The organism is Paeniglutamicibacter sulfureus (genome assembly GCF_039535115.1).
In the GTDB taxonomy this organism is placed as follows: Bacteria; Actinomycetota; Actinomycetes; order Actinomycetales; family Micrococcaceae; genus Paeniglutamicibacter; species Paeniglutamicibacter sulfureus.
In genome coordinates this window covers 1,031,824-1,087,893 of the sequence record NZ_BAAAWO010000001.1, presented here as the reverse complement: position 1 = coordinate 1,087,893, position 56,070 = coordinate 1,031,824, and the positions used below count along the sequence as shown (strand labels likewise).

The window sequence follows — 56,070 nt, the reverse complement described above, 5'->3', positions numbered from 1 at the left end:
GTCGAAGCCGACCTGCCCGGAGATTGCCAGCACCGCGAGCGCGTCCGTCACCGCAGGAATGCGGAGCCCTGTTCGCCGGCCCAGATCCGGGATGTCGATGGAGGAATCGAGGGCCAGGGCAGAATCGAGAAGCAGTGCATTCCGGGGAGCCGAGTCGGAGGACAGCCGGTGCAACACCCCGCCCTCGCCGGAAAACCCGCGCGACTTCCCGGGGCTGAGCGTCAGGCTCAGGCGGGCGCCGGGCATGTCCAGCACCCAGCAGCTGGCCGCGGGAAGCGAGTCGGCATCGATGTCCGGTCCGTAGGCGCGCAGGCCCGTGGCAAAACGCAACAACGGACCCAGGGCCAACAGGCGTTCGGGACCGGCGAGGCACACGGCGCCCGGGGCGGGCCGCGAGGCCGTGCGCAGAGATCGGGCGGCCCGGGCGGCCCACAACACCGTGCCGGTGGAGCTGGTGCGGGGCAGGGACCCGATGAAGCGCTTGGCTTCCGCGGGCCCCAGCTCGTGGCGCAATTTCATTGCGGTGCCCGAGGCCTGGACCTCGCACAGGCCCCTGAGCCAGCGGTTCGGCAGCTCGACCCGTTCCTCGGTCCGCTCGGAATCCATGGTGCGCACCCGAACGTCGGCTTCCCCGATGGCAAGGTGCAGGGGCTCGCCGTGGCGCAGCCCGGCCAGAGCCTGTCGCAGGGGTGGGTTGATGTCGATGTTCGTCACTCCGCTGGCCGTGAACTCGGTGTCCAGCGACGCGGCCGGGATATCGAGCCGGGCGTGGACACCGCAGCAGGCGCTGAAGGATTCGAAGCGCAATCCCGCGGGCGTCGAGGTGATAACCGGATCCGCCGCGCGCAGGATGGCGGCAAGCATTCCGGGCGGCACGTAGAACCGGGTGCGGGCGACCCTGGCCACCACGAGCAGGGCCTGGGCCACGGCCAGGGGATTCGCGGGGAACCCGGCGTAGAAATACGGATTGGCAACCGGCGTTCGGGTCGCGTCCATCCCGCCGTTGGTGGCCAAGTGCATGTGGGCCGTTCCCGCATGGTCTTCCAGGATCGAGACTCGGCCATACCCGTAGCACTGCTCGACCGACTGCCGTCCGGGAAATTCCGGGGTGGTGAGGGGTGTGCTCATGGACGGGTCACCTTCTCGCGATGGCCACCTGCGGGAGGCCGCGTGGGCTCATTGGTCCCATGCTAACCGAGACGGTCGGCCGAAAGGTGTTCGATGGCCTCGAAATGTTCGACCACCGGGAACGGCTCGTAGAAGCGATGCAGCAGGCGCTTCCATTGAACGTAGTTGGATGATCCCCGGAAGCCGACGGTATGCGCTTCGACGTTCTCCCAGGAGGCCAGCAACAGGAAGTGGTTGGGGGTCTCGATGCTGCGTGAGAGTTGCAGGCCGAGGAAGCCGTCGGTGGCGGCGATGAGCGGGCGCGCCTGTTCGAAGGCGGCCATGAATTCGTCTTCCATTCCGATGATGACTGGCAACAATGCGTGTTCGGTGATCATGGTTTCCAGTCTGCACCAGTGGAGCGCACCGACGCGAAACGGAGTCGCGGACCTGCGTGTCCGCGCCACAACGCCGATGCGCCCACCCTGGCAGGGGAGCCGGGGCGAGCGCAGCGACCTGCGGGTCAGCGGTCCGCTGCTCCGGATTCGAGGAGCTCCTTGAGCTTCCTTAGGTCCTTGCCCATGGCATGGCGCATCATGGGGGCCATCAGGAAGCCGGCCACCTTGGAAAAACCTGCCGGCTCGCCGGTGTTGGCCAGCACCATGCGGGTCGCCGAACCCTCGTCGCTCCACGTGTAGGTGGTTTGCATGGGGAAGGGGCCCTGGGCGGTGCGCATGACCAGCCTGCTGCCGGGCACCCATTCGACGAACTCGTAGGTGTACTTCAGCTCGCGCCCCAGGAAGCGGGCACCGAAATCCACGAGCGTGCCGACACCCACCGGCGGGCCGCCGCGGTGAACGGCCGAACCGATGTTTGCGTACCACGTGGGTGCATTGTTGGGATCGGCCGCGAACCCGGCAACGGCCGCCCGCGGCCGCTGGATCACGATCTCGCATTTGACGTCGACCATTGGTGCTCCTGAGGTGTTCCGGCCCGCTCAGCGGGCGGAAACTTCGCGGCCGGTGAAGGCCACGAGGCGTTCGAGGCTGGCTGCGGATTCGTCGACCAGGGTCTCCTGGGCAAAGCTGGCGCCGCGCATCTGCGGGCTGATGGTGTTGCGGGCCAGTGAGAGGACGTAGTCCGAGAGTTCGGGGGCGACGTCCAGCTCGGCTCCGGTGGCCGTGGCCAGGTCCCAGGCGTGGACCAGGAACTCGAGGTTCAGGATGTTCGCGACCATGGTTGCGGGCAGTTCGGCGAAGCCCATGTCGATGGTGCCCTCGAGCCCGCGCTTGGTGAAGGCCTCCAGCGTCGACTGGGCGGCGTCGGCCACCCGGGCCTCGGCCGAGGCGGAGGGGTCATCGAGCAATTCCAGGCCCAGGGCCTTGCCGATGCCGCTGACCGAACCGACCAGGTGGTCCACCAGCTGGGTGACGCTGAAGTTCTCGCACGGGGTGGGCAGGCCGTTGTCGGCCGGCTTGAGCTGGTGCAGGACGCGCTGGGCGATGGCAAGGGTTGCCTCGGCGCTGGTGAGCTCGTTGAGCGGATCGGGGACCGCTGCCCAGTCGTCGGCACCGGCGTCGCCGTCGGTCACGAAGCGCACCAGACGGTCCATGAAGTGGTTCCAGCCCTCGGTGTGCCCGGCGACTTCCTCGGTGGCCAGACCCTCGTGCAGCAGGGTGAGCCGGGTGCCGCCCTCGGCCGGCTCCAGGGTGATGGTGACCGTCGAGGTGTCGGACGCGGAGCCTTCCCAGCCCCAGTCGAAGACCAGGCGCTTGCCGGGCTCGACCTCCTTGACCTGGCCGACAGCGGAATGCCCGGGGGTGATGGTCCAGCGGTATTCGCCGCCGGCACGCAGGTCCATGCGTGCGGCGACGGTCTGCCAGCGGCGCAGCCGTTCCGGCCGGGTCACCAGTTCGAAGGCGGCCTCGGGATCGAGCGGGAGGAACACGGATTTTTCGATGGACATGGGGATTCTCCTTGGGGTGTTCATGAATTCGGACCCGTGGCCTCGGCGACCAGCAGGTCCAGCTCTGTGGTCCAGAAGGACTCCAGCGCCCGGCGCAACGTGGCCATCCCGGAGGGATCAAGCCGGTAGTACCGGTTTCGGCCGTCTTTCCTGGCCGTGACCAGCCCAACTTCTGCCAACAACAGCAGGTGTTGGGAGATGGCCGAGCGGGTCACGGGGAAGTGCTCGGCCAGTTTGCTGACGGTGTGTTCCCCGTCGGCAAGGATGTGGAGCAGGGCGCGCCTGGTGGGCTCGGCAGCGGTTTCCAGAACGTCAGGCACAAAAGATACGTTAGCGGTCGCTAACGCATCGCGCAACCCCCCTTGCTGCCAGGAGCTTCGACTTGTCGCCGGCCTTCCGCGTCACAGGGCTTGTGGCGGGCCGCGGCGCGCTGTATTCTTAGTTCTGGTCAATATGACACTAACTAGGAAGGTGGACCGGTTGCAGTTTTCGAATGTGGCGGAACGCCGCGAACAACCACCGGCGCTTGCCGTGTCCACGGTCATCTTCTCGCTGCGCGACGACGAGCGCACCGGGCGCAAAAGCCTGTGGCTGCCCCTGGTCCGCCGCACCCGCGAACCCTTCCGCGGCCAGTGGGCACTGCCCGGCGGCCCCCTGGGGCCCCGCGACTCGCTTTTCGACGCCGCGGCGAACAACCTGCGCGACACCACCGGGCTCATCCCGCGCTACCTCGAACAGCTTTACGCGTTCGGGGATCTGGACCGCTCGCCCACCCGCCGGGTCGTCTCCGTCGTCTACTGGGCGCTGGTCCGCGAGGACGACCCGCACGACACCGCCACCTCGGTGCTGCTCGATGACTCCAACGTCGCCTGGTTCCGTGCCGATGACCCCGAGGTCCTGGGGAACCTGGCCTTCGACCACCGCCAAATCATCGAGTATGCGTTGTGGCGGCTGCGCAACAAGGTCGAATACGGCTCCATTGCCCACCGCCTGCTCGGCGAGCGCTTCACCCTCGCCCAGGTCCGCGAGGTCTACGAAGCGGTGCTGGACAAGGAGCTGGACCCGGCAAACTTCCGCCGGACGCTGCGCAGCACCCCCGACATCGAGGAAACCGACGAGTTCCTTGCCGGCGGCAAGCACCGCCCCCCACGCCTTTATCGCTACACCGGCTCAACCACCCATCCCCTTGAGAGCGAGAACATCTCATGAGCAGCATCCAAGCCACCCTGCAGACCCTAAAGCTGGTTTCACCCGAAGCCAGCTGCAACACCGACCTGACCAAGGGTCCCTGGCTCTTTGACACCGGGGAGGCCGCGTACGGCCCGGGGTCCTCGCAGGAAGATGTGGCCCCGGCCGACACCCCGCGGCAGGGGGACATCCCCGCCGAATACCGCGAGGCCTCCGACGAGGAACTCACCGCCCGCATCCTGGCGGCCAAGGAAACCCTCGGTGATTCACTGGTGGTCCTGGGCCACCACTACCAGCGTGACGAGGTGGTGCGCTTCGCCGACTACATCGGCGACTCCTTCCAACTGGCCAACGCGGCATTGACCCGTGAACAGGCCAAGTACATCGTCTTCTGCGGCGTGCACTTCATGGCCGAGACCGCCGACGTGCTCTCCACGGATGAGCAAAAGGTCATCCTGCCCAACCTGGCCGCCGGCTGCTCGATGGCGGACATGGCCGACGAATCCAGTGTCGAGGAATGCTGGGAACAGCTCATGGACCTGTATGCCGACGAGTCGGACGCTGACGGCTTGGCCTCGGTCATCCCCGTGACCTACATGAACTGCTCGGCGGCGCTGAAGGCGTTCGTGGGCAAGCACGGCGGGATCGTGTGCACCTCCTCGAACGCCGCCACGGTGCTGGAATGGGCGTTCGAACGCGGCCGCCGCGTGCTCTTCTTCCCCGACCAGCACCTGGGCCGCAACACCGCCAAGGCCATGGGCGTGCCGCTGGAGCAAATGCCGATGTGGAACCCGCGCAAGCCGCTGGGCGGCAATGAAGCGACCACCCTGCTCGACGCGAAGGTCATCCTCTGGCACGGCTTCTGCTCGGTGCACAAGCGTTTCACCGTGTCCCAGATCGAGCGCGCCCGCAAGGAGCACCCAGGCGTGCGGATCCTGGCGCACCCCGAATGCCCTATGCCGGTGGTCGACGCCGCCGACGAGGCAGGCTCCACCGACTACATCCAGAAGGCAGTGGCCAACGCCCCTGCCGGATCGGTCTTCGGCATCGCCACCGAAATCAACATGGTCAACCGGCTCGCTGCCCAGCACCCCGAGCACACCATCTTCTGCCTGGACCCGGTCATCTGCCCGTGCTCCACCATGTACCGCATCCACCCCGGCTACCTCGCCTGGGTGCTCGAGGCACTGGTGGACGGGGTCGTGCTGAACCAGATCACCGTACCCGCAGGGATCGCCGCCGACGCGAAGGTGGCCCTGGAGCGGATGCTGGCGGCACGGCCGTGAACGCCACCGGGCTGGTGGTCGTGGGCTCCGGCGTAGCCGGGCTCTACGCCGCGCTGACGGCCGCCGTGCGCGGGCTTGACGTGGTCCTGCTGACCAAAGACGCGCTCGCCGACTCCAACTCCTGGTACGCCCAGGGCGGCCTGAGCGCCGTCGGCCCGGCCGGGGCGGCCGCCGGCGACTCGATCGCCAGCCACATTGCCGACACGCTCACTGCCGGGGCGCAGCTCAACGACGCGGACGCGGTGGCCATCATGTGCACCTCCGCGTGGGGACATGTGCAACGGCTCATCGGTGCGGGCGCCGAGTTCGACACCGACGCCTCCGGCACCTTCGCCCTGGGCCTGGAGGCGGCACACGCCCACCCGCGGATCCTGCACGCCGGCGGGGACGCCACCGGCAAGGGCCTGGCCAGTGCGCTGATCCTTGCCTGCCGCGCGCAGCAGGCAGCCGGACGGCTGGAAATCCGCGAGCACGCATTCGTCACCGAATTGCTGACCGAGGAAAACCCGTACGCGGAGGCCGGATCCGACCGGCCGGCCACCATGGTCACGGGGGTGCGGGTGCTCGGAGGCGAGGGACAGAGCGATGAACTGCACGCCGAGGCCGTGCTGCTGGCCACCGGCGGTGCCGGACAGCTCTTTGCCGCCACCACCAACCCGCACGGTGCCACCGCAGACGGGGCCGCCCTGGCCTACCGGGCCGGTGCCGTGCTGGCCGATGCCGAATTCATCCAATTCCACCCCACGCTGGTCAGCCCCGGCGGCTTCATGGTCTCCGAGGCCGTGCGCGGCGAAGGCGCGGTGCTGCTGAACGAACGCGGCGAGCGCTTCATGCAGGCCGTCCACCCGGATGCAGAGCTCGCGCCCCGGGACGTGGTGGCCCGCGCCATCCACGCGGTGCGCGCCCAGGGCGGCACCGTGCACCTGGATGCCCGCGCCGTCGAGGCGCGGCACGGTGCGGGGTTCCTGGCCCGCCGCTTCCCCTCCATCACCCGCGAACTGAAGAAGCTGGGCTATGACCTGGCCGCCGAACCGGTGCCGGTGACGCCCGCTGCCCACTACTGGATGGGCGGGATCCTGACCAACGACACCGGCGCGTCCACGCTGCCCGGGCTCTTTGCCGCGGGCGAGACGGCATGCACCGGGGTGCACGGCGCCAACCGGCTGGCCTCCAACTCGCTGCTCGAGGGCTTGGTCTTCGCCTGGCGCACCGTGGTGAACCTGCCCTCCGACCTCGCGGCCGCCACCGCCCTGGCCGCTGCGGTGGCCAACAGCGCGGGCATGAAGGTGATGGCCACCCGGCCTGCGGGAGCCGGGAACTTCGAGGGTTCCGGCAGCGACCCGGCGGAAACCGCCACCGCGGACATGGACCTGGCCCAGCTGCAGGAACTGGCCCAGCTGCACCTTGGCGTCGAACGCACCGCCGAGGGGCTGCGCAGCGCATTGGACCGGTTGGCTTGCTGGCGAGTGACCGGCAACGACCGGGCTTCCCGTGAGCGCGCCAACCTGCTCACAGTGGCCACCGTCGTGGCCACTGCAGCCCTGGAACGGGAAAACTCCATCGGCGCGCACTACCGCAGTGACGCCACCGCGGCCCCGCAGCCGGCCAACGGGCACCTGCCCCGCTTCGGCCGCGCCCTGGCCGCGACAGCCGCCACCCAGAACCTAAGGACCAAGACCCTTGTCTAACACCACCGCCCCCGCACCGACCCGCACCGCTTCCGTCATGCCGGTCCCCGTGCGCGTCATCGAGAAAATCGTCCTGGCTGCCTTGGAAGAGGACAATCCCCGCGGGGACCTGACCGGGAACACGCTGATCCCCGCGCACACCACCGCCACCGCAGCGGTCATCGCCCGCGAACCGGGCATCTGCGCCGGGCTGGACAGCTTCATCGCCGCCATGAGGCTCTCGGACCCTGCCCTGGAGCTGGTGCCGGCGCTCGCCGACGGGGAGCGATTCGCCGCCGGGGAGACCCTGGTCACGGTCACCGGGCCCGCCCGCGGGCTGCTGGCAGGGGAGCGAGTGGGGCTGAACCTGCTCCAGCGCCTGTCCGGCATCGCCACCGCCACCGCCGCCTTCGTGGCCGAAACGGCCGGCACGAACGCCCGGATCGCCGATACCCGCAAGACCACCCCGGGGCTGCGCGTGCTGGAGCGCTACGCGGTGCGCTGCGGCGGCGGGCACAACCACCGCGACAACCTCTCCGAGGCCGTGATGGCCAAGGACAACCACCTCGCCCTGCTGGGCAAAGGCTCGGAGCTGACCAACGCGTTGCGCAAGGCCCGTGCGTCCCTGGGTCACACCGTCCACTTCGAGGTGGAAATCGATTCCCTGGACCAGCTCGACGCGGTGCTCGCCGCCGGGGTCGACACCATCATGCTGGACAACTTCAACCTGGCCGACCTGGCCACCGGCGTGCGCCGGATCGCCGGGGCCGCGCTGGTGGAGGCCTCTGGCAACGTTAAGCTGGATACCGTGGCAGCCATCGCCGCCACCGGGGTCGACGTCATTTCCTCCGGCGCCCTGACCCACTCGGTGCGCGCCCTTGACCTCGGCCTGGACATCAGGATGGAAGCGAACTGACGTGATCTACCTCGATGCGGCGGCCACCACGCCCGTGCGCCAAGACGTGCTGGATGTCATCATCCCGCTGCTGACCAGCGACTACGGCAACCCCTCCAGCGCCCACTCGATGGGCCAAACGGCCAAGCGGGCCCTGGACTACGCCCGGGCCACCGCCGCGGACGTGCTGGGCGTGCGCACCGGGGACGTGGTCTTCACCTCTGGGGGCACCGAATCCAACAACCTGGCCATCAAGGGCCTGGCGCTGGGCAACCCGCGTGGACGCCACTTGGTGCGCTCGGCCATCGAGCACCCCGCGGTGGCCGAGGCCTGCGCCTACCTGGTGCGCCACCACGGCTTCGAACTCGACGTCGCCCCCGTCGGTTCCGACGGGATCCTGGATATCGACGCGTTCACCAAGCTGCTGCGCCCGGACACCACGCTGGTCTCGGTGATGGCTGTGAACAACGAGGTCGGCACGATCCAGCCGATCGCCGAGGTGGCGGCCGCCGCCCACGCGGTGGGGGCGCTGGTGCATTGCGACGGGGTGCAGGCAGCCGGTTGGCTGGACATGGGCCAGATCGCCGCGCACACGGACGCGCTGAGCATCTCCGGGCACAAGATCGGCGGGCTCAAGGGTGCCGGGCTGCTGATGGTCCGTGGCAAGCTGGCCCTGGAACCGCTGGTCCACGGCGGCGGGCAGGAACGCGAACGCCGCTCCGGCACCGAAAACGTGGCCGGCGCCGTGGCCACCGCCACCGCCCTGTCCCTGGCCGCGGCAGCCAACACCGGCGGCATCGCCGACGGCTACGGACGGCACTTCATCGACACCGTGCTCAAGGGGCTGAACACCGGCGGGCGGATCCGTGCCAGGCTTACCGGGGATCCCACCCGGCGCGTGCCGGGCATCGTCTCCTTCGTCTTTCCGGAGACCGGCGGAGAGACGGTGCTGCTCGAACTCGAGCGCCGCGGGGTGGTGTGTTCCTCGGGCTCGGCCTGCGCCGCCGGGTCCACCGACGCCTCGACCGTGCTGCTGGCCATGGGCTACGACGAGGAGGTGGCACACACCGCGGTGCGGCTGAGCTTCACCCGAAACGTGAAGGAAGCCGAAATTGCCACCGCCGCCCGCGCCGTGGTTGCGGCGGTCAAGGCCATCGCCGGGGAATGAACACGTCCCGGCCATGGAGCCGGGGGCAGGCCATGTGATATCCATGTCTGCATGAGCATCGTGCTGGTTGAAGGCGAGAGCGACGCCGTCGTCATCAGGACCTTGGCCCGGAGGCTGGCCCTGCCCGAACCCCGGGTGCTGCCCGTCGGCGGGTCCAAGGGCGCCCGCCGCGCCGCCGGCGAACTGAACGGCCAGCGGCTTGTCGGTTTGGTGGACGCGGCCGAGAGGCGCGACTTCGAGCGGGTGCTGAAGACGGTGTTTGTCTGCGACCCGGACCTGGAAGCCGAGTTCATCCGTGCCTTGGGCGTGGAAGGCGTCGAAGCGGTCATCGCCGGGCAGGGCGAGCTTGTGTCCTTCCGGCGCCTGCAGTCCCAGCCCTTCCAGCGGGCGCAACCCATCGATCGCCAGCTGGCGCGGTTCTTTGGCGGACGCAGCGGCAACAAGGTGCGCTACGCCGGGCTGCTGGCGGAGGCGGTGCCGTTGGAGGCCATTCCCGCTCCGTTGGCCTCGCTGCTGGCAAGCCTCTGAGTCTTCCGGGTGCCCGCGCGGTTCAGTGTGGGGTTCAGCGCTGGAAGGAATTCCCGGTCCAGGGGGCTGCCTAATTCGTGAGTGGGAACGCGCCGACGGGATTTAGTGCGATGCCCCATACGAGGACAGGAAATAGACCATCAGGGTTGTCATTGCCATGGTCAGCGACGGCACCCAAAACGCGGTCATTGACCATCCGTGCAATCGTGAAAACCGCCGCTACGAGCGGGACGGCGAAAACCAAGACGATCACGGTTGTCACCGCCCACTGCGGCACCGATTGCGTTTGGTGAAAACTTGACGACCCGGCAAGGGCTGCAAGGAAGAACAGCACGATGGCGACCACCGGCTGCACGACCAGGAGGATGATTGACACGACACAGTCAACAACCAACAGGTGTCGCGGTGGCCGGTCATCGACCTGTGCTTCGCTATCCACTCATCGTCCTCAGGCCTGCGCGGACTGTCTGCATCGGCCATCGGCTGAGTCTATCCGGCGATCACCGGGCGCAGCTCCAAGAGTCACAGTAAAGTCCCGCTTCTGCACCGGACCATAACGGGGCGGGGATTGGGAGAGCTCTACCCGCACCTCGCCGATGCCGTCGACCAGCACACCGCAGGGATACACCGGCCAGCTCCGGCAGCGTTGTTGGAACACCACGCACCCCAAAGCCTGATCGAATATGTGTTCTAATCATTTTTCGGGGCACGACGGCCCGGCGGCCTGGGGGGCGGTTACAGCGACCGGTACATCAGGTTCAGCCCCACCATGCCGCGGTCGGGGTGGTTGAAGGCCCCGGGGATCGTGGCCAGGATGCTGAAACCCAGGGACTGCCACAACCGGATGGCATGCGCGTTGGTGGCAACCACGGCATTGAACTGCATGGCCGTGAAGCCCTGCGCCGCGGCCTCCTCGATGACGTGGCGGCCCAGCGTGCGCCCCAGCCCGCGGCCGGAGGCATGGGAAGCGACCATGAACCCGGCATTGGCAATGTGCGAACCCGCGGCCGGCAGGTTGGGATGCAGCTCGGCGGTCCCCGCGATTTTCCCGTCCGGATCCACCGCCACATAGACCGTCCCGCCGGGCTTGCCCATCCACCACGTGCGGCATTCTTCCTCGGTGGCATCCACGGGCCAGCAGTAGGTCTGGCCGGCGCGGACCACCTCCTCGATGATGGGCCACAGGCTCGTCCAATCCCCAGGGGTGGCAACTCGAATATCCATCCACCCAATCTAATCCACCGCAGGCTCCATCGCCTGGTTGCGGATATACATCTTTCCCCCTGTTCCCGGCTGGCGGTGCGCGAGTAAGGTGACGCCTAGGCCGGTACCCCCGGCAGGCACAGGGGAGTGGCACGGTGGAATCGGGAGGACGGTGCACATGTCCAAGCGCAGCGACGCACGGGTGCGCGAACTGCTCGCCTCCATGGCCTCGATCGCCAGCGACCTCTCCGTCACCGCCATCACCCACCGCGTCCTGGACGAGGCGATGAAGATCTTCGGAGCCACCTCGGGGGTGCTCGAGCTGACCAGCGCCTCCCACCAGCAAGGACTCCTGGCCAAGGGCAGTGAAGCCGCCACCTTGGGGGAGCCGGCCGGCAAGGACGAAGCCAAACGCCTGCGCCTGGAATTGATGACTCGGCAACACCACTTCGCCCGCCTCGCCCTGGGACCCAAGAACGGCAAGGACCGCTATTCCCAGGCCGACAGGAAGCTGGGGGAGGCGCTCGCCGGGAGTGCGGGTGTGGCCCTGGAAAATGCCCAGCTCTACCAGGACGCCGCCGACCGTGCCCGCTGGCTGGAAGCCTCGGCCCGCATCGGAGGTCTGCTGGGAGGCGAATCCCCCCACCATACCCAGGGCCTGAACGATGTCGCGGAGCTGGCGCGCCTCGAGGCCCGGGCCAAATACGTCCTGCTGCTGCTCCCCATCGACGGGGACGGTCCCGGCGCGAGTGGATACCGGATTGCCGGGATCAGCAGGCACGTGCACCCGCACCTGGCCGGCCGCGTCCTGCTGGAGCCGGGGGAGCGCCTCGGGTCGGTGCCGCACCGCACCGCACCGACCCTGCTGCCCACCCCCGAGGCAATCGTTCCGCTGGGGGAACTGGCCGACGGGACCCACACCCTGGTGGCCGCGCTGTCGGCCCGCGGCACCCACTACGGGTTGCTCGTTGCCATCAGGGAACACGGAACCGGCCCCTACCGCCCCGTCGAGAGCCAGATGGCAGGGATCTTCGCCGACAACGTCGCCCAAGGCCTGGGACTGGTCCAGATGCACCACCTGCGCGAGGACGTGCTGCTCTACCTGGAACGCGAACGCATCGCCCGGGACCTGCACGACATCGTCATCCAGCGCATCTTCGCCGCCGGCCTTGGCATCAGTGCCCTGCGCAAGCAACTGCCCACCGACGCCACGCGGGAACGTGCCAGCGGCATTGCCCGGGAACTGGACACCACCATCGCCGAATTGCGTGCCACCATCTACTCGCTGCGTGCCCATGCGGGGGAGACGGAGAACCCCAGCTCCCACATCCTGCGCGCCATCCGCCGGGCCTCGGCACCCCTGGACTTCACCCCGGCGCTGCGCCTGGGCGACAACATCGACGCCCTCACCGACGAAACCACGCTCACCCACCTGTTGGCCGTGATCACCGAGGCGCTGAGCAACGTGGGGCGCCACGCCCACGCCCACACCGTGGAACTGTCCATCGAACGCACCGACGACACCCTGGCGCTCGTGCTGCGCGACGACGGAATCGGATTCATCGCCCCCGTGGCCGAAAGCGGTCTGGCAAACATGCGCCAACGCGCCGCAGAACTCGGCGGCACACTGGTCATTGACTCGGCCCCGGGGGAAGGGACAACGCTGCGCTGGGTCGTGCCGATGCCCGCCGAATCCTGAAGCGAGGGAAGGCTAGGTTCCCCCGTCGTTGCGCCCCGGCAGCGGATGGGTCACAAACACCGCAGCCTGCGTGCGGGACTCGAACCCCAGTTTCGCCAACATCGATGACACGTAGTTCTTCACCGTCTTCTCCGCCAAGCGCATGCGCTCGCCGATCTGCCGGTTGCTCAGCCCCTCGCCGACCAGTTCCAGCACCCGGCGTTCCTGCGTGGTCAGCTGGCTGATGCGCGGGTCGGTGTTCTCGTGGGTGATGAGCCCCGAGACGATCCTGGCCTTGAGCCCCGGGGTGAACAGCGATTCGCCGCGAGCTGCCCGGCGCAGCGCGCGGATCAGGTCGTTGCCGGCGATCTGCTTGAGCACGTAGCCGACGGCCCCGGCAAGCACCGCCCCGCGCAGCGCCTGCTCGTCGTCGTAGCTGGTGAGGATCAGGCAGTTCAGCGACCCGTCGATCGAGCGCACGTCGCGGCAGACCTCGATGCCCGTGCCGTCGGGCAGGCGGGCGTCCAGCACCGAGACGTCGGGGCGCAGCGCGGGGATCTGCTTCCGGGCATCGCGCGCCGTCCCGGAGGTGCCCACTACCTCGAAGCCCTCACCCTCCAGCAGCTCGGCCAGGCCGCGGCGGACCAGCTCGTGGTCATCGAGGATGAAGACGCGGATGGGGGCGGCGGATTCGGCGTCGCGGTGGGTGCCGGTGGCCTGGCCAGGGGAAGCATCCGATGTCGCTGCGTGGTCCATGGCGGTTCCTCCCGATCCCCGTTGGCGTGTGCCGGTTACCGTGCACAACTCCCATCCTTGCCGCCGAACCCGCCCCGGACAAGGGGCCAAAGGCCCGTCGTGGAATTCCCGGCCCCGGGGATCTGCGGCAGCGGATGAAACGGTTCTCAGGCCTGCTGCGGGAAGCCGAGGAGCGAGCGGACGCGGGCATACTTTGCCGCCAGGCGGAGCCGCGTTGGTTCGGGCAATTTGGCGGTGCGGGCCGGATCGGTGTTGTCCTCGATGTCGGCGCGTTTGACGCGCAGGGCCGTGGGGTTGGCCCGGATGCGCCCGCAATAGTCTTCCAGCCGTTCGCCCTTGATCTTGGTGACCGCCCTGACCGCTTCGATGACGGTATCGGGGATTCCGGCCTCGGCGAGCTGCGCCGCGGAGACATCGCAGTCTTCCAGCACGTCATGCAGCCAGGCGGCGGCCACTGCCTCGTTCGTGCCGCCGTGCAGGCGTACGCCCGCGGCCACCCGGGCGGGGTGGGTGATGTAGTCGAGCCCTGCCTTGTCCACCTGGCCCGCATGGGCGCGGCGGGCGATGTCTTCGGCAATCCCCACGAATGCTTCTTCGGCCATTGGTTCCTCCGTTGCTTGCAGCACACTGTCCTGCTGCCCAGGATACCGAGACCGGGGGACGGTTGGCCGCAGCGATTGACATTCCGGGGCCCGGGCAAACTACTCGACGCAGGGACGCGTTGGGCGTCAGTGGACGGCGAGGAACTCCTTGGTGGATGAGGCGAACGGCAAAACCCCTGCCGCGGGGGTTCCTAGGAGATGCCCTCTTGGGGCGGGTAGGTGAGGGTGGTTCCCTCGACCTGCGCGAACGAGGTAAGCGTGTGTGGGGTTGCCTTGGTGCTTGAAAAGATGTCCAGGACCTCGACGCCGCGCACCACCAGGGCGTCGCCGACCAGCGAGCGGTGGCAGCGCCAGGGGACGGCCTCTGCGCACATGATGGCGGTGTCGTTGTTCGTGGCACTCTCCAGCAGGTCATCGATGGCAGCTGCGAATTCGCCGGTCTGCATGTAGTCGGCGTAGCCGCGGAAGGAATCGTTGCGCCAGGCACCGTTGATGCTGTCCTTGTGGGTCGGGCGCAGGCCGCCGAGCTCCTTGGCGCGGCGGTAGCCGATGCCGGCGGCGTCCAGGCTTGCGGCCAGGTCCTCGCCGTTGAATTGGGGGTTGTGCCGGGACTTGGGAATGGTCCGGATGTCCACGAGCTGCTTGATGCCGTGGGCGCGCAGGATCTCAATGAAGTCGGCGACCTCGTGGGTGGAATGGCCAATGGTGTGGATACGGGTGGTGGCCATGATGTGCTCCCCTCGTGCCAACCCGGCGTGGATGCCGGGAACGGAAACGGCGCTTGTCTTCAGCGTAGGCGACTTCCCCGCCCATGCCCATGGCTTGCCGCGGAGGTGCTCATCGGCGCTGGGGCTGCGGAGGCCGGCCTTCAAGCCACTGGGCACGGGTGATCGCGTATTCGACATCGCCGAGCTCGTCGCCGTCGATGCGCACCGGCCAGTCGGCGACAAAATGGCGGACCAGGTCCATCCCGCATTTTTCCATGACCATCCGCGAGGCGATGTTCACCGCCATGGTGCTGGCATGGACCCGGGTGACGTCGATGGAATCCGCGCAGAACGCGTGGTCGATGAGCGCGGAGGCCCCCTCGGTGGCCAGGCCTTGGCCCCAGAAACGGTGTTTGAGCCGAAAGCCAAGTTCCGGATCGTCCGCCGGGTCCCCGGGCTCGGGGCGCAGGTGGAACCACCCGGCGAAGTCGCCGCTGTCGCGCAGCTGCGCCACCCAGAACCCGAAGTCGGGCCCCTTCCGGTGGTACTGAAGGTAGGCGGGGATGTACTCGCCGATGATTTCCTGCCGGGGCGTGGGCTTGGAGTTGGTGATGTAGCGCATGACCCGCGGATCCGAATCCAGCTCCACCAGCAGCCCGGCGTCGTCGGCGGTGAATTCGCGCAGCAGGAGCCGCGCGGTCTGCAGCAGGATCCTCATGTCACCAGTGTGCACCGGGGCCAGCGCCCAGGGACAGCCTTGGTCTGCTACCCTGTCGGCATTGTTGCCGTCCGGACAGGGCATGGCGCCGCACCTATTCCTTGACGGCCCCCTCGAGCATGCCCTTGATGAAGTGGCGCTGCATCAGGAAATAGAGCAGGACCACCGGCAGCGCCACCAACACCGCGGCCGCGGCCAACAAGGCCGTGCCCTGGGTGTACTGCCCTTGGAAGAAGGCCAGGCCCAACGGCGCGGTCCGAAACGCTCCGGAGGGTGACATCACCAGCGGGATCAGGAACTCGTTCCAGGTCCACATGAACATCAGCACGACCATGGTGGTGATGGCCGGACGCCCCATGGGCACCAGGATGGAAACGAGGATGCGGGCCTTGGAGGCCCCGTCCACGCGCGCGGCATCCATGATCGAGGGGCTCACGGACTTGAAGTAGGCGCGCATCCAGTAGGTGCCGAACGCGACCGACTGCGCGACCTGGGGCAGGGCAACGGCCCAGAGCGTGTCCGTGAGCCCGAAGGTGCGCAGGTCAAAGAACAGCGGCACGATGATGGCCTCGGAAGGCACCATGATGCCCAGCAGGAAGAGGTAGAAGAGCGCCTGCTCGCCGCGGAAGGACATGGTCCCGAACGCGTAGCCGGAGAGGATCGAGAGCACCACTGCCAGGGACACCACGACCAGCGCCACCATCACCGAGGTGCCCATGTACTGGCCGAAGCGCCCCTCCACCCAGGCGGTGGCGAAGTTCGACGGGTGGAAGGCACCATTGCGGGCGGCGGCCGCATCGGCCGGGCCGAAAGCGGTGGCCAGGATGGAAAGCACGGGGGTGAGCACGATGAGCGAGAAGCCGATGAGGATCGCGTAGTTCAGCGTGCGCTCGGTGCCCGAGACCCTCATGCGCCGCGCTCCGAGATCCGGTTCACGGCCAGCGTGATCAGGAAGATGATCACCGTCAGCGTGACGCCGATGGCGGCCGCGGAGCCGACCTGCCCGGTCTCGAAGGCCCGTCGGTAGACCTCGTAGCTGGGCACCGTGGTGGAGGAACCGGGCCCGCCGGAGGTGGTCATGTAGATCAGGTCGAAGGTCTTCAGCGAGGCCACGATGGTCAGCGTCAGCGCCACGGTGACTTCCGCGCGGACGGCCGGGACGATGATGGCGAAGAACTCGCGGATGGCCCCGGCGCCGTCAAGCCGCGCCGCCTCGAAAAGCTCGGTGGGGATCTTGGCCATGCCGGCAAGCAGCAGCACGGTGACCAGCCCGGTGGACACCCAGGAACCGACCAGCCCGACGGCCGGCAGCGCGAAGGCGTAGTCCCCGAGCCAGGAACGGGTGAGTGCCTCCAGCCCGATGGAGCGCAGCCCGGAGTTCAGCAGGCCGTCGGGGGCGTAGATCTGCTTCCAGGCCACGGAGACCACGACCATCGCAATGACCTGGGGCAGGAACACCAGGACGCGGAAGAGCGGCAGGGCCCGGACCTTGGCGCGGGTCAGCACCGCGGCCAGGACCAGGCCGATGCCGCAGGGCAGCAGCGCGTAGAAGAAGATGAAGGCCGCAGCGTGGCCGAACGCTGCGCGCAGGCGTTCATCGGCGAGGATGTCGGTGTAGTTCCCCACCCCCACGAAGGTGGCCAGGGACAGCCCGTCCCATTCGAAGAGGGAGAGGTGCACCGAGCGGGCCAGCGGGTAGAGCATGAACGCGGTGTAGACCGCCAGGGCCGGTGCAATGAAGAGGTAGGGCGTGATGGTGCGCCCGTGGCGGGCCGAGCGTGTGCCCGGCCCGCCGGTGGTGTCACTTGCCTTGGGTGAAGCCGGCATAGTCAGCTTCCATGGCGTCGGTGAACGCCTTAGCATCGAGCTTGCCGGCCAGCAGGCCCTGCAGCGAGTCGCCGAGGGTGTCTCCCATGGACGGGGTCGCGTAGTCCAGGTACGGCAGCAGGGCGCCCTTGGTGGTGACGGTCTCGAACTCCGTGTAAACGTCCTTGAGCACGCCGGAGGCAGGGGCATACTTCTGGGTGTTGATGACCGGCAGGTTCCCGGTGTCGGCCAACACTGCCATCGCCTCGTCGTTGGTGATGAAGTCGATGTAGGCGGCGGCCAGATCCGGGTTTTCGGTCTTGGAGGTCACGGTGAAGGGCAGCCCGGTGCCGCCGGTGGTGTGCGCGCCGGTCCCGGCGGTTGCCGGCGGGGCGAAGAACCCAACGTCCTCGCCCATGGCGTCGGCCAGGTCCGCGGCCATCCAGGAGCCTCCCATCAGGAACACGCCCTCGCCCTTGGCCAGGTTCTGCCAGGCGGCATCGTATTCGGTGCCGTTGACGCCCTCGTTGAAGTAGCCCTTGGCGTTCCAGTCGGCCAGTTCGGCCGCCGCGGCCTCGTTCTCCGGGGTGTTCCAGGTGGAACCGGCGTTGCCAAAACCAAGCTTCTCGATGTCCTCCGCAGGCGCCTTGGCACCCTGGAGGGGGCCGAAGACGTGGCCCGCGGGCCACTTCTCGATGTTGCCCAGCAGCAGCGGGGTCTCGCCCTTGTCCTTGGCGGTGGCGGTGGCGGACTCGAACCCGGCCCAGTCGGACGGGACGTCCAGGCCCAGGGATTGAAGCTTCTTCTTCGAGTAGAAGACGCCGACCACCTCGCCGACCTGCGGCAGCCCGTAGACCGAGCCGGATCCGAACGTGGTGCCGTCCGTGGAGTACTGCGAGTACTTCAGCACGGAGGCGGGGAAGCGTTCGGTCCAGCCGTAGGCCTGCGCCCACGCATCGAGTGGCAGCAGCTGCCCGGCCTTGACGAAGGAGCCCATGGTGTTGCGGCCGTTGTTGGCCTGGACCACGTCGGGGGCGTCGTTGCCGGACAGCGCCAGGCGCAGGGTCTTGCCCAGGTCCTCGAAGGACTGGGAGTTGCGCTCGATGGTCACGTTCGGATACTTGTCCTCGAAGGCGGCATTGAGCTTGGTCATCTGCTCGTTCTGCCCGCCGCGGACCTCCTGGTCCCAGACGGTGAGCGTCTGCTCGCCCATCTTTGAGACGTCCGTTTCCACGGGGGCACTGGTGAGCGGGGCAGAGGACGTGGGGGCCTCGGAGCCCGGCGTGCAGGCTGAGAGCGTCAGTGCCAGGGCCGCGGCAGCGGCCAAGGCACCGGTGAGGGTCTTGCCTCGGGGTTTCATGGTGGTCCTTTCATGCAAGGTACGTGGTGCAAGTGATGCGACATGTCTCGATGGCCGCCGCCGGGACGGCGGGTGCGGTTCAGCGGGCCGGCGGAAGTGGCTTGTATCCATTGGTCCGGTAGTGTGCCTCGGCCTCGGTCAGCAATCCGAACGTGGCCTCGGCGCGGCGCACGGCATTGAGCTGGTGCTGCGGCAGGACCTCGTCCAGGAAACCGTAGCGCTTGGCGATGTCCCGGCACTCGGCGTTCTCCCGAGCCCGCAGCTTTGTGGACTCCCACCAGTCGGCAATGTCTCCCCAGCCCGGGGAAGCCAGGGAGCCGCCAAAGTGCTTCACGGCCAGGGCCGAGCACAGCGTGGAGAAGAGCAAACGCTGCTCCAGCGGCCAGCCGGCCAGGGTGCCGAGCACGATGCCGGCCGAAAACACGTCGCCGGCGCCGGTCGGGTCGATGGCAGGAACCGGCAGGCTGGGAACGCGGGCGCGTTCGCCGGTGGTGGAGTCGATGGCGATGGCCCCCTCCACGCCCCGGGTGACGACCACCAGCGGGACGCGTGTCGCTAGGGCCTCGAGCGCTGCGTCCGGGGTGGAGGTGCGGGAGTAGGCCATGGCCTCGACGTGGTTGGGCAGGAAGCCGTGGCAGTGTTCCAGATCCCCGAGCATGGCCGGATCCCACTTTTCGGTGGGGTCCCAGCCGACGGCCGCGAAGACCCTGCCCTGGTTCGGGCCGGTGGCCAGCCACCAAGGCGCCTCGTCCCCGGGCAGTGCCAGCTCGGCAATCATGGCCTTGGAAGTTGGCGGGGTTCCGATCAGCTCCATGGCGCTGACGGGCATCGGGTGGCCGTGGGTGACCATGGAACGGTCGCCGCCGCGGGCCAGGGAGACGGTGACCGCCGAATGCCACTCGGGGAAGATGCGCGAGCGGCTTAGGTCTATGCCCTCCTGCTCTTCCAGCAGCGACCAGGACCAGGCGCCGTAGGCATCGTCCCCGAAGCCGGCCGAGAGCCCGGTGGACAGCCCCAGCCGGGCCGCGGCCACGGCGAGGTTCGCGATGCCTCCGGGGACCGATCCCATGCCCTCGGCCCAGACCTCGGTGCCGGGCTGCGGGGCGGAGGGCAGGCCGGTGAAGATGATGTCGAAGAAGAGCGACCCGTGGAGGAAGAGATCAAGGTCGGTGCCGGGATTGGATGCTGTGTCCACCGCTGAGTTCCTCTGACTTGTGCCGCCTGGAGCCTGCCGCTGCGGGTCGGGTCGATGCACCCCCGGATCGCCCGTGGCGGGGGGCCGCTGGGAGCACCCTTGGATTGGACGTTAGCATGCGTCCAGAGACGGTTCAAGTGCTTGAAAATGCTCGTTTTTGCGCATTTCTGACTGCTAGGGTGATGCCATGCTCATCAGCGCGCGACAGGGTTCCATCCTGCGTCGGATCCAGGAGACCGGTGATGTCTCGGTCCAGCAACTGGCCGATGACTTGGGCGTGAGTCTGTCCACCATCAGGCGGGACCTGAACCAACTCTCGTCCGAAGGCCAACTTCGCCGCGTCCACGGGGGCGGGAGCCTCGACGCGGACAAGTTCCCCTTCCGCGAGGTGCTCGCCGCCGGTCCGCCGTCGAAGGAAAACATCGCCCTCCGCGCAGCCGAGCTGGTCAGGGGCGGAGACGTGGTCCTGCTGGATATCGGGACGACCGCCGCCTTGCTCGCCCGGGCACTGCGTGGGCGCCAGATTACGGTGATGACCTCCAGTATTGCGGTGCTCGATGAATTGCGCACCGACACCGAGGTGGAGCTGGTCATCCTCGGGGGAGTCCTGAGGCGCTCCTACCATTCGCTGGTGGGGTCGCTGACCCTCGAATCGCTGGCCAACATTCGTGCCAGCATCGGTTTCCTGGGCTGCAGCGGAGTGCGGCCCGACACCACGGTGCTTGACACCACCGGCATCGAGGTTCCCGTCAAGCACGCACTGCTGGCCACCAGCTCGAATATTGTGCTGTTGGCCGACGAAACGAAATTCCCGGGGGTGGGCCTCCGCGAGGTCTGCACCGCCTCGCGCATTGGCACGCTGGTGACCAGCAAGGGTGCCGATCCCCAGACCCTCGAAGCATTCAGGACATCAGGAAGCGAAGTGATTCTGGCATGAAGCTGACCATCATCGGAGGCGGCGGGTTCCGGGTGCCGCAAATCTTTGAGGCCATCTCGGGCGACACGGAGACGGTGCGCATCACCGACCTGTGCCTCTTCGACTCCGACCCGGAACGGGTGGCAGCCATCGAGGCCGTGCTGGCGCAGATGGCCCCTTCCCTGCCCCGGCCCCCGCGCGTCACCACGGCCTCCGGAGTGGATGAAGCGGTCACGGGTGCCGCCTTCATCTTCTCCGCCATGCGCATCGGAGGCACCGGCGGACGGATCAAGGACGAGAGGATCGCCTTGGAAATGGGCGTGCTCGGCCAGGAAACCACAGGTCCCGGCGGGCTGGCCTACGCCCTGCGCACCCTGCCCCACGCCCGCGACCTCGCCGAGCGCGTGGCCAGGCACGCCCCCGAGGCAATGCTCATCAACTTCACCAACCCCGCGGGCATCGTCACCGAGGCCATGCGGGAGGCGCTGGGAGACAACGTCGTGGGCATCTGCGACACACCGATCGGGCTCATGCGCCGGGCTGTCCACGCCATCGGATCCACCCCCGAGGACGTCGACTTCGACTATGTGGGCCTGAACCACCTCGGCTGGCTGCGCAGCCTCACCGTGGACGGAGTGGACAAACTGCCCGGGCTGTTGGCCGACGACGCGGGGCTCGAAGGCATCGAGGAAGCCAGGCTCATGGGCTCCGACTGGATCAGGGCACTGGGAGCGATTCCCAACGAGTACCTTTACTATTACTACTTCCAGCGTGAAGCCACCGAGCGGCTGCGCGGCTCGGCCGAGACCCGCGGCGAGTTCCTGCACCGCCAGCAGGGACGCTTCTACGAGGAGGCCTGCCACCATCCCGACAGTGCGTTGGAGCTGTGGCAGCGGACCAAGCACGATCGCGAGGCGAGCTACATGGCCGAAAGCCGGCCCGAGTCCGAACGCACCGCTCGCCAGGCCTCCGACATCGAGGGAGGGGGATACCAGCAGGTCGCCCTCGACCTCATGACGGCCCTGCTCGGTGGCAAGCCCGCGACCATGATCCTCAATGTGGCCAATCGCGGTCTGGTTCCCCAGCTGCCCGATGACGCGGTGATCGAGGTGCCGTGCACCGTCACCGGCGACGGCATCGTGCCCCGGCGCATCGCGCCGGTCACCGGCGAGATGCTCGGGCTGCTGCAGCAGGTCAAGGCCGTCGAGCGGTTGACGATTGCAGCTTCGAAAAACAAGAGCGGCGAGCTGGCCTGGCGGGCGCTGGCCGCCCACCCGCTGGTGGATTCAATCTCCGTGGCCAAGTCGTTGCTTGACACCTACCGGGAACAAATCCCGGGGGTGGACGAGGCCTTGTCCGGAGGCGAATGAATCAAGCTTCCGGTCCACGGGGAAAGGTTCAGTCGGCAACCCGGGCGTCAGCCTCGGCCAGCACCTGGTCGAACCCGCCGTCATGGAAGGCGCGGCGCTGGGCCACGGCACCGTTGCCCTCGCTCATCATCCGTTCAAGCCCTGCGCCGACGTATTCGGTGTCTCCGGTGGTCTTCAGTTCCGGGCGGATGTACTGCAGCAGCGACTCCAGGCGCCGGTCGATGCTGCACTTGGTGCCGGTGACCAGATCGTACTGGTTTCCGCGGATCCCAAATTTGGCGGCCTGCCACTGCGCCATGTCCAAGGCCTCGGGCGCCGGATTCGGGATGCGCCCGGGATTGTTGATGCCGGCGGAAACCAAGGCCCGCGCAATCAACGCCAGGAGGACGACGTCGGAGGCGCGCACCTGGGCATCGGCCGTCCTGATCTCCAATGTGGGGTAGCGCGTGGAGAGCCGGGCGGCCCAGCTGATGTGGCCTTGGTCAAGGACCACGTCGGAAGCCAGCAGGAACTCCATCCGGCGCAGGTAGTCCTGTTCATCAGCAAAATACGGTGGAATGCCTTGGATGGACCAGCGGCGGTACTGGATGGTGCGCCAGGACGCGAATCCGCTGTCGGATCCCCGCCAGTAGGGCGAGTTTGCCCCGAAGGCAGTGAGCAGCGGCAGCCATGGCCGGAGCGCGTTCATGGCCTCCACCCCGGAGGCAAGGTCGTCGATCCCCACATGGACATGGGTGCCGCTGAGGTAGTGCTCCGCGGTGATGGCACCGCAGAATTCGTTGATGGAATAGTAGCGTTCTGAAGCGTGCACAGTTGCCGGGCCGGACGGGATCCGCGGCGGCGTGCCCGACCCGACCAAGTGAAGCCCCGCCTGGCGCGCCACAGCCGAAAGTTCCCGGCGGGCGGCGGTGACTGACTCGATCGCCTCTTGGCGCGTGGTGCAGATCGGCGTACTGCGCTCCAGCTGGCAGGAGAGGAATTCGGGATGCGTGGGACTGCTTCCGCCGTTCACTGCCATCAAGTCGTTGTAAACGCGTCGCCGTGGGACGGCCGGCATCCCGGTTTCACGGTCGATGAGGAAGAACTCTTCCTCAATGCCAAAGGTGCGCACCTCGCACTCGCCCCTAATCGACTGCGGTCAAACCGGGCAGCTGCTGGCGGGCACCACGGGCAACCTTCGTGCTGTTGCCGCGATCCAGCTCTGTCACGCGGTAGTGCACATAGCGGGGATTCTCCGCCGCCAGCCTGACGGCCTGGCGGTCTTCGGGCACGTAGGTGGTGAGCATCCCGTAGAAGGACTCGCATGCGCCGCACCAATATTCAACGTCCCAGCATGGAGGCTGGACCCTTTTGGAGTCGAGCAGAAGGGTGACGTTTTCATAGACAAGATATTCGCTGGTGCCACAGCGTTCACAGGTCGGGGCATCATAGGATGGTGCCTCGTTCCTTTGGATGATCCAGGCACCGGCTGACGGGGTTGCCTGCGCGGAAAGCAAAGGCAATCGGGGCACACGCTTGGAAACTGACTTCTTCATGGAGACCACTTTCGACGTACCGTCCAGTAGGTTGGCACACGCTACGTGCAACAATTTCAGCATGTCCCGAACCTGTGCCCTTTAGCAATGAATGGTCACCGTCCACGGGTTCGCCTAGCGCAGAATCCATGGTGGACGTTGGGAATAGCTCGATACCGGGCCCACGCCGACCGGGCCTCAGGAGCTGATCCCCAGGCGCACCTTTCCGGCCTCGACGTGCCAGCGTGCATCCAGGCGCACATTGTCCAACAGGCGGCGGTCGTGGGTCACCAGGAGCAGGGCTCCCTCGTAGGACTCCAGTGCCTCCTCGAGCTGCTCGATGGCCGGCAGGTCAAGGTGGTTGGTGGGTTCGTCGAGCACCAGCAGGTTCACCCCGCGTGCCTGCAGCAGGGCCAGGCCCGCCCGCGTCCGCTCACCCGGGGACAGATCCCGCACCAGGGATGCGGTTTGGTGGGCCTTGAGGCCGAACTTGGCCAGCAGGGTGCGAGCCTCGGCCGGGTTCATCTGGGGAACCGCAAGTTCAAATCCGTCGCCCAGGGCGGTGTCTTCGTCAAGGTGGCTGCGTGCCTGGTCGATCTCGCCGATGGCCACCGAGGACCCCAAGGTGGCCGATCCGGAATCCGGCGCCAGGTGCCCCAGCAGCAGCTTTAGCAGGGTGGACTTCCCGGCCCCGTTGGGGCCGGTGATGCCGATGCGGTCCCCGGCGTTGACCTGCGCTGAGACGGGCCCAAAGGTGAATTCGCCGCGGGTGATGGAGACTTCGTTGAGCGTGGAGACCACGGTGGAGGAACGCGGGGCGGCGGCGATCTCGAATTGCAGCACCCATTCCTTGCGTGGCTCGGCTACCTCGTCGAGGCGCTTGATCCGCGATTCCATCTGGCGGACCTTCTGCGCCTGCTTCTCCGAGGACTCGTTGGACGCCTTCCGGCGCAACTTGTCGTTGTCAGGGTTCTTCTTCATCGCGTTGCGCACACCCTGGGAGGACCACTCGCGCTGGGTGCGGGCCCGGGAAACCAGGTCCGCCTTCTTGTCGGCGAACTCGTCGTAGGCCTCGCGGGCATGGCGGCGGGCAATGGCCCGCTCCTCGAGGTAGGAGTCGTAGCCGCCGTCGTACACGGCGACCTGGTTTTGTGCCAGATCCAGCTCGACGATGCGGGTCACGCAGCGGGCCAGGAACTCGCGGTCGTGGGAAACCAGAACGACCCCGGTGCGCAGCGAAGAGACGAAGGATTCAAGGCGTTCGAGCCCGGCGAGGTCAAGGTCGTTGGTGGGTTCGTCCAGCAGCACCAGGTCGAAGCGGGAAAGCAGCAGGGCCGCCAAGGCAACGCGGGCCACTTGTCCGCCGGAGAGTGCTGTCATGAGGGTGTCGGTGGGCAGGGTGAAGCCAAGTTCGGCAAGCGTCGCCGGAGCCCGGTCCTCAAGATCGGCCGCGCCGCTGGCCATCCAGTGCTCGAAGGCGGCGGCGTACGCGTCATCGGCACCCGGTGCCCCGGAGCCCAGGGCCTCGGCGGTGGATTCCATGGCCTCGGTTGCCGCAGCACAGCCAGTGCGCCGGGCCAGGTAGGCCTCGATGGTTTCTCCGTCGATGCGTTCGTGTTCCTGTGGCAACCAGCCGATGAACGCGCCGTCCGGTGCGCTGGAGACGGTTCCGCCCAGCGGAACGTCCACCCCGGCGAGCAATCGCAGCAGCGTGGATTTGCCGGCCCCGTTGGCACCCACCACCCCGATGACGTCCCCGGGGGAGACGGTGAAGCTGAGGGAAGAAAATAGCGTCCGGTTGGCATGGCCGCCGGCAAGGTCCTTGGCCACGAGTGTTGCAGTCATTGAACCAGTTTAGTTTCCCCGGACCCGTTGCCCGTCATCGGTCATCCAGGGTCCGGTCTCAGCGCAGGTATTGCGAACCCATCCAGTCTGTTTGGCAGTTATGGCTGGTCTGGATCCAGGAACCCGACTTCGTTACCGGTAGCTGCACCTTGGATCCGTTGGGCACCGTTTTGATGATGCCTGAACGCAGCGAAGGACAGCGACTCAGTTTGGAGTTTGCCCCGCATGCGGGTTCGTCCCACCGACCGTGACTTTGGACCCTACCCCCGCGCGGGAGCTGCGGGCAGGATGAGATGACAACCGAAGGGGCAATGTGCCAAGCAAGTGGGGCCCGTTGCACCGTCGGTGCCCGCACGGGCAACCTTCGCGATTCCGGAGAAGCCGTGGATCGGGGGATGGACGTAAGACAAAGGAGATCTAGACCATGAAGCGATGGACTGCATGGCAAAATTGGGTCGCCGTGGCCGCTGGCCTTTACACGGTCTTGGCCATGACCTGGACTACGGAAGTGGGACAGTCTGCCGCCTACATGCTGACCGGTGGTATCGCCTTGATCGTTATTGGCGTTATCAACCTTGCTGCCCCCGGGATGCCGGCGGCCGAATGGGTTCAGCTGGTCGTGGCGGCGCTGGTTGTTGCTTCGCCTTGGATGGGCAGCTTCGCCTCGGGCACGCCGATGGTGGCATGGCATACCTGGATTCCGGGTATTGTCGCTTTGGTTGCCTCGGCAATGGCCATCAAGCCGACGATGCGCATGTACCACGAGCATCATCCGGTTGGCTCGCACTAGGCGATCAACATTCAAAGGCCCGGTTCCCAACCGGGCCTTTCACTTGCGTCTTAGCGGTTTTTGAATACTTTTGGCCATAGGCTGGTGGCATGAGGCTTCGAAGCGAGAAACCGGCAGATCGGCAGGAGATCCGCAAGCTGACCGTGCGCGCATTCGCCGACTCGGACGCCGCCCGGGAACCCGGGGAAGCGGCATTGCTGTCCGAACTCTATTCCTGCGAAGGGTACCTACCCGAATATTCCGTGGTGGCAGAAGTCAATGGCCACTTGGCAGGTCATGCGATCGCCACGCGCGGATGGCTCGATGGGGACATCCCGTTGCTGGGACTTGGCCCGGTGTCGGTGGATCCCGGGGACCAAAAGCACGGGGTCGGGACCGCACTCCTGAATGAGATCCGGGATCGCGCCGCCCAGCGCGGGGAGCGCGCGATCATATTGCTGGGCGAGCCGGAATACTACCGGCGCTTGGGGTACGCGCCGGCCATGCCCCACGGGATCATTCCCTCGGATCCGTCCTGGGGCGACTATTTCATGGTGTTGAACCTCTCGCCGATGCCACTGCCCAAGGGCAACTTCCGCTATGCGGAGCCGTTCGGGGTCTAACGTGGATCCGTCGGCGCGGCCTGGGCAGGCAAAAGGCCACGGGTGCCAAGGAAGGTGGATTCCTTGGCACCCGTGGCCTGTGGATTGTCCGGTGTGGACTTAGTGGCTACGGCGCTTCCACGTGCTGGCGCAATTTGGTGGCCAGTTGCTGCAGCGTCGCAAATTCCTCGTCGGAGAGCGCGGTCCCAATGAGGTCGTGGATGCCCTTGACATGTTCGCGGCCCATCGCCTTCTGCAGCCGGGCACCTTCCTCGGTCAAGGAAATAAGGACAGCCCGCTGGTCGGTGGGATCCGACTGGCGCGAGACCAGGCCCTTGGCTTCCAGCCTGTCAGCCATGCGGCTGAGGCTTGGCTGGGAAATCAACAGGTGCTGGTTCAAGTCCGAAAGCCGGCTGGTACCGGAGGAACACCTGGAGAGATTGAAGAGCACATCGTATTCACGGGTGCTGAGCTCCTTGAACTCCGGGAGTTTCTGGATCTCGCGCATCACCGTGACCTGCGCCCGGAATACTGCTTCCCAGGCGGCAGACGCGGAACGAAGCGAGGCCTGGCTAGACATTGGCTTTTCCGGCGGCGAGCTTGGCGTCGCGGGCCGCAACGCGATTCGCGTGGGTCGGTGCCTCGGGGTGGTCGGCCGGCTTGCGGCTGGCCAATTCCTTGCGCAGCGTGGGCAGCACTTCTTCGCCGAAGAGGTCGAGCTGCTCCAGGACGGTCTTGAGCGGCAGGCCGGCGTGGTCGACCAGGAAGAGCTGGCGGTGGTAGTTGCCGAATGCCTCCTGGAAAGTCAGGGTCTTTTCGATCATTTCCTGCGGCGAGCCCACGGTGAGCGGGGTCTGGTCGGTGAAGTCCTCCATGGAGGGGCCGTGGCCGTAGACCGGGGCGTTGTTGAAGTACGGACGGAATTCATTCTTGGCGTCCTGGGAGTTCTTGCGGATGAAGAACTGCCCGCCAAGGCCCACCATGGCCTGGTCCGCGCGGCCGTGGCCGTAGTGCTCGTAGCGCTCGCGATAGAGGTTGATCAGCTGGATGTAGTGTTCCTTGGGCCAGAAGATGTTGTTCGCGAAGAAGCCGTCGCCATAGTAGGCCGCGATTTCGGCGACCTGCGGGGTGCGGATCGACCCGTGCCAGACGAAGGGGGCCACGTCATCGAGCGGGCGCGGGGTGGAGGTGAAGTTCTGCAGCGGGGCGCGGAACTTCCCTTCCCAGTTCACCGTGTCTTCGTCCCAGAGACGGCGCAGCAGGTTGTAGTTCTCGATGGTCAGGTTCACCGAGTCCTGCATGTTCTTGCCGAACCAGGGGTAGACCGGGGCGGTGTTGCCGCGCCCGAGCACCAGGTCCACGCGGCCGTCGGCGAGGTGCTGCAGCATCGCGAAGTCCTCGGCGATCTTCACCGGGTCATTGGTGGTGATCAACGTCGTGGCAGTGGAGAGAATGATCTTCTCCGTCTGCGCCGCGATGTAGGCCAAGGTCGTGGTGGGGGAGGAGGAGAAGAACGGGCGGTTGTGGTGCTCGCCGATGGCGACGACGTCCATGCCGACTTCTTCGGTCTTCTTGGCGATGGCAACGATGTCCTTGATGCGCTGGGCCTCGCTCGGAGTTTTGCCGGTGGTGGGATCGCGGGTGATGTCGCTGACTGAGAAAATGCCGAACTGCATGATGCCTCCTGTTGGGCTGGGTGGACTTCGCTCTGGTAACCAGTATGCCAGATTTATATGCGTTTGCATGGAATAGCGAGAATCGTCACCAAATAATTCCCCAGGGTTCATGTGGCGTCTCTCACGACTCGCTTCGTCTTCGCGGTAGGCTCCGGCCATGGACACGCCATTATCGATCAACCAGGACCCTGCCCGTCGGGATCCGGTGCGCTGGAACTCGGTGGCCGGGATCGTCGGCTTCCTGGCCATTGTGGAACTCACCAGCGGGATCCTGCAGGGATACTACACGCCGCTCATGACCGACATAGCCCGCCATCTGGGAATCCACGATGCGGATGTGAATTGGTTCGAGGCCGCCCAGCTCATGGTCAGCGCGCTGGCGGTCCCGCTGTTGGCATCCCTCGGGGACATCTTCGGGCACAAGAAGATGCTCCTGCTCTCGGCCGTGGTCACCGCACTGGCTTCATGGGCAGTGGTGTTTTCCGGATCCTTCACCACGTTCCTGGTCGCATGGGCATTGCAGGGGGTCTATGCGGTGTGGCTGCCGCTGGAAATAGCCATCGTCTTTTCACGCGCCCGCAAACTGGGCATCCCCGGCCCGGTGACCCGTCGCGCGGCGGGGCTGCTGGTGGGGGCGCTCGAAGTCGGGGTGATTGCCGGTGCGCTGGCCGGCGGCGCGCTGATCGGGGTCTTCGGCGGCAGTGTTCCGCTGACCATGACGATCCCCGCCATCGCCACGACGATTTGCATCTTTGCCGTGGCCTTCGGCGTGCCCGATGACGGGGAGCGCAACGGGGCCAGGATTGACGGCGGGGGATTCGGCTACCTGGCCACCGGGCTGCTGCTGCTCACCAGCGGACTGAGCTTCCTGCGGATCAACGGCGCCGGCAGCCCGTTGCCATGGGGATCGATGGTGCTGGGCCTGGCCGTGCTTTACGTGTTCTACCGCCACGAAAACAAGCAGGCCGATCCGCTGATAGATTTCAAGGTCCTCTTCGCCCGGTCGATGTGGCCGGTGCAGCTGACCGCAGGACTCTTTGGCGTCTCGGTCCTGGGGGCCCAGATTCCCATGAGCACCTTCGCCCGCACCGACCCGGCCGTCAATGGGTATGGCCTCGGGCTGGGCGCATCGGGCGTCTCGGTCATCATTGGGGCGTATGTGCTTTCGATGCTTGTGGGGGCGTTGCTGTTCCCGGTGGCTGCGCGACTTGTGGGTGCCAAGGCGACGCTGGTCTCGGCCAGCGCGCTCGTTGGCATCGGGTATCTGATGTTCCTGCCGTTGCATGCCTCGCTGGCCCAGGTGTTGGCAAACATGGTGGTTGCAGGCGTTGGTTCAGGGGCGTTGATCGCGGCTCTGCCGGCGGCGGCTGCGGCAGCCGCCCCCTATCACCGGACGGGCATGGCCACCGGGCTGACCAATGCGGTGAAGACCATTGGAGGTTCCTTCGCTTCGGCGGTCTTCGGGCTGGCCCTCATCGGCCAGGTGGCCGGGGCGGCATCGAACACGGCGGTGGAAAACACCGCTGCGCCATTGGCCGGATACATGATCGTTTGGGCCATCTGCGGCGGGACGGGGATCGTGTGCGCACTGGTGCTGTTCGCCGTGCCGCGAAATGCCCTCGAGGATACCGCACTTGCCGGGAAGCACCGGTAGGCGGGCGTGTGGGGGAGGAGTTCCCGTCGCGCGAGACGCACGGCATCCCGCGAGCGGATGTGGTGTGTGGGCGTCGGGACCCGCGCTTCAAGTTCTCGTGGGTTGCCGGCACGAACACCTTGCTCCTGGATTCCTTGGAGCGCGGTATAGGCCGGTAGAGCCACATTGAAGTCCTGAGGGGTCCCGACGTCTTCGACGATACTCCTTTTGACGTGCTTGTCCATCGTCACCGGCAGGGAATTTCATGGACATGCGCGGACCATCCCCGAGCGCCGCGAAGTCCGGTGAAAAGTACTGCCAGAAGTAGTAGGGCCTATCCGTGGCGCATGTGCTTCCACCAGGTCAGCGGATCGGCAACCTTGAACCGCCGCCCCGTCATCGAGCTGGGGATGACGCGCACGAACTGGTCCTTGGGCCCGGATTCCCAGGGGAAGAGCATGAGGTTGAAGGAATCCAGCGTTTCCTCGATGCCGCCGAAAAGTTCCGCCTTGCCCTGGACCATGACCGACCAGGCGACGCCGGTTTCCGGGTTCACCCCGTCCGCCTGAAAGCCAACGTGGGGCTGGGCACGCAAGGTGTCCAGCTTGGTTCCCGGTCCGGTGCGGAATACCACGGTGCCGTGGTCGACCGTGAAGTTGATCGGGAAGATCTGTGGCATGTCGCCGTGGCTCACGGCGAGATGGCCGAGGGAAACCGCTCGAAGCAGTTCCAGGCACTGGTTGGATTCGAGGGCCTCAACGTCCGTGTGTGTCTGTTCCTTTTCCATGACTTGAGCGTACGTGCGGTCGGACAAAGTGGCCAGAGGACCGTACCCGTTTTCCGGGCCAGTGTGGCCGCCGGAGTCCAGGGGGCCGGAATGATGCCGGCCCGATGGGCGGGGATGGAGCCCCGCATCCGGTTCGGACTCAGGAATCCCGTGGCTGCTTCCTCAGCAAGTCCTCGACTTCCTTGCGTTCCTTGCGGGTCAGCGGGATCATCCCGGTGGCCGGATTGATCAAGGTGCCCGAGGCTGCGGTGCCCGTGGCGCTGACCGGCGGCGGTACCGAGCCGTTGCCCGAGTTGCCCGCCCCGACGGATGCGCCACCGGCAAGCGGCGTGCGCCCGGCCGCTGCCATGGCAGCGATCAGCTCCCGCGTCGGTTCGGTCGGCGTGACAACAACCGAGGTTCCGGCCCGTGTGCCAGGTGCGGAGTGCCTGTCGATGCGGCGTTTGGCCGCCCGCTCCTTGGCGCCCTCCACCAAGTGGTAGAGCACCGGCACCAGGATCAGGGTCAGCGCGGTGGAGGAGAGAAGCCCGCCGATGACCACCACGGCCAGTGGCCTGGAAATGAATCCGCCGCCACCGGTCAGGCCCAGGGCCATCGGGACCAGCGCGAAGATCGTGGCCAGTGCCGTCATCAGGATCGGGCGCAGGCGCTGCCGGGCCCCGTGGTGGATGGCGTCGGCAAGGTCCATGGCCGGGTGCCCGTCGCGCGGCTTGCGGTACTGGTTGATCAAGTCGATGAGCACGATCGCGTTGGTGACCACGATGCCCACCAGCATCAGCATGCCGATCAACGACGGCAGGCCGAGCGGCACCTTGGTCAGCAGCAGCAAGCCGATGGCGCCGGTGGCGGCGAACGGGATGGAGACCAGCAGGATCAGCGGCTGAATGAGCGACTTGAAGGTCGCGACCATCACCACGTAGACGATGGCGATGGCCGCCAGCAGCGCCAGGTAGAGCTGGCCGAAGGACTCGGCCTGCTCGGTGGCCGCCCCGCCCAGTTCCGCGGTGGCTCCAGCGGGCAGGGTGAGCGACTCGAGGCGCTTGGCAACCTCGGCGGAAACCGCACCCAGATCGTTTTCCCCCGGGGTGACGGAGACCGTGGCGATGCGATCCCCGTTGGAGGAGGTGATGGTTGCAGGGGATTCGGAGCGCTCCACCGTCGCCACGTCGCCCAGTTTCACGGTGCCGCCCGCGGCAGGCAGCACCAGGTTCCGCAGCTGGTCAAGATCGGTGAGCTCGGTTCCCTCGCCGATGAGCACCGGGTAGTCCGTGTAGCCAAGGCGCATGGTGCCCGCGGGGACGGGGGAGAGCGTCCCGGCCGCCAGCGCGCCGATCTGTTCCTCGGAGAGCCCGGCGGCGGCTGCCTCGGCCCTGTCGATGTCGATGGAGACCTGGGGGCGCGCCTCGGAGAGGTTGTCGCCCATGTCTGTCGAGCCTTCGATTCCGGTCAGGGCCGCCACAGTGACATGGGTTGCCTCGGTGAGCAGCTCCGGGGTGGTCGCACCGACCTGAACGGTGATCGCGGAGGAGCCGCCCCGGCCGCCCTCGGCGGCGGAGATGGAGATCTCGGAGTCGCCGCCCAGGGGAGCCACCGCGGCGCGGGCGGCGGCTTGGATGGCTTCCTGGTCGGCGTCGGCATCGGTCATGACCGTGAAACCGGCAGTGTCGGTCGCGCCACCCTGGAACGCGGCGAAGCCGCCGGACGGGGAACCTGCCGTCAGCTGCACATCCACGACGCCATCGAGCCCGCGCAGCGCCTCCTCCACCGGCTCGGCCTCCTTCATGGTGGTTTCCAGGGAAGAACCGGCCGGCAGCTTTTGGGTGACGGAGAAGGTGTTTTGCCCGGTGCCGCCCAGCAGGTTGGTGGGCACCAGCGGGATCAAGACGACGGTAAGTCCCAGCAGGAGAACGGAGGCCGTCAAGGTGATGACGGGGTGTTTCTGCGTCTTGCGCAGGATGGGGGAGTAGCCGCGCTGCAGCCAGGACTTCGCTTCCCTCTTTTCGGCAGCCGCCCTGGCCGCTGCGGCATCGGCGGCCCCTGGCCGGCTGTGGCCCAGGAACCAATAGGCCAGCACCGGGACAATCGTCAGGGAAACCAACAGCGAGGCCAGCAGGGCAATGGTCACGGTCAGCGCGAACGGTCGGAAGAGTTCCCCGGCCATGCCGCCGACCAGGGCCACGGGCAGGAACACTGCCACGGTCGTCAGCGTCGCGGCTGCCACCGCCGTGGCCACCTCGCGCACGGCGGTGAGGATGGCCTTGGATTTTTCCTCGCCATAGGCGAGGTGGCGCTTGATGTTTTCGATGACCACGATGGAGTCGTCCACCACGCGGCCAATGGAGATGGTCAACGCGCCCAGGGTGAGCATGTTCAGCGTGTAGCCGCCGGTGCGCAGGCCTATGAAGGTTACCAGCAGGGACAGCGGGATGGAGATCGCAGTGACCAGGGTGGAGCGCACCGAAAGCAGGAAGATGAGGATGACCACGACGGCGAAGCCCAGTCCCAGCAGTCCCTCGACGGTGAGATCGTGGATGGATTGCTCGATGAAGGGGGCCTGGTCGAAGACCGTGGTGAACGTCGCGTCGGGCCCCAGCTGCGCGGCGAGCTCGGGCAGCAGCGCGGCGACTGCATGGGAAATGCCCACGGTGTCCCCGTCTGGCTTCTTGGTCACCGACACGGCCAGCGTCTCGATCCCGTTGGTGCGCGTGATCGAGGTGGCGGCGTCTTCTTGCATGCTGACATCGGCCAGCTCCGAAAGCTCGTGAACGCCACTGGCTCCCCGCACCGGCAGCGACTTGACGGCGTCAAGGGAATCGATGGTGGAGCCGGAGGTGACGGGCAGGTCAAGGCCCTCTGTGTCCAGACGGCCCACCGGCATCAGTCCGGAGCCTTCCTCGATGACCTTTTTCAGGTCGTTGCCGTTGAGGCGTTCGGTGGCAAGCCTTGCGGTATCGGGAAGCACTGCGATGTGCTGGGAAGTGCCGCCGGAAACTTCTGCGGTACGTACGCCCTCCACCTTGGAGAGCTTGGGCAGCACCAGACGCTCGACGTCCGCGCGCAGGTCGTTCAGGTTTCCGCCCCCGGAAACCGCGAGATAGACGATGGGGAAATCGGCGATGGAACCGGCAAAGGCCGAGGGTTCGACGTCTTCGGGAAGCGAGGACTTGGCATTGGAGATGGCCTTGTCGACCTGGGCGCGCGCCCGGTCCAGATCGGTTCCGTAGGCGAAGGACAGTGAGAGGGTCGTGAAGCCGGTTTGCGAGGTGGAGGAGGAGGATTCCAAGCCCTCCACTGCCTGGAGCGCGCCCTCGAGTGGCTGGGCCACCTGCCTGTCGATGACCTCCGGAGAAGCTCCAGGCTGGGATGCCAGCACCGAAATCCGCGGGAACTCGAGTGCGGGGATGAGCTCCTGCCTGAGCTGCCCCATGGTGATCACGCCAAACACCGCCACAAAGACCGTGATCAATGCGATGAGGGCGCGATTGCCCAGGGATAGTGCCGCCAGCCGGTGCATCTGCCATCCTAGAAAGTTTGTCTTGTTCGCTATTGCTCCGAGAACAACTCTAGTTGGCCTGCGGCGGTCGCGAATGCACCCAGAGGCGTACCTTGATTTCCGGGAAGAGCCACACGCCATCGCTGGGGCGCTCATGGCGGAAAAGGTCTCCCTGGCACCGGAGTCTGGGACCTTTTCCTTCGAGGGGTGCAGGATCCCCCAATGTTATTCCCTGCACCCCTCGAAGGAGACTTTTGCGTGCGTATCCCGGAGGGATGCAGTGTGACGCTGTGCTGAAGATCCAGCGTATGAACACTATGTGGTGGAACCCGGTCGTCGAACGCACGTGCAACGACCTTGGGTGGAATGACTTCCCACGAGTGGATTGCCCATAGCTGCCCGTAATCGCCCCACCGGGCCCATGCCCGGGTAATTTCTAAGAGGTCGTGGGGCCACTATGTGATTCCTGAATCTTCTTTCTGGCTAGTTTCTATGCAGGAGACATTATCGAACGACGGACGCGGGGAACAGGAAACCCGAAAAATATTTGGCCGATTTGTTCGGGCTCCTGCACCGCGTGTTGGTAAAACCTCGATGCGCTTGGATATTGCCTGCCGGAAGCGCTGGCGCTGGCGCTTTCGACAGTCGTGATGTCGATACGGTGGACTGACCTCTGCGTCCCGTGCAACGATTGACGAACGGTCAAACGAGCCGGGTCATGGTGCCCGGCTGCCAGTGGAATCCGCGAAGGAACGACTTTCTACTCCCACAGTCAGAGGAGAAAATATGTTCAAGCAGTTCGGCCAAGGAACGCCAGAATTCCGCGATCCCCAGGGCCTCACGCTTCCTCCGGAGCACGAGCCCGCGCCTGAGACCCCACCGGGCCCGCCGCCGGGTCCGGATCCGGAATACCCGGTACCAGGTCCCGACTTTCCGCCAGGGCCCCCGTCCCATCCCGATCCGGAACCCGGGCCCTATCCATCGCCTATTCCCGATCCTTCGCCGGACCCGGACCCGGACCCGTTCCCCTCGCCGAGCCCGGCCCCGGGGCCAGACCCCATGCCGCACCCCGACCCGACCACCAGGCCACCGTCGATGGATTAGTCGGTTTCACGAGAGAGGATGCTGTGCGGATCGGCTTCGGTGAGATGCGGCACCGAAACGCATCCCGCCCTTCGCTGCCTGGGGCTTGCCCGTCTTCGAGGGGCGGGCCAGAACTCAGGCCGTAAGCGCGCTTGCCGCGTCATTGATGACCCGGTCGATTCCGCCCAGGGCCATGCTCTCTCGTTGTCGCCGGGCACCATTGCCGCGAGTCAGAAGTTGGTCCGTGGCGGCTTTCACGAACTCGAGGTCGCCGTTCTCATCCAGCGCATCGCCGATATGGCCGAGCAGGACTCGCACAAGTTGATCGGACGGTACTCTATCGCCGGTCTCGGGGTGCAATTGGTTGCCCTCCAGGCCGTTCTTAGCCGCCTGCCAGAAGGCGAGATCAAGCATCTCAGGATGTATTCCATCCTGCGGAACGGGTTCACGGATGATCGTCTCCACCAGTGCCCTGATGATCAACGCCAACGTCACCGACTCGTCGGCCCGCAATTGGGCATCGGAAATCCGGATTTCTATGGTCGGATAATGGTTTGAAAGGCGGGCCGCCCACCCGATATGGCCGGCATCAAGAACCACATCTGAACCAAGTATTCGTTCTAGCCGCTTGAAGTAGTCATCCGCTCCGGTGAAATAGGGCGGAATTCCCTGCACCGACCATTGACGGTAGTGGATACTCCTCCACGAGGCGAACCCCGAGTCTTGCCCGCGCCAGAACGGTGAATTTGCGCCCAGAGCCGCCAGCGCGGGCAACCATCTACGGATGCCGTTGAGGGCGTGCACCCCGGCCTCGGAATCCTGGATCGAGACGTGCACGTGCAGACCCGATACATATTGCTCGCTGCTGATGCCAGGCAGGTACCGGTGTATCTCCCTGTAGCGTTCGGTTGGGGCGATCCCGGCTGCGGATGCCCCGATCAGCGGGGCTGTGCCCAGGGAGACTGCAAGCAGATCGTGCCCCGATGCAGTCCTCGCAAGGCCTTGCCGGAAGCCACGGACAGAATCCAGGGCCTGCTGCGCGGAGGAGCAAACGGGCGTGGCCATTTCGATCTGGCAATCCAGGAGCTCGTGCTGTGAACTGCTCTCTCCCGCACGTAGGGACATGAGCGCCTCGCGGGCCTTCTCACTGGGAGCAGCGGGCAATCCGGTTTCGGGATCCATGAGAAAGAATTCCTCTTCGATGCCAAAGGTACTCATGGTGAACTCCTTACAGTAACCCGCAGCCGGAAGTCGAAGCCCCATGGCGAGGGAGCGGAATCGGGGTGGAACGGTGTGCCGCACTCGGCCGACATGCTTTCCGAGTTTTCGGGTCAAGGAGTGCGGTATCAATGGACGTTGTATGCGGAAGGAGGGATTGAATGCGGGATATTGACGTGCGAGCGTGCCGATTCGGTGCCCGGACAATGGGCGAACACGGGCTGCTCCCACGAGACACCCGTTCAAGTGCCACTGGGCTCGACCGTATTCTTTGCGAAGCCAGCCCCACGGGAAAATCGGTCTGTTGCGAACGGCTCCCTTGAACTTGCCTCACCCGCTTTCACGGCCAGCCGGTGGGCTGGTTCCTCGGTGCGGTGCGTGGATTTTCGGTCATGACGGAGGGTATCTTCCCGCACGTTGCCGGATTCCGGCTCGCCCGCTTGGGGAAAGGGCATTTGAACGCCACCATGCATTTATCTTTACACGGGCCCGGATGGGCGGCAATGCTGGGAACAGCCCCCGGGGGGAGGTTGCGGCCACATACACCGATGAGTTGGGAAAAGAACGATGGGAAAGGAGGACTCGATTCCGGTGAACCAAATTCGTCTGCGCGTCAGGGATGCCATCAGTTCAAACACCGAAGGATTGAATCAATCAGGCATCGCACGCCAAGCAGCCATGAGCCAAGATGCTTTAAGCCGTTCCCTGAGCGGACAACGAAATTTTAGCGCCAGTGAGCTGGCAGCTCTGGCCAAGATCCTGAAGGTCTCGCTCCAATGGCTGATCACGGGAGACCCGCGGGCCGACGCCCACAATTCCGAAGGACCGCCATATGTCCGAGGCAGATTGGACCGGGTGGCCGAGACCGTTGCCTTTCCTGCGGGCGCCTACCGGGAAGTTGCCTTGACTACGCCGTCTGTGCCCGTGCCGCCCACGGGGCTAACGCCCGAAGAAGCCGCGACCCACGTAGCTTCCCTACTCTCGCGCGGCTCCTCGCAACCTTTCATGCAGGACTTACCCGCCGCCATTGAAAATGCCTACGGCATCGGGGTTTTCGTGGTGGCCGAGGGGCCCGCATTCGACGCCCGGGCCATGGTCGCCGGCGAGGTCACGTACGTGGTGGTGCGCGGCACGGGCGCTTGGTACCAAGCGAACCTTGTGCTTGCGCGTGAACTCGGGGAGTTGGTGGGCGGAAGACAACCGGAAATCGGCCATCGGGCACGACGCAGGGACCAATGGTCGAAGGAATTTGCTTATGCTCTTTTACTCCCCGAAGAGACCGTGCAGTCGATTGACTGGAACAAGCAGTCCCCCCGCGAGCTGGCTGCCTTCCTGTGGGAAAGAGGGGTGTCCGCCAAGGCCCTTGCCCAGCGGCTGGATGCCTTGGGGATCCAACGCGGACCGGCCCTTGTGCATGCCGACGAGGGAACGCTTCAATTGCTCGTTTGGCACAACCCGGATTGCCTCAGCCATGATCGAGCGCGCGCCTATCGATCGCCGCGGATACCCTTCGACCTGTTTAGCGCACATCTCAAAGGAATGCGCGAAGGGCGGGTGGATGGAACTTCACTTGCCTGGATGCTCGACACGCCGCTGACTGAACTCTAGACACCGGCAGGCCCCGCATCAAAGGGATGCAAAAAGGTTGGAATCCCGAAGACGGCCAAGTAGCGTGGCAGACACAGCCCCGGGGACCGCCCCACTGCGCTGGAAGGGACCAGCACCCATTTGTGGCCGAATGTCCTTCTGCCTTCCGGGCGGAAGTGTGCGTGTTCGACACATCAAAGGGAGTGGCCAGGGACAGTTCGATGTGAAGGGAGCATGACAATGCCAAAGGACAAGACTCCGCAGATCAAGGACGATGAACTCTATGAAAAGTTGCGCGACGAAGGAAATTCCAAGCAAAAAGCCGCTCGAATCGCCAACGCGGCTGCCCGCGACGGAAGGTCGAAAGTAGGGAAGCGGGGCGGAAAGGCAGGCGACTACGAAGACTGGACTGTTCCAGAGCTGAAGGCCCGGGCCAAGGAAATCGGGTTGAGTGGTTACTCGAAGCAGAACAAGAAGGAACTGATCGATTCGCTGCGAAATTCCTAACGAATTGACTGACAACGAGGAGACGAATTGACTGACAACGAGGAGGCAGAAAATGACTCACAAGAATGCCGACGGGGATCAGGAGGACCAAACGTCCGTTCCTCCGACGCTGGACAGTTTTGATCCGCTGCGCGACGCCGAGACGTTGCTGGACAACGGCACCCCGAGGAACGAAGAAGCCAAGGACAGAGATGCGGACTTGCTCGGAGAACCGGGAAGTACAGCTCCCGGTTCAAATTAGCGCGGGCCCGAAGACTCGAACGAAGACGACGCACGCTTCGATGCTGGGTAAAGCAGCGCGGCGTAGGGCAGAAGTAACCCGTGCATTACAAGACGGAGGTGGAGTCGACGGCTGATGCGGTCGACCCCACCTTCCAGGTCCTGCAGGCAAGAGCAACCTTAGCCCTGCGTGGATTGCTCACTTGTCGGTGACGTCCCGGGCGGCGTCCTTGAGGTGCTCGCCGGCTTGCTTCGCCCTGGCCTCAGCCTCTTCCCTTGCGCCCTCCGCCTGCAGGCTTTCGTTGTCGGTTGCGTCGCCGGTATTCTTCTTGATCTTGCCTACGGCCTCTTGCGCCTTATTGCCGATTTTGTCTCCGATACCCACGGGGGTCCTCCTAGGATTGGTTCCAGATTTTTGTACATTCGGTAACGTGCATGGCCACAGTGGCCGCGAGCCGTGCCCCGGAAGCGCGACAGCCGCTTTCGGGTATTGAACCCGCATGACGTGCCCACAAATTCATCGATGTCCTGCCCGCCTCCCTTTCCGCGAACTTGTATCCGGCCGAGCTAGGGCGCCCGATAGATGTTTTCGCTGTTGCGATCCACCCGCCGGTGGTAGTGCATCCCGGCTTGGCCTCCGAGGATTGCTCCGAGCAGCGGGACGATGACTGCGATTGCCAGCGCGATCCAACCAAGAGCGGACATTGCGCCGTCCATGGGAAGTTGTGGGATGCCGTTTAGTTGCCCCAAGGCCTCGAACTTGACGTTGGCAAGGACTGTGAGCGCGGCTACGGCAATCGCGGCGATGATCGCCCAAAGCCAGACGGCCATTCCCTGCCGCATCCCGTTAAAGCGTGCCATCCTGCCAGCTACGTAGCCGCCGCAAAAGTAGGCAAGAAGCAGGACCAACACCAAGACAATGGCGGAGATCCAGGCGGTGGCATCCGGATTGCCGGCAACGCTTTCGGTGGCGGTACCCAGATCGGTGTCGGTGGCCAAACCAACGCCGGCACCAAAGGCTGTGATGAGCGCCGTGAGCAGGACAGTGATTCCCATGGCGGTCACCCAGCCAAAGAACGCACTGCCGACCTTGACGCCACCGAATTGGCTGCGTTCCCGAGCCAACCTCTCGTTGGCTCGATAGCTGGAAGTACTCGAACCTGAACCCGTGGTTTCCATCAAACGACCTCTTTCTTGATTTGTCACCCGTTAGGTATTGCCTCGCAAGGAGCTGCTCGTGCCCCAAGGCCGTTTCTCAGGGATCCATCCGTTCGCCGCTGCGGGGACGCTTCATTTCAGGCCCGTCTTCCGTCGCACTACGGTCACCTTCGGAAAGTGATTCGTTTCCGTTCCGCTCCACGTCGTTCGTTTGCGGTCCATCGAGGTACGCGCCATGCTCCCCGGAAAGGCCGTAGGATGCCCCTGCTTGTTCGGACGCCGATGCGTCCACTGGATGCTCGGTAACCACGTACTTCCGGATTCGGGGACGTCCGGACGTGGGGCCGATGGTGTGCACATGTTCTTCGGCGCCCTGCGGGGTGTCTTGGTTCAGTCCTACGGGTTCGAGGTTGTCCTGGTCTCTCGGGGTCTCTGGTGTTTCGGGTTCAGTGACTCCACGGTTCGCGCCCAGACCGGCCTGCGAGTAGTAGTCGTAGAGGCGATCCTCGTCCTCGGGACTCAGATGCCCCATGGGATCGACGTTGGGCGCGTCCTTCACGAATTGCTTGGTGAACCTGACGTAGAGCTGTCCATTGGAGATTTCCGCATCATCCAGCGGCACAAAGTTTTCAGACGAACCGAACAGACCGGTTTTCACGGTAGCGAAGTGTGGGAGGTCGGTTCCATCGTCAAGATAAATCTGACCGAGGGTACCGATCTTTTCTCCTTCGGAGCCAAACACGTTGGCTTTGGTTTCCAGCAGGGGCTTGAGATCTTCGTTGTTCAGCATGGTGTTTTCCTTTCCGGGGGAGCTCGGGAGGAGATTCGAAGTGGCCGGCGCAGTATCGTGAACGATTCTTCTGCGTGGCGGGGAACGGGCATGTCATGTCCTGTGCCGTAGTCGCCCGGAAGCGGAGACTTACTCCGCCCACGATCGGCCCAGTTACTGGCATCTACTTCCTCCCCGCACGACCTCAGCCACGGACTGGCAAACGGGAAGCGTGTGACCCGCAGCCTCGCCCATGCCGCAAGCCAAACACTGCCGGCATCGCAATTCAAGAAAGTGTCGCACCACTAGGAGACGGCTGGAAACATCCACAACTGGGCATCGAGAAAATCCCAATACGACGATGCCCCGGGCCGGGAGTCCCGCGAGGGGATCATCATCGTTGTCCAGCGACGGTGAGAATCACCACCCGGGCCATACGGGCCTATCCGCCGGTGTCCGGGTCCATCACCGAGTAGTAGCCATCCAGCAGCGATTTCTCCGCGTCATCGAGCACGGAAGCCGGGTCGACCTTTGGCGCGTGCCTGATGACATCCTTGGAGAACCGAACTTGCAGGTGGCCGTCAGTGATCACCGCACCCCTGAGGGAGACGAGGAGCTCCTCCGCTCCGAACAGGCCGAGACGAACAGTCACGAAGTCCGCGTCCCCGGTGCGCACGTCCATGAAAATGTTCCCGAGGGTCCCGATCTTTTCCCTCGCCGGACCATAGACAGTGCTCTTGGCATTCTTCAATGCGTTCAGGTAGCCGTGGCCCAGCATGTCTGTGTCCTTCCTGGATTTTCCACCCGTTCCCACCATCCGTACCACGCGGCTGCGCGAACACGGATGCCCAGGAGGGGCAAGCCGACCTGGGCATCCGGAGTGACGGGTTATCCACTGCAAGCAAAGCACCGAGCACCCATGCATTCAAGGGCAACGGGAGGTAACAGGCTCGAGTGGGCAGGGATGAGATTCAGGAGGCGATAAGCTTCAACTCCCGGCGACCTACCCTCTGACCGGTGATCCAATCATTCCAGTCAATTCTCAACGTGTAGTTTCCTGCCGCAGGCGGATGCAGAAGCATGTCGTATCTTTCCGCAGCACCCATGGTAAGGGTATGGGTGAACAAACGAGCCCTGGAATCCGGGTGCATGCTGGTGGGGATTGCCGGTTGCCCGGGGGCCGAAGTATGCCGGAAGGGCCGGCCATCGTGGGCAATGAGCTCGGCGATGCGCGCCGGCGTTCCGTCTTCGTGGAGGAACGTGATCCTGTTGGGGAGGTAGTTCCCGTCGCAGAAGCGCATCAGGCTTGGCGCCTTCCCGTTTCCCTTCACATTGATCGGCAGCTGGGTCGGTGCCCACACTTCTTCTTCCCGTTCCTTGCGCTGGGCCAAAAGACCGCCGGTGATGTAGAAGTGGGTGGGTTCAAAACGGTTCAGCCCGACATCTTCGCCCGAAAGGCCAGCAGCATGTCCCATCTCGTGCCACCGTGGATCGATCGAGAACGGCATGATCAGCGACTCAGTGGCGATGTCGTATTCGGGTCCGTCGGCAAAGGCGCGCCGGTTTCCCGGGGAAACCGGGAATTCGGGCAGCACGATGGGATCGATGACCAGCGGGCCCAGCAGCCCCATCTGGGCGTGTAGCGGGGTGTTGACGTGGCAATGGTAAAAATAGGTGCCTGCCGCGCCGTAGTTCGGGTCGTGTGCACGCCCCGGTTCGGGCTGCCACTGATAGGTGTATGAGTCGTCGATTTCGAACGAGGTGTGTCCCACGCCGTCGTTTCGGGGGTCGGGCTCCATGCCATGCCAGTGGATGGTGTGTGGCCCCATGCTGGGTTCCACCGTGGCATGGAAGATGTTTTTTTCCATGGGTCGCAAGGTTGGGCCAGGGAAACCGCGCCCCGAGTCGCTCTTGTGGAAGACCCACATCTCGAATTCCGCACCGTCGGGAAAACGCAAGTCGCGGCTCGACAGGTCCATGTTGACTTCCAAATGGGGAGTCTGGCGAAAAAGCGTCTCCGGATTGTCCTGCTGCATCTGGTGCGATGCGAAATCGGCTTGGGAGTCGTAATCCCTTTCTTCGCCATCGTCATCGGATGGTGTGGCGCTCGTGGGCCGTGGCGACGGCGCCGTCGAGCTGGGCGATGTCGTCGCAGACTTGCTGGTGGAGGTTGGCCCCGTGGAGCTGCGTGTTGGCGTCGGGGTGGAGGCCTTGGTCGGCGTCGGTTTTGGTGTTGCGGATTTGGTCGGCGTTGGTTTTGGCGTTACCGATTTGGTCGGCGTTGGCTTTGGCGTCGCGGACTTGGTCGGCTTCGGCTTTGGAGTGCTTTTTCGCGTCGACTTGGGTGTCGGCGTCGGCGTGGGCTTGGGTGACTTTGTGGCTCGTGGCTTGCGTGAAGACCCCTTCTTGTCGTCGTCGTCCCGGCGGGAATCGCGGACCTTACCCGCAGCTGCGCTAATGGCATCCCAAAATGTTGTTCTCATGGTCTTAGCCTCCGATCACCGGTGATTTAAGCTCCCAGTGGGCAACCAGCCCACCGGGGTACATGCCGCCGGCCGCAGTCTGCGACATCTCGGCATGGCAGTGCATGGGATATTTCCAGTCTTCGGTCCGGGCATACCAGACCTGGTCTGTGGCGTCTGGTGGTCGCTTCATGGGGATGATGCAGTCTTTCCGATCCATGGGTTCGAGCTGGATCACGTCTTCCCACTGTTGCAGCACCACGTGTCCGTCCTCATCCACGTGGCCGAATTCACGCGGCCATTCGACGTTGTTGCGGCGCACCGTCCACAGATGGTTGCCGTGGAAGTGGATTTGGTGGAACGCTATTCCGGCATTGACCATCCTGACCACCTGCCCGCCGCGGATGGTGCCCAGAGTCAGGTCTTCCCCGAAATCGCGTACATCGACTTGTCGCGGATAGCCGGAGATCAGCGACTCCTCGTGGGCCAGTCGATTGATATCCCGGTTGGGTGAATGGCCCAAGGCCTCATATCCGCTGCGATCGTTGAGCAGGAAGTAGCGGGGTACGGCGGGGGTTGCCACTGGGTCAACGGTACCGCCGGCTGCCTCGATGTTGGCCCACTTGGTGTCAATGGCATGAGTGACCCACAGCCATTGCCTTTCAAAGCCCATCTGGTTGGGCGCGACCCGCCAGGCGTCCTCGGGGTCCACCACGACAATGGATCCGAAGAGCCCGAGCGCACGCTGGACCGGCGCATTCGTTGGATCGTAATAGAGGTAGGTGCCGGCGTATGGTGCGTCGAAGTCCAACCGCGCTTCCCCGCCTGGAGGTATCGGTCCCGTGGTGATGTCGCTGCGGCCGTGGGCACCCTGGGCAACGGTGAACTGGTGCGTGCCGGCAAGGCGGTTGAAAATGCGCAACCGCACCTTGGAACCGGTCTCGACGATGATGGTGCGTTGCGGGAAATAGCTGGCCCAGTGGTTTCTCCGGATAAAGAACTGGCCCGGGTTCGCGGGGTCCGGTCCGGCAGGTGTCGGCGTCCCGTTGGGAGGAAGCGCCGCGTTCAATGGATAGGTCCGTGATTCCACCACCTGTCCGGCACGGGTGAAGATCTTCGGAACGATGCGCAGTGACGGATTGGCGTCCCGAAGGGCCGTTGGCTGGTCGCCGAATCCACGCTGGTAGACCAGGGAATCATCGACCATCCTTGTGTAGCCCTCGTTGATGTAGAGGTCCAGTACCCCTGGCAGCGGGGTGACGGCCACGGGAACCGCGGCACGGGCCCTGCGCGGTGGGGCCGCTGTGGCCGGTCGGGCCACTGCCGCCATGGCTGCGGCAGTTCCCAGGGCCGCTGCGGCACCGAGCTTCAATACACTGGACCGATCGAGACCGGGATCATCCGGGTGGGAATCGGTTGTGGACGCGGGTTCTGTGCCGTTGGTCTTTGTGGGCACGCTATCGCTAGACATGTGCTTCCTCCAGGAATCCGGGACGCCAGTTCACGGCCGGCAAGGGTAGTTCTACGGGGTTTCCGCCTGGATTTGCGATGTCATCGAATAGGGCTGTGAACGCCGTGGCATCGGATGGAACCAGGAAACTGATATTGGCCCGAACCTGTGACCCCGGGGCCATCAAACCGGGGGTGAGGTCGTTCCAACGGTTGACGACGAGCCACGGTTGGCTGTTGCCTTGGATGCGCAGCAGCCCCGGCGAGAACATTTGGTCCTCGTCACTTTCATTGAAGACCTCGAGCTGGAGAAGCAAATGGTCCCCGAATGTCATGTTGACCGGTTGCCGGGTTCCGTCGACTGTCGACTGGTGCCCGGAGTGGCCGCCTCCGGTGGCGGCGCCGGATGCCAGTCTTGCTTGGCGCTCGGCCCGAGATATCCGCGCCTGTCCGAAGCTGGTTTGTACGGTGGTGGTGCCCAACGGTCCGGCGGCGGTGAATGCGGCTGCCAATGCAGCGATGCCGCCCGCGCCCAGGACGAGTGAGGCTCCAATGGTGATGCCGAAAGAGCGTCGCGAAAGCAGTGGTCTAGCGGATTCCGGTGTCACGGGTCGCGACCCGATGTTGTGATGGCGCGGAGCAGCGCGATTTCCCCAAGTTTCAAGCATGGCTGGTACAACCTCCCCAAGTTCCCAAATTCCCAAGCAATCTCCGGGTTAGCCAAGAACCGGAGATAATCCCAACGATGTAAATACTTCCCAAGTATTGAAGTCAGTATGGTCCGCGGACAGGGCACTGTAAAGGGCTCGAGCGGGATTGTGTCCGCGTCGCAATGTTTCGGGTGGTTTGCTCAACGGATGGGACGCGCTAATTTGGGCGGGCGACTGGGGTTCATGAACCCCGAGCGATGAAGATGCTCAGCAGGAGGTGTCTTGGGTGCAGACCCTGAACCCGGCGTCCATGCGGTGGGAATGCATGGGGGGACGGGATGGCAAAAGCCCGATTCAATGATCCCGTCACGCTATGCGAAAGGGAAAACCACGAATCGGGCTTCTGTCTTGGTCCAACCGGAGGGGGTGCCGGCGCACCTACTGGTTAAGCGAGGCCGAGGACCTTGTCGGTCTCGGTACGCACTTCGGCGTAGAGCGAGGCATTCTCGTTGAGCTTCACCCCATAGGACGGGATGATCTCCTTGAGCTTGGATTCCCAGCCGGCAAACTGCTTCGGGAAGCAGCGGCCCAACAGCCCAATCATGATCGGGGTCGCGGTCGAGGCTCCCGGGGAGGCGCCGAGCAGCCCGGAGATGGTGCCGTCGGCGGAGGTAATGACCTCGGTGCCGAACTGCAGCACGCCCCCCTTCTTGGAGTCCTTCTTGATGACCTGGACGCGCTGTCCGGCGGTGATCAATTCCCACTTCTCGCCGGTGGCCTCGGGCAGGTACTCGCGAAGCGCGTCGTCCTTCTTGCCGCGCGATTTGAGCACCTCCTTGATCAGGTACACGGTGAGGTCCAGGTTGTCCTTGCCCACGGCCAGCATCGGCAGGATGTTGTGCGCTCGGATCGAGGCCGGGAGGTCCAGCAGCGAGGAAGTCTTCAGGAAGTTGGTGGAGAAGCCAGCGTAGGGGCCGAACATCAGCGAGCGCTTGCCGTCGACGAAGCGGGTGTCCAGGTGCGGCACGCTCATGGGCGGGGCGCCGACCGAGGCCTGGCCGTAGACCTTGGCATGGTGCTGGTCGATGATCGCATCGTCGGTGCAACGCAGGAACTGGCCGGAGACAGGGAAGCCGCCGAAGCCCTTGATTTCGTCGATGCCTGCCTTCTGCAGCAGGCCCAGTGCACCGCCGCCGGCGCCCACAAACACGAACTTCGCCTTGACGGTGCGCTTGGCCTTGGTGGCGTTGTCGCGCACGGAAACATCCCATCCGGCGCCGTCGCGCTTGATGCCGGTAACGCGGTGACCGAAGTTGACCTCGGCTCCGTTGGCCGCAAGGTTCTCGGTCATTTGGCGGGTCAGCGAACCGAAGTCCACGTCGGTGCCGGAGACCACGCGGGAGGCTGCAACGCGCTGGGACTCGTCGCGGCCGTTGGCCACCAGCGGGGCCCAGGACTTGATGGTGTCCAGGTCCTCGGTGTGCTCGATCTCGTTGAAGAGCGTGTGGGGCTTGAGCGCTTCGTAACGGGTCTTGAGGTAGTTGGCGTGGTCGTCGCCGATGACGAAGCTCATGTGCGGCAGCGCGTTGATGAACGTGGAGGGATCGCCAACCTGCTTGTTCTTCACCAGGTGCGAGAAGAACTGGCGCGAGACCTGGAACTGCTCATTGATGCCGATGGCCTTGGCCGGGTCGACGCTGCCGTCGGGGCCGGCCGCGGTGTAGTTCAGTTCGCAGAGTGCCGAGTGGCCGGTTCCCGCGTTGTTCCAAGGGGAGGAAGACTCGAGGCCGGCCTGGTCCAGGTTCTCGAAAAGGCCAATGCTCCACCCCGGCTCCAGCTGCTTGATCATGGTGCCGAGCGTCGCGCTCATGACACCGGCGCCGATGAGAACGACGTCGAAAGACTGATTGGTGGATTCAGAAGGCACGGGGGTTCTCCATTGAAAGTTCGTCTTGACTCTAGGCAAGACTAGCGCCATCCGGGGGTGTCCAAGAAATTGGTCCCTTGACAGCGGGCTGATTAAGTGTTCATCCTCACATCGGTGAAGACTTCGTCCAAAACCGGGGACGAGGGGTAGTTCCTTACGGAATCGTTGAAGGCCAACGCGGAGATGGGGAAGGCCAGGGGAAGAGCTGGCAAGTCCTTGGCCAAGGTATTGGAAAGGTCCTGGTATGCGTTGATGCGCTGCTCTCCGGAGGGCATGGAACGAGCCAGCAGCACCTGCGCGGAAAGGACGGGGGAGTCGTAGCCGAATTGCTGCTTGTTGTCCGCAAAGAGTGCGCTCATGAAGTCATCCGGGTCCCGATAGCCGCCGTTGAAACCCAGCAGGTGAAGGCCAGGGGTGTCCCCGGAGCGGACCGCGGCGACATAGCCGTCGTTCCAGTCCATCGGCACCGGTGCGATCTTGATTCCGACCAGGGCCAACTGCCGTGAGATTTCTGCATAGATGAGTTCGGGCAGGGGCAGGTAGGCCCGGGAGATGTTCAAGGGGTACAGGAACGGGATGGGGCTTCCGTCGTAGTCGCAGGATTCGAGCAGGTCCTTGGCACGGTTGGAATCCGGGCCGTAGTACGTGTCCGAGGTCTTGATCCCCAGCGAAGCGGGCAAAAAGCCCCGGGCTTCCTTGGTGCCGGAGATGTAGAACTGTTCAATGATCTTTTGCCTGTCGATTCCGTGGGCAATCGCCTGGCGGAATTCCTCCTTGGCCAACCATTTGTTTTTCTGGTTCATCCCCAAATAGGTCACGGAGTACGGGTCTCGCTGCACGATGAGCTTGCCCTCGCGCACCAATTCGCGCAACCCCGTTACCGCGACCAGGTCGAAGCCGTCGATCTCGCCGCGGTCCAAGGCACCCAGGCGCCCGGAGGGCGTACGGATTTCACGGAAGACGACCAGGGTGGGAGCGGTGGCGTTGGCTTCCACGGCGGCGGCATCCCAGTATTCGGGGAAGCTGCGTAAGGTCACCGCCCCGTCCTTCCAAGATACGAACTTGTACGGCCCGGTGCCTACCGGCTGGGTTGACAGGTAGGACACCTGGTCGTTCGATGTCGCGGGGGTGGCAAGCGCCTTGGGCGAGGCCAAGGCCAGGCCGGGCAGCGTCAACGCCTCGATGAGTCCGGAGATCGGCTGGCGCAGGGTCAGCACCACGGTGTGGGTGTCTGCGGCCTTGATGGATCCGAAGTAGCTGGCGGTGCCACCGACGCTGGTCCCCACGAACGGATTTGCCCTGAGCTGTTCACGGAGCGAAGTCAGCAACGCCGTCTGCGCCGCGTGCTCAACGAGCTTTTGGGGGTCAACGGATTCGTTGCCGTCCTCGTTCGCGGTTGCCTTGGGTTCGGGGATGGACTTGGGAAGCACCGGGAGCTGCTCGTTGTGGCGGAAAACTTGGGTGAAGCCCTGGTCCGAGTTGGCGCGCACCTCTATCGGCAGCGCTATCCAGTGTTCGAAATTGGTGACCACGGCCTGCGCATCGAAGTCCGTGCCGTCGTGGAACTTGACTCCGCGGCGCAAGATGAAGGTGTATTGCAGTCGGTCCGGACTCACGATCCAGTCGGTGGCGAGCAGCGGGATCGGCGCCCCGGTTTCGCGGTCCACCCCGATGAGGCCCTCGTAGATCTGGCGCGTGATGCGAAAGGTCTCATTGTCCCCGGAGATTGCGGGGTCCAGTCCTGCCGGGTCGGCGGCGGAACCAAAGTGAAAAGTACGGATCGCCGGTTCGGCGCTGCCGGTCGGACTGGAAGGTGCCGTGGTGTCCTTGGAATTGCAGCCGGTTAGGACCAGCGCCGTGAGACCCAGACCGCCGGCAAGGAAGGTTCGGCGCGTGGCCCTGGGTCGATCCGGGCTGTGCGGCTGGTCTGGCACCAAGACTCCTCGTCAGTGTTTTGGGCTCCAAATGATGGCGGCCGCTGCTCAATGTTAAAGCGCAGGGCCCCCGGCAGTATCCGGGGGCCCTGCGTGGTGCCGTAGGTATCAGACGATACATATGGCGTTTGTGTGCGAGCGGGGGGACTTGAACCCCCACGTCCGAAGACACTGGAACCTAAATCCAGCGCGTCTACCAATTCCGCCACGCTCGCAAGGCAGCGAACCGCTTTCGAAGTTCGGCAGAAATCAGTCTAGCGGAGAATTTTGGCCCGATTTGTGGCTTTTGGGCTGTGGGCGAAACTTTATTTTGGATCGAGACCCAAATCACGACGCAACTTTGCGACGTGTCCGGTGGCCCTCACGTTGTACTGTGCCAATTCGACGTTCCCTTGCTCATCCACTACGACGGTGGATCGGATCAGGCCCTCGTAGGTGCGGCCGTAATTCTTCTTTTCACCCCAGGCGCCATAGGCGGCCGCAACGGCGTGGTCCTCGTCGGCCAGCAGCGGGAAGGTCAGTTCTTCCTTGGCGGTGAACTTGGCCAGCTTGGCCGGCGCGTCGGGGGAGATGCCCACGACTTGGTAGCCGGCCGCCGTCAGCGACTCGAGGGAATCGCGGAAGTCGCAGGCCTGCTTGGTGCAGCCCGGGGTGGAAGCCGCCGGGTAGAAGTACACGATCGTCTTCTTCCCGCGTAGGGAGGAAAGGGCGAGTTCCTGGCCCCGGGCATCGGGCAGGGTGAAGTCCGGCGCGGTGTCTCCGGCGGAGAGGCGGGCGGCTTCGGTGGTGGCGTTATCACTCATGAATATGGGTACTCCCTGGGTATGGTGGATTCGGCGTGAGCAGTTGAATACAGCGGCGAATCGAATCTTCGGTGAGGGTCTACCCATGAGCCTATCGAATATGTGACCGGACGGTGTTGTCGCAGGGATGGGGTGGTCTGCGGATTTCGGGGGATCCCAAGCGGCAAGGGTCCATAGCGCTGTGGCATCCGACAGCGGAGGCTCGCGATCTGCAGGTATGACCGCACGCAATGGCGGATGCCGGGGCAAGGGAACGGGCCGAGAGTCGATTCGCGATGGGCTGGGAGCGCTGAGAAAAACGAAAGACCCGATCTGTCGAAACAGATCGGGTCTTTCTCACCGTGCACCCCTCGGGACTTGAACCCGAAACCCATTGATTAAGAGTCAATTGCTCTGCCAATTGAGCTAGAGGTGCTGAGTCGCTCTGGTCAGCGCTCCATGCGGAGCCCGTCCTTGCGACGCAGATAATCATAACCAGAAAACACCCAGGAAATAAAATCGGCGAGGAGGGTCTGGGCGGTGAGGCAAAAATGCCGATAACTCGGGGATTTGCGGGGTTGTTGGCCCGGAATTGCCCGGAGTTTCGGATCGGAATTCCCGGAATTCGATGTGTGATTGCGCGCACACCGTCTAGGGCTATCGGGTCCAGCGGTTCCGGGGCCCGGACTCCCCGATCCTTGACAGGTGTGTCCCGGGGTGTCTCCGGGATGAAATATCACCACACCGCCGATGTAGGTGTCGTATCCAGGCCACCGCCCTGCGCGGTGGATCCGGGGGCGGATGCCGTCGACGGGCGGCCGGGATCCGGGGCCCTGCATGTCCATCCGCAGTTGAGCGCTGGGTGCCCAAATTCATGGCTGAATGTTTTCAGCGTGACTGTTGAATTCTGTGAGACCCGGAACGCCATAGGCTATCGCTCCGCTTTCCGGACAGTGCACCGTTGCGCGAAACTCGCGGTGGCCGGAGTTTGCGGCGTGCCGGCCGGTGGGGATGCCGCATGGCGGCAAGCTCACTTCCTGTCGGAAAAGCGGAAGGTCCGGTTCGCTTTAGCAAACCGGACCTTCCTGTATGTGCACCCCTCGGGACTTGAACCCGAAACCCATTGATTAAGAGTCAATTGCTCTGCCAATTGAGCTAGAGGTGCGACTGTTGTTTCGCTGGAAGTTCGTGGCTCCCGCGCTCTGCAACGACATGAAACTCTACCAGCTTGCGGGCGGAAAGCAAACCGAATCGATCCTTTGGGATCGAGGTCACAAATATTACCTTGAGTAGGGTCGTTGGACTGTTTCGATGTCGCGGGGGAGGCACGTCGTGTGTGTGTCCATCCTTTACGACGCTGAGCGTTATGCCCTTGGGGCGGCGTACTGGGCCAACCTAGGCTAGGGCCTATGAAGCAAATCCACGTTGTGTCATTTCCCAATACCGAACTACTTGACGCCGTGGGCCCGTTGCCCGCAGGGATCAAGGCTGGCATCTGGGACATTGCCGGGGAACCGGTAGGGGTGGAGCTCGATGAGATCGACGTGGCCATCTTCCCGTACATGGCCAATATGTCGATGCTCAAGGGCATAGGGCGGGCCGGGAATCTCCAACTAGTTCAGACGCAGACCACCGGGTTCGACGGCGTGCACGAGTTGGTGGGTCCCGATGTCGCTGTCGCCACGGCAGCCGGAGTCCACGCCGCGGCAACCGCAGAGCTGGCCGTGGGGCTGGCCCTGGCTTCGCTGCGCGGTATTGGCGAGTCAGTGCGCGACCAGGCGGAGGGCCGCTGGAACCCCCGGCGCTGGCCGGGCCTGGCGGACCGCAGGGTCGCCATCGTGGGCGTCGGCGGCATCGGTGAGGAAATCCGCAAGCGGCTGGTGCCGTTCGAGGTCGAAATGAGCCGTTTCGGCACCCGCGCCCGCACCGATGCCCACGGCGAGGTCCTGGCGATCGATGACCTGCTGGAGTATGCCAAGGACATCGAGGTGCTGATCCTGATCGTGCCCCACAACCCGGGCACCCACCACCTGGTGGACGCCGAGTTGTTGGCCGCCCTGCCCGACGACGCGGTGATCGTGAATGTGGCCCGCGGCCCGGTTGTCGACACCGATGCACTCGTCGCGGAATTGAGCACGGGCCGGCTGCGCTGCGCCTCCGATGTCTTTGATCCCGAACCCTTGCCTGGGGACCACCCGATCTGGAGCTTGCCCAACGCCTTGATTGTTCCCCACAACGGCGGCAACACCGAGGCCTTTCTTCCGCGCATGACGGCACTGCTGAAGCGCCAGTTGGTCGCCTGGGCCAACGGAACCGAACCGGAGAACTTGGTCCGTAAACCGGAATAGGCGAAAAGGCCGGGCATGGCCGAAGAATGCCCGCAGCAGAGACCGACACTGTGCCAGGCGCACTTTCCTTGACGTGCCCCGGGGACCCGGGCCTACGGTGGAGGTGGCGGCGCCTGCGAGATGAGCCACCTCCACGCAAACATGCGAAACGCCGCCGGAAGTCAACATTCCATCGCACGCGCCCCACTGCGGGCACGGAACGAAAGCGGGTTCTGACATGTCCACTCCAACTCCTGAAGCGTCGGGCGAATCCGGTCCGAAGCAAAGCGCCCGGCCCACCCATCCGCAGGGAACCGCGTTGACCACCAGCCAAGGGACACCACTGCGGGATACCGACCACTCGCTGAAGGCCGGTCCGCGTGGCCCGATCCTGCTGCAGGATCACCACCTGCGGGAAAAGATCACGCACTTCGACCATGAACGGATCCCCGAGCGCGTGGTCCACGCCCGCGGCGCCGGGGCCCACGGCCGGTTCATCAGCTACGGCACCGGCTCGCGGATCTGCAGTGCCGGGTTCCTGGCCGAGGGCGTGGAAACCCCGGTGTTTGTCAGGTTCTCCACCGTCGCCGGATCGCGAGGATCGGCCGACACCGTCCGAGACACCCGCGGTTTCGCCACCAAGTTCTACACCGAGGAGGGCGTGTTCGATCTGGTGGGGAACAACATTCCGGTGTTCTTCATCCAGGACGGCATCAAATTCCCCGATGTCGTGCACTCCGTGAAGCCGCACCCGGACCTGGAGATACCCCAGGCGCAGTCCGCCCACGACACTTTCTGGGATTTCGTTTCCGAACACACCCAGGCCCAGGCCCACACGATGTGGTTCATGAGTGACAGGGGCATCCCGCGGTCCTACCGCATGATGGAGGGATTCGGAGTCCACACCTTCAAGATGGTCGCCCCGGACGGGACGACCTCCCTGGTGAAGTTCCACTGGAAGCCGCGGCTTGGCGTGCACTCCCTGGTGTGGGAGGAGGCTTTGCTGGCCAATGGCGCCGATCCCGACTTCCACCGCCGCGACCTCGCCGAGGCCATCAAGGCAGGCGCATTCCCGGAATGGGAACTGGGCGTGCAGGTCTTCGAAGACAACGAGGAACAGATGTTCGAGGGCATCGACCTGCTGGATCCCACCAAGTTCGTTCCCGAGGAGCTTGCTCCTGTCCAATTGATCGGCAAGATGGTCCTGGACCGGAATCCTGCCAACTACTTCGCCGAGACCGAGCAGGTCGCCTTCCACCCCGGGCACCTGGTGCCGGGCATCGACGTCACCAACGACCCGCTGCTCCAGGTGCGGCTCTTCTCCTACATCGATACCCAGATCACGCGGCTGGGCGGGCCGAACTTTTCGCAGTTGCCCATCAACCTGCCACACGCGCCGGTCAATGACATGCTGCGCGATGGCATGCACCAGACGTACGTGCACGAAGGCATCGCGCCCTATCATCCCAATTCGCTGGACGGCGGCTGCCCCTTCATGGCCGGGGAGGGGGACAATATCCGTCCGCCATTCATCGACGTTCCCGAGCATGTCGCCGAAGCACTCAAGGAACGTGGCAACCCGGTGTCGTTCGAGGACCACTTCAGCCAAGTGACGATGTTCTACCGTTCACTGGACACACAGGAACAACTGCACGTCCAACAGGCCTACTCGTTTGAACTGGGCAAGTGCGCCAGCGAACAGGTCCGCAAACGCCAACTGCAGGCCTTGGCCAACATCGATGCCGGGCTGTGCGCCGCTGTTGCACATGAACTTGGCCTGCCGGCCCCCGAGGCGGACACCGAAGTGCCGGAATCCGAGCTCTGCCCTTCGGTCTCGCAAATGGGTGGGATGTGGCCGATCGATGGCAGGGTGCTGGGCATCGTGGCAAGTCATTCCACCCCGGCGAAAGCCATTGAGTTGCTGGTGGCCAACGCCAACCTGCGGGGCCTGAAGCCACTGCTGCTGGCACCCACCGGTGGCAGCCTCGCGGACGGTTCCCCCGTGGACCGTACGCTACTCACGGCGCGGTCCATCGAGTTCGACGCCATAGTGGTCGCAGCGGCGTTGTCCCCGGCACCGGATTCCAGGGTCGATCTTGACGCCAAGGCAGGGGTCATCCGTCCCCCGGGCGCCGAAGAGCTGGACCCGCGATTGGTGTTGCTGCTACAAGAGGCATACAGGCAAGGCAAGGCCATCGTGACGGTGGAGCAGGACGAGGGCTTCTTTGAGGACATCGGATTGCCCGCCATGGGCCCCGGGTTGGTGAAGGCGACCATCGAATCAGCGATCCAGGACACAGCAACCCTGTTGGCCTCGCACCGGGTCTGGGAGCGGTTCGACATCCCGACGTCCTAGGCGGAGGCAAACAACGGCGGGCGCGGAAGAAGGTTTCCGCACCCGCCGTTGTTTGCCGGGACTTGGTCTCAGGTCCCGCTCAGGCGTGGTTGTGCCTGCCGGGAGCCCGTATATGAAGGCTCGAGGCCGACCGGCGTGGCCGCGCGTGCATGGGCAGCGGTGCTGCGCCGTTTCGGGGAACCGGTGTAGCGGACCTTGTCCATCGGTCTGAGCGCGGCCGTCTGCGCTGAAAGGAAACGATCCTGCCAGGCCTCCGGAACGATGCGCCGGTAGTGAGGATGATCGGCTATGAAGAGCCGCATGGCCGGGCAGAACGGCATGACCGCCAGGCGCCGGCGGTGTGCATCATCCAGCACGTGGAGCAGCAGCTCCTCGATGATTTCCGCCGACTTGTACCGGCGCTTGAGTTGGGTGTAGTGCAGCCAAAGTTCGTCGCCTTGCATGCTGTATTGGACGAAGCCGGCCAAATCCCCCAACTCATAGAGCTGGTATCGGAGCAATTCCTGGTTGTTCTCAATGACCCTCATCGCGCCAACCTGCGCTCTGCAGTCAGGGGGCTGCGGGCGTGCCCGCCCGTGCCTGGTCCATGCGGAGAACTGGAGGGGAGGAATCGTACTGCGGGTTCACACGGCGATATGCCAACGGGCAGGTTCATGGAGTGCTCCATTTTCGAAGGATCCACGGCCCACTGCTGAACCACTTTTAGGTTACAAAGAAGTGCCGATGAAGGCAATACCGCGAAAGTTTCGTATCGTTCGTTGAATCATCGGCGTTTGTTTCGCTCAATTCCTGCCCTCGCGACGGCATGGGTGGAGTCCGGTGCCCGTGTGCAAACACGGGCACCGAGCCGTTAGCCGCCGGACCGAGAGCATTGCCGCGTCCATGCGTTGGGACGCAGGCTTGATGAAGAACGGAGCACGCAAGGGAACCCTGGAGTATTCGCGGATGAGACGGACCGCGTTGCCGGCACGCCGCCCGATACCCCGGGGGGCGTGCCGTTGAGCAGGTCGAAACACCGCGCGGCCCGCAGGGAAATCCTGCGGGCGCAACCCAACGGATGTTGGTGGGGCCGGCCTATTTTGGCTGGCGCTCAGTCGAGCGAGATGAACTTGACGAGATCGCCGACCCTGTCTTCGGGGTAGTTCTTGGCAATGTCGGCTTGGCTGAGCATTCCGACCAGTTCATGTCCGTCGATAACGGGAAGTCT

General features: G+C 64.8%; 52 protein-coding genes and 3 tRNA genes (2 of these 55 cut by a window edge). 17 read left to right on the top strand and 38 right to left on the bottom strand.

What is annotated here, in order from left to right; genetic code table 11:
• The 5 genes from ABD687_RS04920 to ABD687_RS04900 all read right to left on the bottom strand — a co-directional run.
• Positions 1-1,128, bottom strand: partial view of an SWIM zinc finger family protein gene (locus ABD687_RS04920; RefSeq protein WP_310293095.1) — the 5' portion only. Its footprint begins 375 nt before the window's first position; only the first 1,128 of its 1,503 coding nucleotides appear in the window; it begins with the start codon at positions 1,126-1,128; the stop codon falls past the left edge of the window.
• Positions 1,129-1,190: 62 nt separating this feature from the next.
• Complete coding sequence (locus ABD687_RS04915) at positions 1,191-1,505, bottom strand: antibiotic biosynthesis monooxygenase family protein (protein ID WP_310293097.1); 315 nt, start codon at positions 1,503-1,505, stop codon at positions 1,191-1,193.
• Positions 1,506-1,630: 125 nt separating this feature from the next.
• Positions 1,631-2,077, bottom strand: coding sequence for an SRPBCC family protein (locus ABD687_RS04910; protein WP_310293098.1), 447 nt, complete (start codon positions 2,075-2,077; stop codon positions 1,631-1,633).
• Between the two features lie 27 nt (positions 2,078-2,104).
• The gene (locus ABD687_RS04905) at positions 2,105-3,073 is read right to left on the bottom strand and encodes a TIGR03086 family metal-binding protein (RefSeq protein WP_310293099.1); all 969 of its coding nucleotides are present in this window, start codon (positions 3,071-3,073) and stop codon (positions 2,105-2,107) included.
• 20 nt (positions 3,074-3,093) lie between these two features.
• Positions 3,094-3,393, bottom strand: coding sequence for an ArsR/SmtB family transcription factor (locus tag ABD687_RS04900; protein ID WP_310293100.1), 300 nt, complete (start codon positions 3,391-3,393; stop codon positions 3,094-3,096).
• Positions 3,394-3,553: 160 nt separating this feature from the next.
• On the opposite strand from ABD687_RS04900, the gene ABD687_RS04895 reads away from it, so the two are divergent.
• Genes ABD687_RS04895 through ABD687_RS04870 form a run of 6 tightly spaced genes read left to right on the top strand, consistent with a single transcriptional unit; the run spans position 3,554 to position 9,805 of the window.
• A complete protein-coding gene (locus tag ABD687_RS04895; RefSeq protein WP_310293102.1) occupies positions 3,554-4,282 on the top strand; it encodes an NUDIX hydrolase in 729 nt (242 codons plus the stop codon).
• A complete protein-coding gene (gene nadA / locus ABD687_RS04890) occupies positions 4,279-5,547 on the top strand; it encodes a quinolinate synthase NadA (protein ID WP_310293104.1) in 1,269 nt (422 codons plus the stop codon). The genes ABD687_RS04895 and nadA overlap by 4 nt, the downstream gene beginning before the upstream one ends.
• A complete protein-coding gene (gene nadB / locus ABD687_RS04885; RefSeq protein ID WP_310293106.1) occupies positions 5,544-7,235 on the top strand; it encodes an L-aspartate oxidase in 1,692 nt (563 codons plus the stop codon). Before nadA ends, nadB begins: the two co-directional genes overlap by 4 nt.
• A 37-nt stretch (positions 7,236-7,272) precedes the next feature.
• Positions 7,273-8,130, top strand: a complete 858-nt coding sequence (nadC, locus tag ABD687_RS04880; RefSeq protein WP_310293538.1) for a carboxylating nicotinate-nucleotide diphosphorylase — start codon at positions 7,273-7,275, stop codon at positions 8,128-8,130.
• Between the two features lies 1 nt (position 8,131).
• Positions 8,132-9,277, top strand: a complete 1,146-nt coding sequence (locus ABD687_RS04875) for a cysteine desulfurase family protein (RefSeq protein WP_310293108.1) — start codon at positions 8,132-8,134, stop codon at positions 9,275-9,277.
• 51 nt (positions 9,278-9,328) lie between these two features.
• The gene (locus tag ABD687_RS04870; RefSeq protein WP_310293109.1) at positions 9,329-9,805 is read left to right on the top strand and encodes an ATP-dependent endonuclease; all 477 of its coding nucleotides are present in this window, start codon (positions 9,329-9,331) and stop codon (positions 9,803-9,805) included.
• Between the two features lie 70 nt (positions 9,806-9,875).
• On the opposite strand, the gene ABD687_RS04865 is transcribed toward ABD687_RS04870, so the two are convergent.
• Entirely contained in the window at positions 9,876-10,244 is a 369-nt protein-coding gene (locus ABD687_RS04865; protein WP_310293111.1) for a hypothetical protein, read from the bottom strand.
• 296 nt (positions 10,245-10,540) lie between these two features.
• Complete coding sequence (locus tag ABD687_RS04860) at positions 10,541-11,029, bottom strand: GNAT family N-acetyltransferase (protein WP_310293112.1); 489 nt, start codon at positions 11,027-11,029, stop codon at positions 10,541-10,543.
• A 157-nt stretch (positions 11,030-11,186) separates the two neighbouring features.
• Here ABD687_RS04860 and ABD687_RS04855 point away from each other — a divergent pair, with 157 nt between their 5' ends.
• Positions 11,187-12,707: a sensor histidine kinase gene (locus ABD687_RS04855; RefSeq protein ID WP_310293114.1), complete on the top strand. Its 1,521-nt coding sequence runs from the start codon at positions 11,187-11,189 to the stop codon at positions 12,705-12,707.
• A 12-nt stretch (positions 12,708-12,719) separates the two neighbouring features.
• Here ABD687_RS04855 and ABD687_RS04850 read toward each other — a convergent pair whose 3' ends face one another.
• From ABD687_RS04850 to ABD687_RS04815, 8 genes are all read right to left on the bottom strand, one after another.
• The gene (locus tag ABD687_RS04850) at positions 12,720-13,442 is read right to left on the bottom strand and encodes a response regulator (protein WP_264269351.1); all 723 of its coding nucleotides are present in this window, start codon (positions 13,440-13,442) and stop codon (positions 12,720-12,722) included.
• A 146-nt stretch (positions 13,443-13,588) separates the two neighbouring features.
• The gene (locus tag ABD687_RS04845; protein ID WP_310293116.1) at positions 13,589-14,044 is read right to left on the bottom strand and encodes an HD domain-containing protein; all 456 of its coding nucleotides are present in this window, start codon (positions 14,042-14,044) and stop codon (positions 13,589-13,591) included.
• A 191-nt stretch (positions 14,045-14,235) separates the two neighbouring features.
• Positions 14,236-14,772 carry a DUF488 domain-containing protein gene (locus tag ABD687_RS04840; protein WP_310293118.1) on the bottom strand — a complete coding sequence of 179 codons (537 nt, stop codon included), beginning with the start codon at positions 14,770-14,772 and terminating at the stop codon, positions 14,236-14,238.
• A 109-nt stretch (positions 14,773-14,881) separates the two neighbouring features.
• Entirely contained in the window at positions 14,882-15,553 is a 672-nt protein-coding gene (locus ABD687_RS04835) for a GNAT family N-acetyltransferase (RefSeq protein ID WP_310293120.1), read from the bottom strand.
• A gap of 10 nt (positions 15,554-15,563) precedes the next feature.
• The gene (locus tag ABD687_RS04830; protein WP_310293122.1) at positions 15,564-16,379 is read right to left on the bottom strand and encodes a carbohydrate ABC transporter permease; all 816 of its coding nucleotides are present in this window, start codon (positions 16,377-16,379) and stop codon (positions 15,564-15,566) included.
• The gene (locus ABD687_RS04825) at positions 16,376-17,296 is read right to left on the bottom strand and encodes a carbohydrate ABC transporter permease (protein ID WP_310293124.1); all 921 of its coding nucleotides are present in this window, start codon (positions 17,294-17,296) and stop codon (positions 16,376-16,378) included. The genes ABD687_RS04830 and ABD687_RS04825 overlap by 4 nt, the downstream gene beginning before the upstream one ends.
• On the bottom strand, positions 17,271-18,635 hold the full coding sequence (locus tag ABD687_RS04820; RefSeq protein ID WP_310293125.1) for an ABC transporter substrate-binding protein: 1,365 nt from the start codon (positions 18,633-18,635) through the stop codon (positions 17,271-17,273). Before ABD687_RS04820 ends, ABD687_RS04825 begins: the two co-directional genes overlap by 26 nt.
• Before the next feature lie 79 nt (positions 18,636-18,714).
• Complete coding sequence (locus ABD687_RS04815; RefSeq protein WP_310293127.1) at positions 18,715-19,830, bottom strand: PfkB family carbohydrate kinase; 1,116 nt, start codon at positions 19,828-19,830, stop codon at positions 18,715-18,717.
• A gap of 187 nt (positions 19,831-20,017) precedes the next feature.
• Here ABD687_RS04815 and ABD687_RS04810 point away from each other — a divergent pair, with 187 nt between their 5' ends.
• Entirely contained in the window at positions 20,018-20,767 is a 750-nt protein-coding gene (locus ABD687_RS04810; protein WP_310293130.1) for a DeoR/GlpR family DNA-binding transcription regulator, read from the top strand.
• Positions 20,764-22,116 carry a 6-phospho-beta-glucosidase gene (locus ABD687_RS04805; protein WP_310293131.1) on the top strand — a complete coding sequence of 451 codons (1,353 nt, stop codon included), beginning with the start codon at positions 20,764-20,766 and terminating at the stop codon, positions 22,114-22,116. The genes ABD687_RS04810 and ABD687_RS04805 overlap by 4 nt, the downstream gene beginning before the upstream one ends.
• A 28-nt stretch (positions 22,117-22,144) precedes the next feature.
• Here the strand turns inward: ABD687_RS04805 and ABD687_RS04800 are convergent, their stop codons facing one another.
• The 3 genes from ABD687_RS04800 to abc-f all read right to left on the bottom strand — a co-directional run bounded on the left by ABD687_RS04800 (position 22,145) and on the right by abc-f (position 25,475).
• On the bottom strand, positions 22,145-23,227 hold the full coding sequence (locus ABD687_RS04800; protein WP_310293133.1) for a carboxylate-amine ligase: 1,083 nt from the start codon (positions 23,225-23,227) through the stop codon (positions 22,145-22,147).
• Positions 23,228-23,240: 13 nt separating this feature from the next.
• Positions 23,241-23,714, bottom strand: a complete 474-nt coding sequence (locus ABD687_RS04795) for a hypothetical protein (protein ID WP_310293135.1) — start codon at positions 23,712-23,714, stop codon at positions 23,241-23,243.
• Between the two features lie 114 nt (positions 23,715-23,828).
• On the bottom strand, positions 23,829-25,475 hold the full coding sequence (abc-f, locus tag ABD687_RS04790; protein WP_310293136.1) for a ribosomal protection-like ABC-F family protein: 1,647 nt from the start codon (positions 25,473-25,475) through the stop codon (positions 23,829-23,831).
• Positions 25,476-25,899: 424 nt separating this feature from the next.
• Between abc-f and ABD687_RS04785 the strand changes: the two genes are divergently transcribed.
• Together ABD687_RS04785 and ABD687_RS04780 are read left to right on the top strand one after the other, a co-directional pair.
• Entirely contained in the window at positions 25,900-26,265 is a 366-nt protein-coding gene (locus tag ABD687_RS04785) for an SPW repeat domain-containing protein (protein WP_264269364.1), read from the top strand.
• A gap of 89 nt (positions 26,266-26,354) precedes the next feature.
• Positions 26,355-26,867 (top strand): GNAT family N-acetyltransferase, encoded by a 513-nt coding sequence (locus tag ABD687_RS04780; protein WP_310293140.1) that lies wholly within the window; start codon positions 26,355-26,357, stop codon positions 26,865-26,867.
• Between the two features lie 106 nt (positions 26,868-26,973).
• On the opposite strand, the gene ABD687_RS04775 is transcribed toward ABD687_RS04780, so the two are convergent.
• Together ABD687_RS04775 and ABD687_RS04770 are read right to left on the bottom strand one after the other, a co-directional pair.
• On the bottom strand, positions 26,974-27,426 hold the full coding sequence (locus ABD687_RS04775; protein ID WP_310293142.1) for a MarR family winged helix-turn-helix transcriptional regulator: 453 nt from the start codon (positions 27,424-27,426) through the stop codon (positions 26,974-26,976).
• Positions 27,419-28,522, bottom strand: coding sequence for an LLM class flavin-dependent oxidoreductase (locus ABD687_RS04770; protein WP_310293144.1), 1,104 nt, complete (start codon positions 28,520-28,522; stop codon positions 27,419-27,421). The genes ABD687_RS04775 and ABD687_RS04770 overlap by 8 nt, the downstream gene beginning before the upstream one ends.
• A 157-nt stretch (positions 28,523-28,679) precedes the next feature.
• Here ABD687_RS04770 and ABD687_RS04765 point away from each other — a divergent pair, with 157 nt between their 5' ends.
• Entirely contained in the window at positions 28,680-30,176 is a 1,497-nt protein-coding gene (locus ABD687_RS04765; RefSeq protein ID WP_310293146.1) for an MFS transporter, read from the top strand.
• Positions 30,177-30,489: 313 nt separating this feature from the next.
• Here the strand turns inward: ABD687_RS04765 and ABD687_RS04760 are convergent, their stop codons facing one another.
• The 3 genes from ABD687_RS04760 to ABD687_RS04750 form a co-directional block, all read right to left on the bottom strand.
• The gene (locus ABD687_RS04760) at positions 30,490-30,942 is read right to left on the bottom strand and encodes a pyridoxamine 5'-phosphate oxidase family protein (protein ID WP_310293147.1); all 453 of its coding nucleotides are present in this window, start codon (positions 30,940-30,942) and stop codon (positions 30,490-30,492) included.
• Positions 30,943-31,081: 139 nt separating this feature from the next.
• On the bottom strand, positions 31,082-34,456 hold the full coding sequence (locus ABD687_RS04755) for an efflux RND transporter permease subunit (RefSeq protein ID WP_310293149.1): 3,375 nt from the start codon (positions 34,454-34,456) through the stop codon (positions 31,082-31,084).
• A gap of 1,197 nt (positions 34,457-35,653) precedes the next feature.
• Positions 35,654-36,736 carry a carboxylate-amine ligase gene (locus ABD687_RS04750; protein ID WP_310293151.1) on the bottom strand — a complete coding sequence of 361 codons (1,083 nt, stop codon included), beginning with the start codon at positions 36,734-36,736 and terminating at the stop codon, positions 35,654-35,656.
• Positions 36,737-37,303: 567 nt separating this feature from the next.
• Here ABD687_RS04750 and ABD687_RS04745 point away from each other — a divergent pair.
• From ABD687_RS04745 to ABD687_RS04735, 3 genes are all read left to right on the top strand, one after another.
• On the top strand, positions 37,304-38,344 hold the full coding sequence (locus ABD687_RS04745; RefSeq protein ID WP_264269372.1) for a helix-turn-helix domain-containing protein: 1,041 nt from the start codon (positions 37,304-37,306) through the stop codon (positions 38,342-38,344).
• Positions 38,345-38,563: 219 nt separating this feature from the next.
• Positions 38,564-38,830, top strand: coding sequence for a DUF7218 family protein (locus ABD687_RS04740; RefSeq protein WP_264269373.1), 267 nt, complete (start codon positions 38,564-38,566; stop codon positions 38,828-38,830).
• A gap of 52 nt (positions 38,831-38,882) precedes the next feature.
• On the top strand, positions 38,883-39,071 hold the full coding sequence (locus tag ABD687_RS04735; RefSeq protein WP_264269374.1) for a hypothetical protein: 189 nt from the start codon (positions 38,883-38,885) through the stop codon (positions 39,069-39,071).
• A 177-nt stretch (positions 39,072-39,248) separates the two neighbouring features.
• On the opposite strand, the gene ABD687_RS04730 is transcribed toward ABD687_RS04735, so the two are convergent.
• The 13 genes from ABD687_RS04730 to ABD687_RS04670 all read right to left on the bottom strand — a co-directional run bounded on the left by ABD687_RS04730 (position 39,249) and on the right by ABD687_RS04670 (position 51,345).
• Positions 39,249-39,434 (bottom strand): CsbD family protein, encoded by a 186-nt coding sequence (locus ABD687_RS04730; protein WP_264269375.1) that lies wholly within the window; start codon positions 39,432-39,434, stop codon positions 39,249-39,251.
• Positions 39,435-39,616: 182 nt separating this feature from the next.
• Entirely contained in the window at positions 39,617-40,228 is a 612-nt protein-coding gene (locus ABD687_RS04725) for a hypothetical protein (protein ID WP_264269376.1), read from the bottom strand.
• 76 nt (positions 40,229-40,304) lie between these two features.
• Positions 40,305-40,997 (bottom strand): PRC-barrel domain-containing protein, encoded by a 693-nt coding sequence (locus tag ABD687_RS04720; protein ID WP_264269377.1) that lies wholly within the window; start codon positions 40,995-40,997, stop codon positions 40,305-40,307.
• A gap of 421 nt (positions 40,998-41,418) precedes the next feature.
• Positions 41,419-41,754, bottom strand: a complete 336-nt coding sequence (locus ABD687_RS04715) for a PRC-barrel domain-containing protein (RefSeq protein WP_302265816.1) — start codon at positions 41,752-41,754, stop codon at positions 41,419-41,421.
• 193 nt (positions 41,755-41,947) lie between these two features.
• Entirely contained in the window at positions 41,948-43,459 is a 1,512-nt protein-coding gene (locus tag ABD687_RS04710; protein ID WP_310293153.1) for a multicopper oxidase domain-containing protein, read from the bottom strand.
• Between the two features lie 4 nt (positions 43,460-43,463).
• Positions 43,464-44,909 carry a multicopper oxidase domain-containing protein gene (locus ABD687_RS04705; protein ID WP_310293154.1) on the bottom strand — a complete coding sequence of 482 codons (1,446 nt, stop codon included), beginning with the start codon at positions 44,907-44,909 and terminating at the stop codon, positions 43,464-43,466.
• Positions 44,902-45,495, bottom strand: coding sequence for a hypothetical protein (locus ABD687_RS04700; protein ID WP_264269381.1), 594 nt, complete (start codon positions 45,493-45,495; stop codon positions 44,902-44,904). The genes ABD687_RS04705 and ABD687_RS04700 overlap by 8 nt, the downstream gene beginning before the upstream one ends.
• 487 nt (positions 45,496-45,982) lie before the next feature.
• The gene (locus tag ABD687_RS04695; RefSeq protein WP_372342883.1) at positions 45,983-47,407 is read right to left on the bottom strand and encodes a malate:quinone oxidoreductase; all 1,425 of its coding nucleotides are present in this window, start codon (positions 47,405-47,407) and stop codon (positions 45,983-45,985) included.
• Between the two features lie 149 nt (positions 47,408-47,556).
• Positions 47,557-49,398 (bottom strand): ABC transporter substrate-binding protein, encoded by a 1,842-nt coding sequence (locus tag ABD687_RS04690; RefSeq protein ID WP_302265822.1) that lies wholly within the window; start codon positions 49,396-49,398, stop codon positions 47,557-47,559.
• Between the two features lie 133 nt (positions 49,399-49,531).
• Positions 49,532-49,613 (bottom strand) — tRNA-Leu (locus tag ABD687_RS04685).
• Positions 49,614-49,703: 90 nt separating this feature from the next.
• Entirely contained in the window at positions 49,704-50,201 is a 498-nt protein-coding gene (bcp, locus tag ABD687_RS04680) for a thioredoxin-dependent thiol peroxidase (protein WP_264269383.1), read from the bottom strand.
• A gap of 342 nt (positions 50,202-50,543) precedes the next feature.
• Positions 50,544-50,616: transfer RNA gene (locus tag ABD687_RS04675), tRNA-Lys, on the bottom strand.
• 656 nt (positions 50,617-51,272) lie between these two features.
• Positions 51,273-51,345, bottom strand: a tRNA-Lys gene (locus ABD687_RS04670).
• 244 nt (positions 51,346-51,589) lie between these two features.
• Here ABD687_RS04670 and ABD687_RS04665 point away from each other — a divergent pair.
• Both ABD687_RS04665 and ABD687_RS04660 read left to right on the top strand, forming a co-directional pair.
• Positions 51,590-52,528, top strand: a complete 939-nt coding sequence (locus ABD687_RS04665; RefSeq protein ID WP_302265824.1) for a 2-hydroxyacid dehydrogenase — start codon at positions 51,590-51,592, stop codon at positions 52,526-52,528.
• A gap of 217 nt (positions 52,529-52,745) precedes the next feature.
• Complete coding sequence (locus tag ABD687_RS04660; RefSeq protein ID WP_310293157.1) at positions 52,746-54,863, top strand: catalase; 2,118 nt, start codon at positions 52,746-52,748, stop codon at positions 54,861-54,863.
• 68 nt (positions 54,864-54,931) lie between these two features.
• Here the strand turns inward: ABD687_RS04660 and ABD687_RS04655 are convergent, their stop codons facing one another.
• Both ABD687_RS04655 and ABD687_RS04650 read right to left on the bottom strand, forming a co-directional pair.
• Positions 54,932-55,390, bottom strand: a complete 459-nt coding sequence (locus tag ABD687_RS04655; protein ID WP_310293159.1) for a GNAT family N-acetyltransferase — start codon at positions 55,388-55,390, stop codon at positions 54,932-54,934.
• A 563-nt stretch (positions 55,391-55,953) separates the two neighbouring features.
• Positions 55,954-56,070, bottom strand: the 3' portion of a protein-coding gene (locus ABD687_RS04650; RefSeq protein WP_264269387.1) for a CBS domain-containing protein. 300 nt of this gene lie beyond the right edge of the window; 117 of the gene's 417 nt are visible here — the last part of the coding sequence; its start codon lies beyond the right edge, outside the window; its stop codon occupies positions 55,954-55,956.

What these genes read in the sequence shown, in the direction of transcription:
- ABD687_RS04915 (WP_310293097.1), bottom strand. Translation starts at nt 1,505, where the DNA reads ATGATCACCGAACACGCATTGTTGCCAGTCATCATCGGAATGGAAGAC.
- ABD687_RS04910 (WP_310293098.1), bottom strand. Translation starts at nt 2,077, where the DNA reads ATGGTCGACGTCAAATGCGAGATCGTGATCCAGCGGCCGCGGGCGGCC.
- ABD687_RS04905 (WP_310293099.1), bottom strand. Translation starts at nt 3,073, where the DNA reads ATGTCCATCGAAAAATCCGTGTTCCTCCCGCTCGATCCCGAGGCCGCC.
- nadA (WP_310293104.1), top strand. Translation starts at nt 4,279, where the DNA reads ATGAGCAGCATCCAAGCCACCCTGCAGACCCTAAAGCTGGTTTCACCC.
- nadC (WP_310293538.1), top strand. Translation starts at nt 7,273, where the DNA reads ATGCCGGTCCCCGTGCGCGTCATCGAGAAAATCGTCCTGGCTGCCTTG.
- ABD687_RS04870 (WP_310293109.1), top strand. Translation starts at nt 9,329, where the DNA reads ATGAGCATCGTGCTGGTTGAAGGCGAGAGCGACGCCGTCGTCATCAGG.
- ABD687_RS04860 (WP_310293112.1), bottom strand. Translation starts at nt 11,029, where the DNA reads ATGGATATTCGAGTTGCCACCCCTGGGGATTGGACGAGCCTGTGGCCC.
- ABD687_RS04855 (WP_310293114.1), top strand. Translation starts at nt 11,187, where the DNA reads ATGTCCAAGCGCAGCGACGCACGGGTGCGCGAACTGCTCGCCTCCATG.
- ABD687_RS04850 (WP_264269351.1), bottom strand. Translation starts at nt 13,442, where the DNA reads ATGGACCACGCAGCGACATCGGATGCTTCCCCTGGCCAGGCCACCGGC.
- ABD687_RS04845 (WP_310293116.1), bottom strand. Translation starts at nt 14,044, where the DNA reads ATGGCCGAAGAAGCATTCGTGGGGATTGCCGAAGACATCGCCCGCCGC.
- ABD687_RS04840 (WP_310293118.1), bottom strand. Translation starts at nt 14,772, where the DNA reads ATGGCCACCACCCGTATCCACACCATTGGCCATTCCACCCACGAGGTC.
- ABD687_RS04835 (WP_310293120.1), bottom strand. Translation starts at nt 15,553, where the DNA reads ATGCCCTGTCCGGACGGCAACAATGCCGACAGGGTAGCAGACCAAGGC.
- ABD687_RS04830 (WP_310293122.1), bottom strand. Translation starts at nt 16,379, where the DNA reads ATGAGGGTCTCGGGCACCGAGCGCACGCTGAACTACGCGATCCTCATC.
- ABD687_RS04825 (WP_310293124.1), bottom strand. Translation starts at nt 17,296, where the DNA reads ATGCCGGCTTCACCCAAGGCAAGTGACACCACCGGCGGGCCGGGCACA.
- ABD687_RS04820 (WP_310293125.1), bottom strand. Translation starts at nt 18,635, where the DNA reads ATGAAACCCCGAGGCAAGACCCTCACCGGTGCCTTGGCCGCTGCCGCG.
- ABD687_RS04810 (WP_310293130.1), top strand. Translation starts at nt 20,018, where the DNA reads ATGCTCATCAGCGCGCGACAGGGTTCCATCCTGCGTCGGATCCAGGAG.
- ABD687_RS04805 (WP_310293131.1), top strand. Translation starts at nt 20,764, where the DNA reads ATGAAGCTGACCATCATCGGAGGCGGCGGGTTCCGGGTGCCGCAAATC.
- ABD687_RS04795 (WP_310293135.1), bottom strand. Translation starts at nt 23,714, where the DNA reads ATGCTGAAATTGTTGCACGTAGCGTGTGCCAACCTACTGGACGGTACG.
- abc-f (WP_310293136.1), bottom strand. Translation starts at nt 25,475, where the DNA reads ATGACTGCAACACTCGTGGCCAAGGACCTTGCCGGCGGCCATGCCAAC.
- ABD687_RS04785 (WP_264269364.1), top strand. Translation starts at nt 25,900, where the DNA reads ATGAAGCGATGGACTGCATGGCAAAATTGGGTCGCCGTGGCCGCTGGC.
- ABD687_RS04780 (WP_310293140.1), top strand. Translation starts at nt 26,355, where the DNA reads ATGAGGCTTCGAAGCGAGAAACCGGCAGATCGGCAGGAGATCCGCAAG.
- ABD687_RS04775 (WP_310293142.1), bottom strand. Translation starts at nt 27,426, where the DNA reads ATGTCTAGCCAGGCCTCGCTTCGTTCCGCGTCTGCCGCCTGGGAAGCA.
- ABD687_RS04770 (WP_310293144.1), bottom strand. Translation starts at nt 28,522, where the DNA reads ATGCAGTTCGGCATTTTCTCAGTCAGCGACATCACCCGCGATCCCACC.
- ABD687_RS04765 (WP_310293146.1), top strand. Translation starts at nt 28,680, where the DNA reads ATGGACACGCCATTATCGATCAACCAGGACCCTGCCCGTCGGGATCCG.
- ABD687_RS04760 (WP_310293147.1), bottom strand. Translation starts at nt 30,942, where the DNA reads ATGGAAAAGGAACAGACACACACGGACGTTGAGGCCCTCGAATCCAAC.
- ABD687_RS04755 (WP_310293149.1), bottom strand. Translation starts at nt 34,456, where the DNA reads ATGCACCGGCTGGCGGCACTATCCCTGGGCAATCGCGCCCTCATCGCA.
- ABD687_RS04750 (WP_310293151.1), bottom strand. Translation starts at nt 36,736, where the DNA reads ATGAGTACCTTTGGCATCGAAGAGGAATTCTTTCTCATGGATCCCGAA.
- ABD687_RS04745 (WP_264269372.1), top strand. Translation starts at nt 37,304, where the DNA reads ATGGGAAAGGAGGACTCGATTCCGGTGAACCAAATTCGTCTGCGCGTC.
- ABD687_RS04740 (WP_264269373.1), top strand. Translation starts at nt 38,564, where the DNA reads ATGCCAAAGGACAAGACTCCGCAGATCAAGGACGATGAACTCTATGAA.
- ABD687_RS04735 (WP_264269374.1), top strand. Translation starts at nt 38,883, where the DNA reads ATGACTCACAAGAATGCCGACGGGGATCAGGAGGACCAAACGTCCGTT.
- ABD687_RS04725 (WP_264269376.1), bottom strand. Translation starts at nt 40,228, where the DNA reads ATGGAAACCACGGGTTCAGGTTCGAGTACTTCCAGCTATCGAGCCAAC.
- ABD687_RS04720 (WP_264269377.1), bottom strand. Translation starts at nt 40,997, where the DNA reads ATGCTGAACAACGAAGATCTCAAGCCCCTGCTGGAAACCAAAGCCAAC.
- ABD687_RS04715 (WP_302265816.1), bottom strand. Translation starts at nt 41,754, where the DNA reads ATGCTGGGCCACGGCTACCTGAACGCATTGAAGAATGCCAAGAGCACT.
- ABD687_RS04710 (WP_310293153.1), bottom strand. Translation starts at nt 43,459, where the DNA reads ATGAGAACAACATTTTGGGATGCCATTAGCGCAGCTGCGGGTAAGGTC.
- ABD687_RS04705 (WP_310293154.1), bottom strand. Translation starts at nt 44,909, where the DNA reads ATGTCTAGCGATAGCGTGCCCACAAAGACCAACGGCACAGAACCCGCG.
- ABD687_RS04695 (WP_372342883.1), bottom strand. Translation starts at nt 47,407, where the DNA reads ATGAGCGCGACGCTCGGCACCATGATCAAGCAGCTGGAGCCGGGGTGG.
- bcp (WP_264269383.1), bottom strand. Translation starts at nt 50,201, where the DNA reads ATGAGTGATAACGCCACCACCGAAGCCGCCCGCCTCTCCGCCGGAGAC.
- ABD687_RS04665 (WP_302265824.1), top strand. Translation starts at nt 51,590, where the DNA reads ATGAAGCAAATCCACGTTGTGTCATTTCCCAATACCGAACTACTTGAC.
- ABD687_RS04660 (WP_310293157.1), top strand. Translation starts at nt 52,746, where the DNA reads ATGTCCACTCCAACTCCTGAAGCGTCGGGCGAATCCGGTCCGAAGCAA.
- ABD687_RS04655 (WP_310293159.1), bottom strand. Translation starts at nt 55,390, where the DNA reads ATGAGGGTCATTGAGAACAACCAGGAATTGCTCCGATACCAGCTCTAT.